At 50.4% G+C, this 54,286-nt stretch carries 57 protein-coding genes and 13 pseudogenes; 33 read left to right on the forward strand and 37 right to left on the reverse strand.

Going from position 1 to position 54,286, the window contains the following annotated elements; genetic code table 11:
* Nucleotides 1-235: IS1-like element transposase (locus DR88_RS29040; RefSeq protein WP_072031936.1), on the reverse strand; the 235-nt coding region annotated here is incomplete at its 3' end.
* 58 nt (nucleotides 236-293) lie between these two features.
* The gene (locus tag DR88_RS29045) at nucleotides 294-746 is read right to left on the reverse strand and encodes a Fur family transcriptional regulator (RefSeq protein WP_025862337.1); all 453 of its coding nucleotides are present in this window, start codon (nucleotides 744-746) and stop codon (nucleotides 294-296) included.
* A 97-nt stretch (nucleotides 747-843) separates the two neighbouring features.
* Between DR88_RS29045 and DR88_RS00550 the strand changes: the two genes are divergently transcribed.
* The 6 genes and pseudogenes from DR88_RS00550 to hemB form a co-directional block, all read left to right on the forward strand.
* Nucleotides 844-2,043 (forward strand): CobW family GTP-binding protein, encoded by a 1,200-nt coding sequence (locus DR88_RS00550; RefSeq protein WP_004150722.1) that lies wholly within the window; start codon nucleotides 844-846, stop codon nucleotides 2,041-2,043.
* A gap of 70 nt (nucleotides 2,044-2,113) precedes the next feature.
* On the forward strand, nucleotides 2,114-2,536 hold the full coding sequence (dksA, locus tag DR88_RS00545) for an RNA polymerase-binding protein DksA (protein ID WP_004150723.1): 423 nt from the start codon (nucleotides 2,114-2,116) through the stop codon (nucleotides 2,534-2,536).
* 62 nt (nucleotides 2,537-2,598) lie between these two features.
* Nucleotides 2,599-3,543, forward strand: coding sequence for a GTP cyclohydrolase FolE2 (gene folE2 / locus DR88_RS00540; RefSeq protein WP_004150724.1), 945 nt, complete (start codon nucleotides 2,599-2,601; stop codon nucleotides 3,541-3,543).
* A 313-nt stretch (nucleotides 3,544-3,856) separates the two neighbouring features.
* Nucleotides 3,857-4,057: a hypothetical protein gene (locus DR88_RS31585; protein WP_227539919.1), complete on the forward strand. Its 201-nt coding sequence runs from the start codon at nucleotides 3,857-3,859 to the stop codon at nucleotides 4,055-4,057.
* Between the two features lie 200 nt (nucleotides 4,058-4,257).
* Nucleotides 4,258-4,560, forward strand: a complete 303-nt coding sequence (locus DR88_RS31590; RefSeq protein WP_227499864.1) for a M14 family metallopeptidase — start codon at nucleotides 4,258-4,260, stop codon at nucleotides 4,558-4,560.
* A pseudogene (gene hemB, locus DR88_RS00535) lies at nucleotides 4,494-5,054 on the forward strand (porphobilinogen synthase); the annotation flags it as partial. The gene DR88_RS31590 and the pseudogene hemB, both read left to right, overlap by 67 nt.
* 591 nt (nucleotides 5,055-5,645) lie before the next feature.
* Here hemB and DR88_RS29530 read toward each other — a convergent pair.
* The 4 genes and pseudogenes from DR88_RS29530 to DR88_RS00525 form a co-directional block, all read right to left on the reverse strand.
* Nucleotides 5,646-5,990, reverse strand: a pseudogene (locus DR88_RS29530) (ISNCY family transposase); the annotation flags it as partial.
* Nucleotides 5,991-6,177: 187 nt separating this feature from the next.
* Nucleotides 6,178-6,432: a hypothetical protein gene (locus DR88_RS00530; protein ID WP_025862265.1), complete on the reverse strand. Its 255-nt coding sequence runs from the start codon at nucleotides 6,430-6,432 to the stop codon at nucleotides 6,178-6,180.
* Nucleotides 6,433-6,490: 58 nt separating this feature from the next.
* Nucleotides 6,491-6,748: a hypothetical protein gene (locus tag DR88_RS0127150; RefSeq protein WP_004098928.1), complete on the reverse strand. Its 258-nt coding sequence runs from the start codon at nucleotides 6,746-6,748 to the stop codon at nucleotides 6,491-6,493.
* Between the two features lie 48 nt (nucleotides 6,749-6,796).
* Nucleotides 6,797-7,000, reverse strand: a complete 204-nt coding sequence (locus DR88_RS00525; protein WP_004150739.1) for an HHA domain-containing protein — start codon at nucleotides 6,998-7,000, stop codon at nucleotides 6,797-6,799.
* A 312-nt stretch (nucleotides 7,001-7,312) separates the two neighbouring features.
* Here DR88_RS00525 and ccdA point away from each other — a divergent pair, with 312 nt between their 5' ends.
* The 4 genes from ccdA to DR88_RS00505 are packed head-to-tail and all read left to right on the forward strand — an operon-like array spanning nucleotide 7,313 to nucleotide 8,888.
* Nucleotides 7,313-7,531, forward strand: a complete 219-nt coding sequence (gene ccdA / locus DR88_RS00520; RefSeq protein ID WP_025862266.1) for a type II toxin-antitoxin system antitoxin CcdA — start codon at nucleotides 7,313-7,315, stop codon at nucleotides 7,529-7,531.
* A gap of 1 nt (nucleotide 7,532) precedes the next feature.
* Nucleotides 7,533-7,838 carry a type II toxin-antitoxin system toxin CcdB gene (gene ccdB / locus DR88_RS00515; protein ID WP_013023785.1) on the forward strand — a complete coding sequence of 102 codons (306 nt, stop codon included), beginning with the start codon at nucleotides 7,533-7,535 and terminating at the stop codon, nucleotides 7,836-7,838.
* Nucleotides 7,839-7,867: 29 nt separating this feature from the next.
* On the forward strand, nucleotides 7,868-8,101 hold the full coding sequence (locus tag DR88_RS31370; RefSeq protein WP_025862267.1) for a hypothetical protein: 234 nt from the start codon (nucleotides 7,868-7,870) through the stop codon (nucleotides 8,099-8,101).
* The gene (locus DR88_RS00505) at nucleotides 8,094-8,888 is read left to right on the forward strand and encodes a site-specific integrase (protein WP_025862268.1); all 795 of its coding nucleotides are present in this window, start codon (nucleotides 8,094-8,096) and stop codon (nucleotides 8,886-8,888) included. The genes DR88_RS31370 and DR88_RS00505 overlap by 8 nt, the downstream gene beginning before the upstream one ends.
* Before the next feature lie 506 nt (nucleotides 8,889-9,394).
* Here the strand turns inward: DR88_RS00505 and DR88_RS30150 are convergent.
* The 6 genes and pseudogenes from DR88_RS30150 to DR88_RS00490 all read right to left on the reverse strand — a co-directional run.
* Nucleotides 9,395-9,504 (reverse strand): annotated as a pseudogene (locus DR88_RS30150) (transposase domain-containing protein); the annotation flags it as partial.
* A 107-nt stretch (nucleotides 9,505-9,611) separates the two neighbouring features.
* Nucleotides 9,612-10,106 (reverse strand): annotated as a pseudogene (locus tag DR88_RS00500) (helix-turn-helix domain-containing protein); the annotation flags it as partial.
* A gap of 123 nt (nucleotides 10,107-10,229) precedes the next feature.
* A pseudogene (locus tag DR88_RS29075) lies at nucleotides 10,230-10,373 on the reverse strand (type I toxin-antitoxin system Hok family toxin); the annotation flags it as partial.
* Nucleotides 10,345-10,407 (reverse strand): annotated as a pseudogene (locus DR88_RS31815) (hypothetical protein); the annotation flags it as partial. The pseudogenes DR88_RS31815 and DR88_RS29075, both read right to left, overlap by 29 nt.
* Nucleotides 10,408-10,582: 175 nt before the next feature.
* Complete coding sequence (locus DR88_RS00495; RefSeq protein ID WP_162985544.1) at nucleotides 10,583-10,960, reverse strand: M15 family metallopeptidase; 378 nt, start codon at nucleotides 10,958-10,960, stop codon at nucleotides 10,583-10,585.
* Nucleotides 10,961-11,060: 100 nt separating this feature from the next.
* A complete protein-coding gene (locus DR88_RS00490; protein ID WP_004150750.1) occupies nucleotides 11,061-18,860 on the reverse strand; it encodes a DUF3491 domain-containing protein in 7,800 nt (2,599 codons plus the stop codon).
* A 512-nt stretch (nucleotides 18,861-19,372) separates the two neighbouring features.
* Between DR88_RS00490 and DR88_RS00485 the strand changes: the two genes are divergently transcribed.
* The 5 genes and pseudogenes from DR88_RS00485 to DR88_RS29090 all read left to right on the forward strand — a co-directional run.
* Entirely contained in the window at nucleotides 19,373-19,738 is a 366-nt protein-coding gene (locus tag DR88_RS00485; RefSeq protein ID WP_025861963.1) for a hypothetical protein, read from the forward strand.
* Nucleotides 19,738-20,249: pseudogene (locus DR88_RS29085) on the forward strand (IS91 family transposase); the annotation flags it as partial. The gene DR88_RS00485 and the pseudogene DR88_RS29085, both read left to right, overlap by 1 nt.
* A 78-nt stretch (nucleotides 20,250-20,327) precedes the next feature.
* Nucleotides 20,328-21,038 (forward strand): annotated as a pseudogene (locus DR88_RS29540) (IS110 family RNA-guided transposase); the annotation flags it as partial.
* Between the two features lie 213 nt (nucleotides 21,039-21,251).
* Complete coding sequence (locus DR88_RS31205) at nucleotides 21,252-21,407, forward strand: hypothetical protein (protein ID WP_164993475.1); 156 nt, start codon at nucleotides 21,252-21,254, stop codon at nucleotides 21,405-21,407.
* Nucleotides 21,395-21,835, forward strand: a pseudogene (locus tag DR88_RS29090) (transposase family protein); the annotation flags it as partial. The gene DR88_RS31205 and the pseudogene DR88_RS29090, both read left to right, overlap by 13 nt.
* A 58-nt stretch (nucleotides 21,836-21,893) precedes the next feature.
* Here DR88_RS29090 and DR88_RS0127165 read toward each other — a convergent pair.
* The 14 genes and pseudogenes from DR88_RS0127165 to parM all read right to left on the reverse strand — a co-directional run bounded on the left by DR88_RS0127165 (nucleotide 21,894) and on the right by parM (nucleotide 29,568).
* Nucleotides 21,894-22,310 carry a type II toxin-antitoxin system VapC family toxin gene (locus DR88_RS0127165; RefSeq protein ID WP_001044773.1) on the reverse strand — a complete coding sequence of 139 codons (417 nt, stop codon included), beginning with the start codon at nucleotides 22,308-22,310 and terminating at the stop codon, nucleotides 21,894-21,896.
* The gene (gene vapB, locus DR88_RS00480; protein WP_001261277.1) at nucleotides 22,307-22,537 is read right to left on the reverse strand and encodes a type II toxin-antitoxin system VapB family antitoxin; all 231 of its coding nucleotides are present in this window, start codon (nucleotides 22,535-22,537) and stop codon (nucleotides 22,307-22,309) included. Before vapB ends, DR88_RS0127165 begins: the two co-directional genes overlap by 4 nt.
* A 142-nt stretch (nucleotides 22,538-22,679) precedes the next feature.
* A complete protein-coding gene (locus DR88_RS00475; protein ID WP_044246604.1) occupies nucleotides 22,680-22,952 on the reverse strand; it encodes a DNA polymerase III subunit theta in 273 nt (90 codons plus the stop codon).
* Between the two features lie 187 nt (nucleotides 22,953-23,139).
* A complete protein-coding gene (locus tag DR88_RS00470) occupies nucleotides 23,140-23,331 on the reverse strand; it encodes a hypothetical protein (protein WP_001568047.1) in 192 nt (63 codons plus the stop codon).
* Between the two features lie 42 nt (nucleotides 23,332-23,373).
* Nucleotides 23,374-23,880, reverse strand: coding sequence for an antirestriction protein ArdA (locus DR88_RS00465; RefSeq protein ID WP_013214014.1), 507 nt, complete (start codon nucleotides 23,878-23,880; stop codon nucleotides 23,374-23,376).
* Between the two features lie 42 nt (nucleotides 23,881-23,922).
* On the reverse strand, nucleotides 23,923-24,351 hold the full coding sequence (locus tag DR88_RS31375; RefSeq protein ID WP_004152356.1) for an antirestriction protein: 429 nt from the start codon (nucleotides 24,349-24,351) through the stop codon (nucleotides 23,923-23,925).
* 680 nt (nucleotides 24,352-25,031) lie between these two features.
* Nucleotides 25,032-25,799 (reverse strand): YubG family protein, encoded by a 768-nt coding sequence (locus DR88_RS00455; RefSeq protein WP_025861961.1) that lies wholly within the window; start codon nucleotides 25,797-25,799, stop codon nucleotides 25,032-25,034.
* Nucleotides 25,800-25,852: 53 nt separating this feature from the next.
* Nucleotides 25,853-26,272, reverse strand: a complete 420-nt coding sequence (locus DR88_RS00450) for a DUF1380 family protein (RefSeq protein WP_025861960.1) — start codon at nucleotides 26,270-26,272, stop codon at nucleotides 25,853-25,855.
* Between the two features lie 9 nt (nucleotides 26,273-26,281).
* Nucleotides 26,282-26,503, reverse strand: coding sequence for a YubE family protein (locus tag DR88_RS00445; RefSeq protein ID WP_025861959.1), 222 nt, complete (start codon nucleotides 26,501-26,503; stop codon nucleotides 26,282-26,284).
* Nucleotides 26,503-27,204: a DNA methylase gene (locus tag DR88_RS00440; RefSeq protein ID WP_001568041.1), complete on the reverse strand. Its 702-nt coding sequence runs from the start codon at nucleotides 27,202-27,204 to the stop codon at nucleotides 26,503-26,505. The genes DR88_RS00445 and DR88_RS00440 overlap by 1 nt, the downstream gene beginning before the upstream one ends.
* Nucleotides 27,205-27,275: 71 nt before the next feature.
* A pseudogene (locus tag DR88_RS31600) lies at nucleotides 27,276-27,445 on the reverse strand (hypothetical protein); the annotation flags it as partial.
* Between the two features lie 195 nt (nucleotides 27,446-27,640).
* Nucleotides 27,641-27,871, reverse strand: coding sequence for a hypothetical protein (locus DR88_RS00435; protein WP_001568040.1), 231 nt, complete (start codon nucleotides 27,869-27,871; stop codon nucleotides 27,641-27,643).
* A 63-nt stretch (nucleotides 27,872-27,934) separates the two neighbouring features.
* Nucleotides 27,935-28,594: a plasmid partitioning/stability family protein gene (locus DR88_RS00430; protein WP_025861958.1), complete on the reverse strand. Its 660-nt coding sequence runs from the start codon at nucleotides 28,592-28,594 to the stop codon at nucleotides 27,935-27,937.
* Between the two features lie 2 nt (nucleotides 28,595-28,596).
* Nucleotides 28,597-29,568 (reverse strand): plasmid segregation protein ParM domain-containing protein, encoded by a 972-nt coding sequence (parM, locus tag DR88_RS00425; protein WP_004150759.1) that lies wholly within the window; start codon nucleotides 29,566-29,568, stop codon nucleotides 28,597-28,599.
* Between the two features lie 232 nt (nucleotides 29,569-29,800).
* On the opposite strand from parM, the gene umuD reads away from it, so the two are divergent.
* The gene (gene umuD, locus DR88_RS00420) at nucleotides 29,801-30,232 is read left to right on the forward strand and encodes a translesion error-prone DNA polymerase V autoproteolytic subunit (protein WP_001568036.1); all 432 of its coding nucleotides are present in this window, start codon (nucleotides 29,801-29,803) and stop codon (nucleotides 30,230-30,232) included.
* A complete protein-coding gene (locus DR88_RS0127175) occupies nucleotides 30,232-31,503 on the forward strand; it encodes a Y-family DNA polymerase (protein ID WP_004150760.1) in 1,272 nt (423 codons plus the stop codon). Before umuD ends, DR88_RS0127175 begins: the two co-directional genes overlap by 1 nt.
* An 81-nt stretch (nucleotides 31,504-31,584) precedes the next feature.
* Here the strand turns inward: DR88_RS0127175 and DR88_RS00415 are convergent, their stop codons facing one another.
* From DR88_RS00415 to DR88_RS30170, 11 genes and pseudogenes are all read right to left on the reverse strand, one after another.
* On the reverse strand, nucleotides 31,585-32,559 hold the full coding sequence (locus tag DR88_RS00415; protein ID WP_004150761.1) for a ParB family protein: 975 nt from the start codon (nucleotides 32,557-32,559) through the stop codon (nucleotides 31,585-31,587).
* Nucleotides 32,559-33,764 (reverse strand): AAA family ATPase, encoded by a 1,206-nt coding sequence (locus DR88_RS00410; protein WP_001568033.1) that lies wholly within the window; start codon nucleotides 33,762-33,764, stop codon nucleotides 32,559-32,561. The genes DR88_RS00415 and DR88_RS00410 overlap by 1 nt, the downstream gene beginning before the upstream one ends.
* Before the next feature lie 966 nt (nucleotides 33,765-34,730).
* Nucleotides 34,731-35,486, reverse strand: a complete 756-nt coding sequence (gene repE, locus DR88_RS00405; RefSeq protein WP_025861956.1) for a replication initiation protein RepE — start codon at nucleotides 35,484-35,486, stop codon at nucleotides 34,731-34,733.
* Between the two features lie 489 nt (nucleotides 35,487-35,975).
* Nucleotides 35,976-36,767, reverse strand: a complete 792-nt coding sequence (locus tag DR88_RS00400; RefSeq protein ID WP_025861955.1) for a PD-(D/E)XK nuclease domain-containing protein — start codon at nucleotides 36,765-36,767, stop codon at nucleotides 35,976-35,978.
* 615 nt (nucleotides 36,768-37,382) lie between these two features.
* Nucleotides 37,383-38,330 carry an Abi family protein gene (locus tag DR88_RS00395; RefSeq protein ID WP_004150766.1) on the reverse strand — a complete coding sequence of 316 codons (948 nt, stop codon included), beginning with the start codon at nucleotides 38,328-38,330 and terminating at the stop codon, nucleotides 37,383-37,385.
* 467 nt (nucleotides 38,331-38,797) lie between these two features.
* Nucleotides 38,798-38,995 (reverse strand): hypothetical protein, encoded by a 198-nt coding sequence (locus DR88_RS00390; protein ID WP_128972069.1) that lies wholly within the window; start codon nucleotides 38,993-38,995, stop codon nucleotides 38,798-38,800.
* Nucleotides 38,996-39,151: 156 nt separating this feature from the next.
* Nucleotides 39,152-39,931 (reverse strand): site-specific integrase, encoded by a 780-nt coding sequence (locus DR88_RS00385; RefSeq protein WP_025861954.1) that lies wholly within the window; start codon nucleotides 39,929-39,931, stop codon nucleotides 39,152-39,154.
* Nucleotides 39,932-39,968: 37 nt separating this feature from the next.
* Nucleotides 39,969-40,685, reverse strand: coding sequence for a hypothetical protein (locus DR88_RS30165; RefSeq protein WP_025861953.1), 717 nt, complete (start codon nucleotides 40,683-40,685; stop codon nucleotides 39,969-39,971).
* Nucleotides 40,678-41,487 carry a hypothetical protein gene (locus tag DR88_RS0127180; protein WP_050511161.1) on the reverse strand — a complete coding sequence of 270 codons (810 nt, stop codon included), beginning with the start codon at nucleotides 41,485-41,487 and terminating at the stop codon, nucleotides 40,678-40,680. Before DR88_RS0127180 ends, DR88_RS30165 begins: the two co-directional genes overlap by 8 nt.
* Nucleotides 41,484-42,404: a FitA-like ribbon-helix-helix domain-containing protein gene (locus DR88_RS00375; protein WP_004150771.1), complete on the reverse strand. Its 921-nt coding sequence runs from the start codon at nucleotides 42,402-42,404 to the stop codon at nucleotides 41,484-41,486. Before DR88_RS00375 ends, DR88_RS0127180 begins: the two co-directional genes overlap by 4 nt.
* Before the next feature lie 160 nt (nucleotides 42,405-42,564).
* Nucleotides 42,565-42,795 (reverse strand): annotated as a pseudogene (locus DR88_RS30170) (hypothetical protein); the annotation flags it as partial.
* 65 nt (nucleotides 42,796-42,860) lie between these two features.
* On the opposite strand from DR88_RS30170, the gene DR88_RS00370 reads away from it, so the two are divergent.
* The 16 genes and pseudogenes from DR88_RS00370 to DR88_RS00320 all read left to right on the forward strand — a co-directional run bounded on the left by DR88_RS00370 (nucleotide 42,861) and on the right by DR88_RS00320 (nucleotide 53,765).
* The gene (locus DR88_RS00370) at nucleotides 42,861-43,181 is read left to right on the forward strand and encodes a hypothetical protein (RefSeq protein ID WP_001568049.1); all 321 of its coding nucleotides are present in this window, start codon (nucleotides 42,861-42,863) and stop codon (nucleotides 43,179-43,181) included.
* 678 nt (nucleotides 43,182-43,859) lie between these two features.
* Complete coding sequence (locus DR88_RS00365; protein ID WP_025861952.1) at nucleotides 43,860-44,087, forward strand: hypothetical protein; 228 nt, start codon at nucleotides 43,860-43,862, stop codon at nucleotides 44,085-44,087.
* A gap of 91 nt (nucleotides 44,088-44,178) precedes the next feature.
* Nucleotides 44,179-44,409 carry a CCDC81 family HU domain 1-containing protein gene (locus DR88_RS00360; protein ID WP_001568051.1) on the forward strand — a complete coding sequence of 77 codons (231 nt, stop codon included), beginning with the start codon at nucleotides 44,179-44,181 and terminating at the stop codon, nucleotides 44,407-44,409.
* Nucleotides 44,410-44,460: 51 nt separating this feature from the next.
* A pseudogene (locus DR88_RS0127195) lies at nucleotides 44,461-45,725 on the forward strand (DUF3560 domain-containing protein).
* Between the two features lie 47 nt (nucleotides 45,726-45,772).
* Nucleotides 45,773-46,336 carry a methyltransferase gene (locus tag DR88_RS00355; protein ID WP_025861951.1) on the forward strand — a complete coding sequence of 188 codons (564 nt, stop codon included), beginning with the start codon at nucleotides 45,773-45,775 and terminating at the stop codon, nucleotides 46,334-46,336.
* Nucleotides 46,337-47,166: 830 nt separating this feature from the next.
* Nucleotides 47,167-47,709 carry a single-stranded DNA-binding protein gene (locus DR88_RS00350; protein WP_025861950.1) on the forward strand — a complete coding sequence of 181 codons (543 nt, stop codon included), beginning with the start codon at nucleotides 47,167-47,169 and terminating at the stop codon, nucleotides 47,707-47,709.
* A 47-nt stretch (nucleotides 47,710-47,756) separates the two neighbouring features.
* Nucleotides 47,757-47,990, forward strand: a complete 234-nt coding sequence (locus tag DR88_RS0127205; protein WP_025861949.1) for a DUF905 domain-containing protein — start codon at nucleotides 47,757-47,759, stop codon at nucleotides 47,988-47,990.
* 69 nt (nucleotides 47,991-48,059) lie between these two features.
* Nucleotides 48,060-50,112, forward strand: a pseudogene (locus DR88_RS00345) (ParB/RepB/Spo0J family partition protein).
* Between the two features lie 43 nt (nucleotides 50,113-50,155).
* The gene (psiB, locus tag DR88_RS00340; protein ID WP_004194235.1) at nucleotides 50,156-50,587 is read left to right on the forward strand and encodes a conjugation system SOS inhibitor PsiB; all 432 of its coding nucleotides are present in this window, start codon (nucleotides 50,156-50,158) and stop codon (nucleotides 50,585-50,587) included.
* A complete protein-coding gene (locus DR88_RS00335; protein ID WP_015065618.1) occupies nucleotides 50,584-51,312 on the forward strand; it encodes a plasmid SOS inhibition protein A in 729 nt (242 codons plus the stop codon). The genes psiB and DR88_RS00335 overlap by 4 nt, the downstream gene beginning before the upstream one ends.
* On the forward strand, nucleotides 51,309-51,635 hold the full coding sequence (locus DR88_RS00330) for a hypothetical protein (RefSeq protein ID WP_001568059.1): 327 nt from the start codon (nucleotides 51,309-51,311) through the stop codon (nucleotides 51,633-51,635). Before DR88_RS00335 ends, DR88_RS00330 begins: the two co-directional genes overlap by 4 nt.
* A gap of 55 nt (nucleotides 51,636-51,690) precedes the next feature.
* Complete coding sequence (locus DR88_RS00325) at nucleotides 51,691-52,065, forward strand: hypothetical protein (RefSeq protein WP_001568060.1); 375 nt, start codon at nucleotides 51,691-51,693, stop codon at nucleotides 52,063-52,065.
* Between the two features lie 169 nt (nucleotides 52,066-52,234).
* A complete protein-coding gene (locus DR88_RS31605; protein WP_004150508.1) occupies nucleotides 52,235-52,387 on the forward strand; it encodes a DUF5431 family protein in 153 nt (50 codons plus the stop codon).
* Nucleotides 52,332-52,451 (forward strand): type I toxin-antitoxin system Hok family toxin, encoded by a 120-nt coding sequence (locus tag DR88_RS0127210; RefSeq protein ID WP_159376494.1) that lies wholly within the window; start codon nucleotides 52,332-52,334, stop codon nucleotides 52,449-52,451. The genes DR88_RS31605 and DR88_RS0127210 overlap by 56 nt, the downstream gene beginning before the upstream one ends.
* Before the next feature lie 694 nt (nucleotides 52,452-53,145).
* A complete protein-coding gene (locus DR88_RS0127215) occupies nucleotides 53,146-53,418 on the forward strand; it encodes a hypothetical protein (RefSeq protein WP_025861948.1) in 273 nt (90 codons plus the stop codon).
* A complete protein-coding gene (locus tag DR88_RS00320) occupies nucleotides 53,415-53,765 on the forward strand; it encodes a hypothetical protein (protein ID WP_004150511.1) in 351 nt (116 codons plus the stop codon). Before DR88_RS0127215 ends, DR88_RS00320 begins: the two co-directional genes overlap by 4 nt.
* Nucleotides 53,766-54,286 lie beyond the last annotated feature (521 nt).

Here is a 54,286-nt window from a genome sequence, read left to right on the forward strand (position 1 = left end):
TGTTGAGGCCAACGCCCATAATGCGTGCACTGGCGCGACATCCGACGCCATTCATGGCCATATCAATGATTTTCTGGTGCGTACCGGGCTGAGAGGCGGTGTAAGTGAACTGTAGTTGCCATGTTTTACGGCAGTGAGAGCAGAGATAGCGCTGATGTCCGGCAGTGCTTTTACCATTACGCACGACGCCTTCGGTAGCTGAACAAGTGGGACATCTGATGGAAATGGAAGCCACGCAAGCACCTTAAAATCACCATCATACACTAAATCAGTAAGTTGGTAGCATTACCAAATTATTTGGAGATGGTTCGATTACAGTTCGGACAGATTCCATGGCTGGAAAGGGTAATTTCCCGTTCGGTCATACCATGCCCAGTGAGATGTGATTTTACCAGTTCAATGGCCGCTTCCAGGGCTGGATCCCGCTCAATAGGAATAACATGATGGCAGTTATCGCATTCAAAAAGTCCTACGGCAGCCCGTTGGGTCAGAGCGAAACGCTGAGTTCTTGCCGAGTCGGTATAACGCTGGACAATACTGGCCTGCATTAGCCGCTCCAGAATTCGGTAAAGGGTCACACGATCGGGAGCCTGCTCGCCCAGTTGCTGAGTTAAATCGTCATGACTCATGGCCTGGCTGGCATGTTCAAGGCACTGCAGCGTTGCAAGGGTGGATGGCGTTGCCCGCAAACCATGTGTGCGCAACGTTTGCTTCCAGTCATACGTTTTGGCTACTGGTGTTGTCATATTTCCCCCTCCGAGTCATGTCATTTGAATTCTGGCAGAAAGCTGGTATTATTGCAACTTGATTGCATTAACGTTTAGCGGCATAAGGCCGGATGCTATGAAAAGAACACCGCTCATTATCCTTAATGGTTTTCTGGGAGCAGGGAAAACAACTCTGCTAAAAAACCTTCTTACACAGGCACACAAACGGCGAATGGCTGTATCCGTCATCGTTAATGACATGAGTGAACTTGATGTGGATGGCGTCCTGATAGCCAACACAGAAATCGTTGATGCCGCCAGTAACAATTTTGTGAGTATTTCAGCAGACAGTATCAGCAGCAGAAGTGGGATCCAGAAGCTGGATTCCGCGCTGAAAAACCTGCTCGAAAAACGGTCTGCGGATTTTATTTTACTGGAAACCTCAGGTAGCAGCCATCCTCTTCCTCTGGTCCGCTATCTGCGAGAACATCCCCTGGTAAGTCTCAAAGCATTTTTGTCTCTTGTAGATACGGTCATGCTTAATGATGACTACGACGGTGGAAAGAAGCTTATTCCGGTTTTCCAGGAGCACCTCAATAAAGGAACCCGGGGAGTGGAAAGTCTGCTGGCAGAACAGATTATGTTCTGTAATAAGCTCTTGTTAACCAAAAACGACCGGTTACCCTTCTATGTGGTTACTGAGGTAGCCAGAGCCATACATCCCCTTAATCCCCAGGTTGCAATTATGGCCGTGCCCTGGGGAAATTTACAGCTGGATGAATTGCTTTCCATGCCGGATTACGATTTTCATCGGGTGGCGTTACTCATCGATGAGCTTCAGGATGCCATTGACGCAGTTTTGCCGGATGAAGCCGACAAAAAATATGATATTTCCTGGCGGGTCATCGAGGATGACCGTCCATTTCATCCGCAGCGTCTGTGGGATACGTGCCACCGATTTATGGGTTCCGGGGTTTACCGCAGCAAGGGTTTTTTCTGGCTACCGGGAAGGGATGACCTGGCATTACTGTGGAACCAGGCCGCAGGAAGCATCAATCTCGAATTCATAAGCTACTGGAAAGCCGGGGTCCTGACTCACACTGATAATTCACTGACAAAGGAAGAACGCGCAGCTATCCATGAGCAACTGGCAAAAATGCCTGGCAGATTTGGTGACCGGCGCTGCCGCCTGACTGTTATTGGCGAGAGCGGCGAAATTGACGATTTTGTCCTCACGTTGCGCCAGTGTTTACTCACTGAAGAGGAAATTCGCTGGTGGCAGCAGGGGGGGGTTTTCCACGATCCCTGGCCCACGAAAGTGGCCCGGCTGGCTTAACAGGTTATTTTGTAGCGACAGATGATGTTATGTTATAACGCTTTAGTGTGTAATTTTATCGGTACAGAACATGACTAAACCTACCCGCGCTGAACAAGAAAAAATCCTGGCAATGCCGTCAGAAGACTACATGAACCCTGCGCAACAGGACTACTTCCGGCGGCTTATCCGCCACGAAAGGCAGGAGGTGCTTGATCATATAGATCAGATGAAGCAACAGTTGCAGGAGGATCCAGAAACGGGTGACGAAGGTGACATCGCCATTCGTGAAGAACAGTTACGTCTGTTGTTCAGACAGATAGACAGAGAAAGCCGCCTGTTGCCGAAATATGATGCAGCGCTGATACGACTTGAAAAAGGAGAATATGGCTTCTGCCGGGATACAGGCGAACCTATCGGCCTGCAACGGCTGCTACTCAGGCCCACCGCAGAATTAAGTATTGAAGCCAAAACAAAGGAGGAAAAAGTTGAGATTCAGTACCGAAAGAAATAAAGCGGTAGCTCAGGCGGCGGGAGGGTAAGGATGAGAGTAAATATCAGATCAGGCAGGTATATATGAGTATGGCAGCGAAACAAACCTTATGTCCCGGCATGCTACCGGATATTCAGTCCACTAAGGGTGACGGTGAGGGCGAGTCATTATCCTGGGTTGGCATGGAGCAAATTGACCTGCCGGTAGACATCGCAGGCAGGCCAGTATCAGCAAAGGTTAATGCCGGCATAAACCTTCTCAGTTCACCTGAAGCTGAAAAGGGGATTCATATGTCTCGCCTTTATCTTCTTCTGGAGGAACTGACACAAGGGGAAATCACACCGGCGTTATTGCAACATGTGCTGAAAGCATTTCTGGTGTCTCATCAGGGACGTAGTGATGAAGCCAGTATTGAGATCTCAGGGGAGTTGTTACTGTCGCGTAAGTCGTTAAATTCTAATCACTCCGGCTGGAAAGCCTATCCTCTGACTCTGAGCGCCGAACTCAGGCAATCTTTTACGGTTACCCTCAAAGTGGGTATCCCTTATTCGTCAACCTGCCCGGCTTCCGCTGCGCTTAGCCGCCACGTTGCGGGTTTGCAGTTTAGCAAAGACTTTGGTAACCGGATCGACAGGCTCCCGGCAGCAGAGATAGCCGACTGGCTTGTTGAGAAAGGAATGCCGGCAACCCCGCACAGCCAGCGAAGCTGGGCATGGGTGAATATCCGTCTTAATCCTGAAGCAAAATCACTGCCTGTGCTTGAGCTGATTGATTATGCTGAAGTTGCTCTCGGGACAGCCGTGCAAACGGTCGTCAAGCGGAGCGACGAACAGGCTTTTGCGTTGGCTAACGGTCAGAATCTGATGTTTTGCGAAGATGCTGCCCGTCGGCTCAATAATGTTTTTCGTTGTGCACCCTTTTGTGAAGCATTTGATATCAGGGTTGAGCATCAGGAAAGCCTGCATCCCCATAATGCCGTTGCCCGTATTCACTGGAAAGGAAGTAAAAATGTTCACCGCGTGCCGTAGCATACTGGCATAAGGGGCTGACATGTTCTTCCTGGCGGAGTTTTCAGGGGTACTTTGAAATCATGCTTTGTTTTGAGGTTGTAGATATTCTGCCGTGTGATACCACGGTTGAGTCACTGGCTTTATTTATCAGGCAATCAATTGAGCACGGTTTACCCGCAGCGAAAATAGAAGTCCATGCCTTTGAGGGCGTGGGTAAAGGCGCTATTTCCTGACACACTATTACCCGCCGGTTTTTAAAGAGCAGGTTACGCGAGCGCAGGCAGTCGACTGTTTTGAGCGGCAGGGAGAGAAATTCAAATCAACGAGGCTGATGGAAATACCGGCAGATGAGCCGGTGTCATTATGCCATCTCAAACAGTTCACGGACGGCTTTAATGGCCCACTGATTCCGGATCTTCGTTTTCTGAAAAATATGAAGTTGCTTAACGGGTGCGTACTGGCAGGGGGAAGCCAGCAATGTACAGCTGCAGCGGATTTATGGCACGGCATGGGCAAGCAAAAAACAGCTTGATGGCTGGCTTGAGAAAACGGCTGAAGCGGAGAAACGCGACCATCGCAAGCTGGGTCGGGAGCTGGATTTGTTTCATTTTCAGGACAATGCACCTGGCGCGGTTTTCTGGCATCCCAGGGGCTGGACAATCTTTCAGTCGCTTATTGCCTATATGCGCAGCCGCCATGAGGTAGCGGGTTACGTTGAGGTCAATACGCCTGATGTCATGGACCGAAGCCTGTGGGACATTTCCGGTCACTGGGACAACTATCGTGATCATATGTTTACAACGCAAACTCTACACCTTTGAACATACTGCCCGTCCAGGCCATTTTAGCGTAGCATTACGTGATGAGCTTGAACGCTTTTTCCCTGTCATGGAAAAAGAGCGGGTTGATGGCTGTGAATGTGAGGATGGCATCATCTTTAACCATTTTGATTCGTCATTTGAATCCTGGTTGTTTTCAGACAGGCGCTTACGCACGCTGAAGCGGGTGCAGATATTGTCGCGCCAAGCGACATGATGGATGGCCGCATCGGACATATCAGACAGGCATTTGAAACGAATGGCCTGCTGACTATTCAGATCATGGCATATTCAGCGAAATACGCGTCAAACTATTACGGTCCTTTTCGCGAAGCCACTCAATCTGCCATGGCGCTGGGCAAACGGGACAAAAAAAACTATCAGATGGACCCGGCAAATGCGATGGAAGCGTTGCATGAAATTGCCCAGGATTTGCAGGAGGGGGCAGACATGGTGATGGTTAAGCCGGGCATGCCATATCTGGATATTATCAGGGAAGCCAGGAAAACTTTTGCAGTACCCGTTTTTGCCTACCAGGTTTCCGGTGAGTATGCGATGCATATGGCCGCGTTCCGGCATGGCTGGCTCGACGAAGAGCAAACGGTGCTTGAGTCACTTATATGCTTCAAACGCGCCGGGGCAGACGGCATATTGACTTACTTTGCCAGCTCGGTAGCTCAGTGGCTTAATCAACATCAACGGGAATATTGATTCCCTGTTTACAAAATGAGCGACCTCTTCCTGTTCCCTGGCTTTCACCAGTCCAGTATGTGTTTCCCGATCTGTCACCACTGATTCGGCATATCAACGGGCAAATAGCTCACGCATTTCAGGCTCACAGTCAGGGGCAACTGGATAAGCAACTTGCAGAAGAATACGAGCTGATTTTCACTCACTGGAACCGGGCCAGTGGAATGGAGGAGGGACCGAAAAAGGAATATGCTTGGGAAAAAGTAACCGACAGGGTCTGACGCTGCTGATTCATCTGCGTGAGGCCATGCCGACTGCAAAGTCGGTTGAATGCTGGAATGATGAGCTGATATATAATATTGAACACAAGGGGCGTCTGTATACTGAACTTCGAGCTTTTCACGCGCCAGAGTCGGACCGAAACATTAGGTGCAATGAGTCCGGTGAAGTACCGGCAGCATCTTGGGATCACAACATAACAGTCCAGGAAAACATCCGCAGCCCCAAAAGTGACATTAGAATATTGGAGTTACAGTTGTCTAGCCAATGTTGAAATGTCGTGCTCAAAACAAGTCAGAGATGACGTCTGGGAGAGTCTGGAAAATTCCTTCAATCGGACATGAAATGTTCAATCCACTGATTGGCTTCAGCAACCGAGCTGATGTTCTGCAGGCGCATCTCTTTAATCAGGCGATCCTGGAGCGTTTTATTTACCCGTTCCACGCGACCTTTTGCCTGGCTGCTGTTGGCACAAATCAATTCGATCGCCAGTTCCCGGAGAGCCCGTCCGAACTGGGTTGTGCCGGTACGTCGGCTTTCCGGTCCGCTGACCCTGAACACCGCATGCTTGTCGCTGTAAAATGCGACAGGGTGAGAGCCATCGATCTGAACCAGTTCGCCGAGACAGTCGCGACGATAGCGTGGCTGGTAAACCCGGGTTCGCCGGCGGGAATGAGGACGCTGTGCTGAGCAAAATGAAGGCTTAGCGTACACGACGCGTGTGAATTGTGCTGAGACGACAATAACGCTTTGTGCTGACAGCATTAGTGCGCTTAATGTACGTTATGTTAAATATCATACACTTAATGCAAAAAAATGGCTGATCTTCTGCAATAGTCAGCTCATTATCGCTGCTGGCGTGGCTTTATTCTGGATAGATGGAGTCTTTTCTGGTATTAATACCCTGAAGACGAACACGGTCGTTATCAGGTAAATGGATACCCATCAGGCGAAGAATAAAGCCGCGCCACCCCCGGTTAACCTGACGGTTATAGTCATACAGGTCTGCATTTTCTTTTTTAAGCTTTGACCATTCATGCATGAGTGTTAGTGCATCGAGCTCGGTGATGTGCTTCACTTCATCGCCGATACGTACTGTGTTAATGCCTCTTCCCGTCATGATGATCCCCTCCGGCAATATCAGTTTCAGATTAACGCTGTTACACACTAAAGGCAATCTAACGTTTAATCATACCTCTGATAATAAAGAACATCATGGTTAATGAAAACACAATCAGAAGCCAGCCAAAGGGTTTGGCATCAAAAACAGTAGTGATGCAATCATTAGTACAGGTAACCACCTTCGGGGTGACAATAGAAATTCCCCATCCAAGAATTACTACCATAGTGCCTGCTACTGCGGCTAAGAAAAAAGTGGTGAAGAATGCGCATCCGACTACCAGTAACAATCCAATCAGTTCAAATATCATATTCATGATTGCGCTCCAGGTGAGATAACTGCGAACAGACTGATGCTGGCTGTTTTATTTAACATATTTCCAGACACCTGCAGGTATTTTATCATAAAACTTCCCCATTGCCATTTCCGCCAGCCGGTGATCCACTGCGGCATTGAAATGCTCAAGCTCATCATCTGACAGAGAATATTTATTTTTTTCTATAACCCTTTCCAGGGTTTCCTTCGATGTACAGCGCCGTAGTCGTAAAATCCATTCCTGTTTCGTCATGTTGTGTCCCTCCCCTGCCCCGCGACCGCCCGCTCACCACAGGAAAACGCCGCTTTGCTTATTCCCTGACCGTGGTACACTTCCGGAAACTTCGTTATACGTGAAAAGTCGGATCAGGACGGAACAGCCGTCAGGTAATTTAACGGCGTGACTGTATGGCTGATTGTTATCTCTAAGGTGATTATTTTGTATGTTAATTTCACGAAGTGAAATTAATGGCGACATAACAGTATGTTTCAGGCGGGCGTGTGTCAGCTGCATCCTTACGCTATACTGATATTCATATCATTAGTATGTATTCCGGAGTGCATTATGAAGCAGCGCATCACTGTCACCATAGACAGCGACAGTTATCAGTTACTGAAATCCGCAGACGTCAATATCTCCGTCCTGGTGAACAGGGCCATGCAGAATGAGGCCCGTCGTCTGCGTTCCGAACGCTGGCAGGCTGAAAATCAGGAAGGGATGGCCGAGGTTGCCCGCTTTATTGAGATGAACGGTTCATTCGCCGACGAAAACAGGGACTGGTGAGATGCAGTTTAAGGTTTATGCCTATAAAAGAGAGAGCCGCTATCGTCTGTTCGTGGATGTGCAGAGTGACATCATCGATACCCCCGGGCGACGGATGGTGATCCCGCTGGCCAGCGCCCGGCTGCTGTCGGATAAGGTTTCCCGTGAACTCTATCCGGTGGTGCACATCGGGGACGAAAGCTACCGCCTGATGACCACGGACATGGCCAGCGTCACGTCCTCCGTCACCGGGGAGGAAGTGGCCGATCTCAGCCACAGGGAAAATGACATCAAAAATGCGATAAACCTGATGTTCTGGGGAATTTGACAGCCTCCCCGCCCTGAAAGACATCGAGGATGTCAAAACGAAGCATTGCCGCAGAGCTTAACCCTCAGCATCTACTGCCCTCCGGAGCGGATGCCCTGCAGGCTTTCGTGGGTATCGTGTCTACCGTCATTGACGGGGTAGTTTTGTTTGCGACTTCGTCTGTTTTCTGGCTGGCCGTCGCTGGCTGGTTAGTCATCCTGACTCAGGTAATATTACGAAGAAAATTCTCGGCAAAGAAAAAAGTTAACAGAAATTATGAATAACCTGGTTCCAGTTGGATCTCCGGCATCTCCCGGAACATTGCTCCCGGTGGCCATCGATTACCCTGCCGCCCTCGCCCTGCGCCAGATGGCGCTCGTGCAGGATGAACTGCCGAAATACCTGCTGGCGCCGGAAGTCAGCGCCCTGCTCCATTACGTGCCGGATCTTCACCGCAAGATGCTGCTGGCGACGCTGTGGAACACCGGCGCGCGCATTAATGAAGCGCTCGCGCTGACCCGGGGGGATTTTTCGCTGGCGCCGCCGTATCCGTTCGTGCAGCTGGCCACGCTCAAGCAGCGTACCGAGAAAGCGGCCAGGACGGCAGGTCGTGCCCCCGCAGGCAGTCAGATCCATCGTCTGGTTCCCCTTTCCGATCACCACTATGTCAGCCAGCTGCAGATGATGGTGGCCACCCTGAAAATTCCGCTGGAAAGACGAAACAAACGCACCGGCAGAATGGAGAAGGCGCGTATCTGGGAGATCACAGACCGTACCGTCCGCACCTGGCTTAGCGAAGCGGTGGAGGCCGCAGCGGCCGACGGGGTGACGTTCTCAGTACCGGTGACCCCCCATACGTTCCGTCACTCCTACGCGATGCACATGCTGTATGCCGGCATACCACTGAAGGTTTTGCAGAGCCTGATGGGCCACAAATCGATTAGCTCGACGGAGGTCTATACGAAGGTGTTTGCGCTCGATGTCGCGGCGCGCCATCGTGTGCAGTTCGCCATGCCGGAAGCTGAAGCTGTTGCGTTGATAAAAAAGTTAACCCCAGACCAATCTACATAGGTCAACTATGGGTAATACCCCAAGTTTCGACCTAAAGTAGTTCTTGTGTGGGAAACAGTCCAAGCTTAATGGGAGCTTATCCTGCCTCACCTTTTACAGCTATCAATCACATTAATGATGTTCAGAAAGGCCCTCATTGCCCTAAAGAAAAAAAATGCAGCCATGAAAATTAGGAATAATTGAGATACAACTCCTGCTAAATCATGGTTGCTACCAGCCACTGATAGCAACGTAAATAGTAATGCAAGCGAAAAATGTAAGGCGATTGTAGTATTTGAATTCATGTATATCCCCTTATGTATAGGACTGAGGCCATCCGCAAATTTTCACTATCGCGAAGTTGTTGCCTCGATATAAAAGGTGTTACCACCCTGAACAAGATAACAAGATAACAAGATAACAAGATAACAAGATAACAAGATAACAAGATAACAAGATAACAAGATAACAAGATAACAAGATAACAAGAGTAAGCGTACAGCGAGGGCCGTATTGACGGGGATGTGTTATTCAGCTGGCAGTGCTATGCGCCACGGAAGCAGTTCGCTGACCCGGTTGACCGGCCAGTCTGCTATGACGCCAAGCACATGGCGAAGGTAGCTTCTGGATCCACGTCACATTTTTCTGCATATCTGACACTTTGGTTCCCACTACTTATTTGGTGGACACCACTTTGTCTAATTCGTCAGATTCTGACCAGACGGTTCAGGCTGTACGCTTACGATACCCCGGATGTGCCGTCTCGATTTCACCGCTGGCCTCGTCATCGTGCGCTTTCTTCTCCAGAGCCGCGATTTGGGCATCGCTCAGTACGATGCCTTCTCTGGCGACTTTCTCCTCAAGGGCCTTCAGACGCTTACGGAAGTTCTCCAGGTCGTGCCGTTGCCAGATGGAACGAACGCCGCTGCCGGAGATAAATACGCCTTTTTTACGCAGCTCATTACTGGTCCGGTGCTGACCATGAGCGGGGAACTCAACGGCATATTCAACAACCGCGCGTTCAGTGGCCTCATCGGCACGGTTCTTGAGGTTGGGAACCCGGCGGTTTTGGTTAATCAACGCATCAATGCCACCTTCTGCAGCCAGTTCCTGATAGCGATAAAAGGTATCGCGTGACACGCCCATGATATTACAGGCTTTTGAAACGTTACCGAGTTCTTCGGCCAGATTGAGCAGGCCAGCTTTGTGTTTGATGATGGGATTGTTAGTATGAATCATGAGAGTTACCTCGTGTTTTGTTTAAGGATTGGACACCCATATCAAAACCGGTAACTCTCAACCTTTCAAGGTCCAGTGTCAGATCAAGTCGCGACTAATACACATGAGACGACACCTGCTTTATTATCCTGACTCATGAGTTACGAACACATTCACCTCTTTTTCTGCATCTTTATACTGGATGTTACAAAGTGAATTGCGAGTTAGATAGGTAAATATTAACAGAGTCAAACACACTATTAACAAAAACCAGATAAGAGTGCTTCGTGGTAGTTTCATGTTGTTCTCGATAATTAGTAATAGACTATCATAATATTAACTGAGAAGCAGGTGCTTTAATAGCCAAGCAATAATAATTTATTAATATGCGTTATAAATCATGACAAAATAATTAAATATGATATTATTTTACTATGTGATAAAACATCCCTGTTAAATAAACACAAATTATGACAGTATGGTACAACTGACTCATATTATTTTTTTAACTGAAAATGAACACCGTCTTTTAGTTTTTCCCAGTCCCCCCCCCATTCGATGGTTACTCCATATTCTGCTGCTGCTTGCTTAAATGCCCTAGAAATTATTTCATATAATGACCAGTTCCACGACACCTTTCCACCGATGTAAGCCACTACATCAATTGCATCTCCGGTCAGATGGCGACTGTTCATTGTCATACTTTTTCCCTGTTCAAACAGTTGTTTCTGTCGTTCTTTTGTTCGTAATCCTTCTGTAATACCGAAATCAACTTCTGAAAGAACCAGCGCACGACGAGCAATCGTCACAAGTCTGGGATCAACTCCTTTCAGATTATTCTCACTACGATGACTGAAACTGAACTTTTTCATTATATTCACCTCTGAGATATTCCATCGTCTTATAGACTAAGAATTTATATATCCATGACATATTTGATGTCATCCCTGACAAATAAACAAACACCTCCATTATTCAGTTTTTCATTCGATACTTACTGTAATTTCTTACTGATACAAGCCCGATGATACTTAATGGTGTATCCCCCATATAAATAAGTCGCCAGTGATATTTTTGTCTTATCAAACGAGAATCAGGCAATGGGGTTGTTGCTATCATTTTTTCTGGTTCTGAAATATCATCTATCCGTTTTGTAAAATAGTTTCTTAATGTAATATCCAGGGTTCTAACTACATTTTTCTCAGACAAATAGAAAAACTTGATAGTGAGGTCATGGTTATGAATACGGATAAAACCAGGGTGATACATTACACCACTTTCCTTTTCATTACTCAGTGGAAGTTCATAGCGAATAAAGTCAATCAACTTAACTGTTGGTGCATCATTTACCGGAGAAATAATAATCTGTTCTACAGATCTCCAGCGATATTCAGGAACCGAAACAATTCCTGATGAAGTAATAAACAATGGAGGTGTGGATATTTCCCCTGTCAATGATACATTTTCTTCTCCCGAGAAAATGACATATTCTACTGAGGACGGTTTTACATTAATTGATAATGGCTCTTTATGCAGATTTATAGCGTCCTTTAACTTACCAGACAACAGAGAAAGTTTAACATTTTTCTCTGTCCAGCCGGAATTTTCTAGGCATAAGATAATCTCTTTATCCTTTGATATTGAAGGGATAAATGTTGTAATGCTACTGAGATTATCAATACGGAGAACTTTATTAGCTGAAATCTCAGTTGTTGTCTGATAAAGAATAACTGAATGGTGATTGCTCTCTGTCAGGCCAATAATATCCTTTAATTTTATCATCTCCGATGGAGAAAAATAAACCCACGTTTCAGTTGAGTTATCATTATATACAATATCAACAGACACGATGCCTTCGGAATGATGTACGGTTAGTTTCAGTGTATTCCCGTCTCTTTCTGCCGTAACCTTTCCGGGAATAAGTTCGCGGAGGTCCACTATTTCCGGACGATTGCTGTCACCATACAACTCAATACAAAAAGCAGAGTTTGCGTCATAAGTCCGTAAATTATATCTTGTGCCACTGGAACCATAAATAGTCGTCTTACAGGATGAGTGTCCTGTAAAAGTAACCTCAGAGGAATCAACGCTAACCTGCCAGCAGAGATTTCTGGCCGCAGGTATATAGCGTGCAGACATATTTCCGGAATGAAAAACAACCTCTTGATCCAGACCCCATCCCCAGTCATGCAAAACTGCCAGAATCCCTTCAGGAGTACTATCTCTCTCCGGGTGACAGCCTTTCCATCGCTGGACATCACATAAGGATATTTTCAGGATAGTCTGTTTTCCTTCTCTGACGGGACTCAACATGAACCCGTCATTGGTGTACACTTTCAGCCATTCTGAAGTACTGTGCTCCCTGTTTGGGGATACCTCCTGTACTGTAATATCTTCACCATTACTCATTCGCAAATGGATCCCATCTGCACGAATATGGGATAAATCATTTTCCGGTAAAATTATTTCATGTCGTGCCGAATCATCATCCAGATGAATAGACAGGGGGGATGTTAACTTCCCGGGAATAATATACCTGTTATTTCCTCCTCCGGAATAAATTTCACCTCCACCGTGTCCTGTGTGGAACGTGTTATTAAGTGAATTTCCTTTTAGTCTGTTGCGACCAGATAATGAACCAATAATAGTGTTTATTCCTGACTGTGAAATGGTCATGACTGGAAGCTCTTCACCATTAATATTGGTCATGACGGTTTGTGTCTCCAGTGACAGGTCAAATATCAGCTCAAAGCTGTCTGGCAGTCCTCTGAAAGACAGAACATTATCTTCTGCTACAGGTGAGGCATCAATCTTATAAATACCCACGCCTCCAGGTTGAACAGTTATACCTCCATCTCCTCCAATAAAAGTGAATGTATAATCCTTAAAGGTTCTTGCATATCTGATCCGTTCCGGAGTTAACTCATTAAGAATACGAACAGGAATAATTGTTGTCTTGTTTTTTCCACAGATGACGGTACATTGCTGATTTAGAACCTCAAGAGGCGGCAGTGCATATCTTGAATCAGGAGAGTAAATGACCTCCCTCCACACAAGACTGTTTGACAGATATTCTATTTCTGTATTGGCGCGAAATTGTCTTCCATACCCGACAATAACAGTACTGTATTCACCTTCTGGTATGAGGGGGATATGTGCAGGCCATTGTGTATTAGCATAGCCACGAGCCAGTGAAGATGCTGGCATGAAGCTGTATCCATACCCAAGACGCTGCCTTATCTGCCAGTCATTCAGTTCCGGGCAACTACCGATTTTCCGGTTACTGTTAAAAGATGGTCGGCCTTTCAGCACTGGTTTTGCATCCCTGAGATCCAGATACAGTTCTCCCATCACATAATTACCGGAAAAATCGATAATGCCATTTTCGGGATCAGCCGTCATAATATTTCTGCTCCCATCAATTAAAAACTGCCGATATTTCATCCATTGTTGATGCCTTTCTTCCTTACTGGCCACATTATGGGCAATACTGACTGCTCCCATACCTACTGCTGCAACGGGACCCGCAGCGACAATTAGTGGAGGAAAGGCAATGGAAGCAAAGGTGAGACTTAATGAAATAGAATCAAAGGCAACACGGACTCTTGCGCTCATTATTTCCGTATGGTGCCTGGCCTGCTGCAATTCAGATATACTGCTGTAAAGTCCCCAGACACCGGTGATGGTTTCCAGTATGGGAAGTTCCAGAATTCGGGCACAAGAATTTAATGCTTGTGCAAGAGTGACGCCGCTATGTGAGGCTGCTTTCCGCAGGTTATTTGCCAGCCATGTTTCCATTCTGAATGCCTGCAGACCATCAGGATTAAAAAATTTATTTCCGGCCACCTGAATCATGCTTCCAAGGGTAGATTCTGCCAGTTGTTTTATGTCAATAACGGCATTCAGATGTGAAAGAATTTCCCCCGTACCTTTTTGCTCAAGTAATCTGGAATACTGAACAATTCCCGCAATGCTCAGTCCAATATCAAAATCAAAAATACCACTATCCGTAATACCAGAAAACATTTGTGTGACATGTTTAAAACTGTGGACAATCTCCGGAACATCAATAGACATATGGTATTCCGTTCCATCAGATGCACGGAACAGAATTGAAAATCGTCCCTTCTCTATATCAGACAGAGTGATATTTACAGGCAGTTTTTTTAATTTCATTCGGGAAAAACGTTCAGAGAGAGATTCAACTGTCACAGCCATTCTTCTGATTGTTTTCTGGACCTGTCTTTTGAACCTGAACGCATCTGCCGATATATCAACAGGAACGGCCTGGATAATATCCGGATTAACTGGTAATGTTCCTGTCTCCGGGGGTATAGCATACAAAATAGCTCTGAGTCTTTCTGCATGCTGTTTATTCAGGACTGTCCGGGACAGATAATCTCTCAGAATATCACCATGAATAGTCATTCCTGCCAGCGCGCTGGAAGGGGTTTGTTCATTGATTCGATGTCCATTTGTATATGCACCAATATCAAATAGCAGTCTCCAGGTGACATTTTTATCAGCCAGAATAATCTGCTCTGTGCGTAACGATAACTTTTCCTGTGATGTTATGTATACTTCTGATGAGAATGTCCGTTGTTCTGATAGGTCAGGTTGGCTTATATTGCTTATATCATACACAAACAGATGACTCCGAACATTGCTCCCCGATAAACCATAATATTTACTGAGAACAGGAGTCAGTTGAATGCCTGCTTCAAGAAAGTGAACGGCATCAGAGAGAGAGGGAAACTCCGCGTGCCCAAAGTTAGGGTCTGTGACCCGATACAGAGAATCAAAATGCTGGATAATTAACGTATGTGCAGGTGTGGTTATTAATAAATTATTAACATCATTATTAAAAAATATGGATAAACTTTCCTCACTCCATGGCATTCTTTGCTGATTAGAATATTCCGATATGAGAGTATTTCCCTGTAATTGCAGTCTGTCTATCATACTGATAGTGTCATTCAAAAACTTATTATCCTGTAACGTCAGTGGTAGATGCATGCTGTCTCGTGTCTGTAACAAACCTCCCGCTGTCAGCAGATTTTGTGTAACGATGTCATACTCGGAGGTTGTTCCGGCATTCATGTAAAGTAGCGTAAGCCCCATACAGCGCCCTTCATTTGACACAATGAGAGACTGGGGATGAAATTCTGTTTTTGTTGCCCGGAATGTGGCAGCCACTTCATTCCACAAACGAGCATGGCTGCCGTAAAAATCAGGCCATGATAATAATGTGTATTTTGGTACATCGGACGAATGTTGGCCCTGAGATGGTTCTGTATGATGCAGTATCCCCGCGATTTCCTCACTTACAAACAACAAACCGGAACCACTTACATCATTCATGTAGGGTAACAGACACTTTAAAACAGGATATCGTCCGGCATACCACGATAACGATTCATGCGCCAGGGTCTCAGAACCTCTCAATAGATTGTTTATCTGTGTCAATGATTTCCATGGATTTCCGGACATCCCCTGTACAAGACGGCGTATACTTTCTTCAGTAATATGGCTTGTTAAGCCTGACTGTGACAGCTTTTGTGCCACCCCTTCTTCTGTCAGTCCACCTTTCAGCGCATCCTGCTGGATATTAAAGAGCAGTTCAAGATAATGAAGGAAACTGCTGTCCTGACTTATTTTGTTATCACTGCCAGCAATAAATGCTCTGTCAGTTAACGATTGTCCATCTGTACTGAAGCGAATGGCTCCACTCAGTACCGGAACGGCCCATTCAGGATATACAAACCATTGCTCAACTGGCATCATTGAAAGAATTAAAGTTAATGCCTGATAATTTTCCACCTGTCCTGCCTGTAGAACATCAGGGATATTTAGATGAAAAGGTGCCTCCGGATCTGCCAGTCTGGCTTCTGCAGCCTGTTGCAGCACTCTGTATAATGAAGCACTTTTGCTGACATTTTCTCCCAGGTACTGCTCCAGTAATGACATAATTTCACCGGACAGCGGAGGGTTGTACTCACTCGTGAATAATCCCTGCATTCCCTCACTAATAAGAAGAAATTTAACAATCGTGTCACGGTCATCAAAGGTATAATGCGCAGAATTAAGACGGTGATATAATGCGCCCTCTTTAAAGACATCTTTCAGCTCCCGGACCTGAATTTTTTCGGGTAAACCTGTGACGATCCGGGGATCGCTGTAATGAAGTATAAATCCCCGGGCAAGTGCGGATAGCTCTGCAGAACGGTATTTATCCACATATAATTGAAAGTTTTGCTTCTGGTCGGGATGTTGCAGTTCTCCCCATTCTCCCTGCTTCTCATTCAGTATCTGATTCGTGTGAGAGGGAAGCGAAAGTTCCACCCTACGAATAAATCGGGATAACTCTGCTTCGGCCTTTATTTCCTGTATCAGAGCATTACGCTGTGCGCTGTCAGGTGTCTGTTGGCACATAAGATCACGGTAACGTGTCAGTAGAGATATATGTCTGCGATCCTGGCTCGCAGATGAGGGCCCCTCCCGGGTCTGTATTTCCGTAATTTTATCATTGATAAAACGGACCCTTATTATTTTCGATATAATCCCCTGCAAATGTTTATGTCTTAATCTGACACTGTCCACCCATATCGTTACCGAATCAGCCATTTGTTTCAGCATGTGCAGAGGTTCACTGTAGACCTTTTCAGATGACTGGGATGAAAATATATGGATATTTTTGGGTACCTCCCTTTTCTTATGAATAAAGTGGCGATACATAGCATCAATGACAGACTGCACGGTTGCCCGGGCATTAATACCTTGGAATCTATCCAACATATCATGAAGTTTTCTGTCAACTTTTTCTATATCATCAAGCCGAACATTCTCTTTTGTTGCTAATCTTCTCAGGTCATGTGTTAAAGATGGGGCTACTGAGGACTGTATCCTTTTATCTTCCGCCAGCCATGTATCAGTCATCCCTGGGTTCCGTTGCGTGAAGTCTGTCATCAGCCATGTGGTTGCTGATACAATGACAAGTTCTCTGAAGCGAACCCTGTTTTCAGAAAAGACGGATACATTATATGCCAGCTCCTGATACATTTCCCGAAATTCTTTCGTTGCTATTTCACCCTTCAGATGAGCCCAGATTAAATTACATTTATTTTCGAAAGCCAGTAAACGCTCATCTGAGATATTTGCATATTGGGTTATATCTGCTCTCAGACGAGTCAATGTTTTTACAATACCAGGAAATATCGTATTTACAGCGGTGATTTCATCCGGAAGCCATCGTGCCGGATGAAGTCCTCTTGTAAAGTTAATTTCCGGACGGTAGATTACAACAGGTACTGGTTTGTAAACTGGCGGATCTTTCATCTCCAGTTCGGGATTACCAGAGGCGGGAAGGCTCGCCTTTATTTCCCTGAGTGTCTGGGATACTTCAAACCTGGCCTCTTCAGAAGTTAAATGTTCCCATAACAGGTGGAGTTTTCTTTCTGCCTCATAAAGTCTTTCCTGAGATATTTTTTTATGTCTCTTTATATTATCTTTTATATGGGTAATCACAGAGACCATATTGGGGAAAATGTTTTCGACGGCATGTCTTTCATTTAAAGTCCATTTTAATGGATGAAGAAGCACGGTAAAAATGGCCTGAAACTGATATTGTGGCAGTGGCTGTATATTCATATCTATGACGAGTTCATCAGAGAGTTTTCCCCTGATATACTGCATGACGCTGAAAATATCATTCTTCGCCATATCAGTTTTTAAACCGTCCCACATCAAGTGAAGAGTATTATAAAACTCTCCTGTCTCCCGTTGCGCCGCAGAGTCTGTTTGAACGGCTCGTATCAACATATCATTCGTTTTCTGCTCAAAGTTAGGGTAAATCTCACTCAAACGAGTTCTTTCATCTTCATCCCATTCTTTTATATTCAATGTGATATGTTTAATGCTCTCAGTATGTGCACCCTCACCGGTTAGAGCAGGCAATTCTTTCAGATGTAAGGCTGGATTGCCCATCAGAGGTAGAAATCGATGCATTTCTTCCAGAACAGAAAACACTTCTGTTTTGGCTACATCACTGGAAAGCGAGCGAAACAATTCATGTAATCGTTTATCAAGGCTGGACAGTCGGACCTGGGATATTTTCTTTTTATTTCTTATTCGATGACGAAATTGTTTAAGGTCACGAATAAGCTCCGGGCATTTAGTATTCATCATGACCCAGTCATCATTTGACCACTTGGACGGTCTGATAGAGGCACGGAACTCCGGCTGAATCTGCTGTATACTTATTTCTGGTTCGCGGGGGGGCAATGGAGGCATTTGCAGATGACAGTCAGGATTGCCCTCGATACTATCCTGTAGACCTTCAAGTTTTCCGTACAGTTGTTGTTTTGCTCGCTCTCCTGTAACTTGAAGTAGCAGCGTATTCAGGCTCTGTATAATCGCAGAAAAGTAATCCTGAGAGATATTCCGGAAATTTGTCTCTAACTCTGAAGATAAATGTTCTGTTTTTGTTATCAGTTCCGGATCAATATTTTGCAGCATATTTCTGTCATCTTCTGACCATTGTCCCACATTCAGTTGTTCATACTCAGTCCTGGGCCTTTTTTGTGAGGGAGCATGTTGCTCAGTAGTCTGTGGCTCACGGGAAGCCTCTTCATTTCCACCGGCTCGTTTTTTTCTGTGTCTGACAGAATCAGGAAGTAATGCCGAGCTCTCATACTGGTATTCATTGAGTGGTATCATTTGTCCTGCACGCATGGAAGTTTGATTAAGTTCAGTATTAAGTATGATCTTCGCTGACATAATAAAACCCTACCTTATGTAATATTAATGGAAAAAGCATGTCGTTTGTAGAGCATAACAACTCACAATATGTATCAATAACGTTAATAAATAATTATAAATTAGTGGTAATAACAACTCAGGAAAGTGTGAATTTGTTACATGAATATGAATCATGATTAACACCAGACTTAAAGATAATATCCTTTGCCTTCAATGAGGTATTTAAAATATAAAATTCCGTTTTTTGAAATTCATCACAAATATATACGCGCTATAGTGAAATAATCTATTTAAGTAATTTAAGATTACTTACAAACATACATAAATAAACTAAAATACAAGGTATGGTCGGAGGGATAATAATAAATAGTGTCTGATACTTCCAAACAGTAGCGCATAATACCGCTACACTTTTTCAACCCCATGTTTTCTTCCCGGGAATCAAGTAGGCAGCCTGGCGGCTGCGGCTTGTCATGGCCTGAGAACATCATTATAAAAACAGACAATATTATTATCTTTCAGGTAGTTATATGGCCCGTTCAGCCAAGCCCCGTAAACGAATACCTGCACCTCAAAGAAGCAAATATCCCCGCTATGTCGTGAAACTTCACGAAGATGACTTCTTTGACGAAGAAGACGCAGAAGTTCTGCGCTTTGATAGTTTTGACGATACCGTTGAGTGCTGCGCAGACCTGAATATTCCGTTCTTTGTGGATGCGGGAAACAAAAAGCTGGTCTTCTGGTTTGTACGTGTTGATGACGAAGGGTATCCGGAAATAGCCCGCTGCACGGAGCGGGAGTTTGCGGCTATTCTTGCCGGTATCAGCGCCGGCGGTATGTACTGCCCGGAGTGTGGCACTGTTCACTGGCCGGATCGTGTTACCCCGCCCTTCTGATGCTTCCCCGTTTTGCGGATATTTTTCAGCAGGGTAACCGCTGGCTTAACTGGCTGGAGAAACAGCCGGAAGGTTCCGTGCGTCCGGTGGTCATTGAGTCTGTGACAAAAATTATGGCGTGTGGGACCACCCTGATGGGGTACACACAGTGGAGCTGTTCCTTACCGGACTGCTGCCATACAAAAAAGGTCTGCTTCCGGTGTAAAAGTTGCTCCTGTCCGCACTGCGGAGTGAAAGCTGGCGCACAGTGGATACAGTATCTGCTGAGTCTGGTCCCCGACAGCCCGTGGCAGCATATTGTGTTCACGCTTCCCTGCCAGTACAGGTCCTTGGTGTTCCACAACCGGTGGTTACTGGCAGAGATGAGCAGTATCGCAGCGGATGTCAGGCAGATGTGGAGCCGGGGATATTCACGGTAATCCATACATGGAGCCGGGACCAGCAGTGGCATCCACATATTCACCTGTCGACAACAGCCGGAGATGTTACGTCAGACCACACCTGGGAAAACGGGGATGCGGACGATTTCCTGGACTGCTTTATCATTCCAGCCCGCATTGTTGGCGGTACAGTTTGGGGCTGACGGCTAGGTAAAGAAATCGCTGTCAAAACAGAAGAACAGCAGTCAGTTCTTGTGTTGCACCGGCCCCACAGGCAACTGGTGAAGTTCCGCACCATGCAGACTAACTCACTGCACGGCACGCTACTGGAATTTGGTGAAACCATTCACAAAGGTCGGACAGCAATGGAGCGAGAGTTTCCAGAAGCACTGGAGCGAATGAAAGAGAGATTGCCACCGTCTCTCATTACTGTGCTGGAAAACCAGTACAACCGGCTGAATGAGCTGGACTCACTGATAGAGGATATTGAAAAACAGATTACCAGCGTGGCGAGACAGAATGAAACCTGTAAGCAGTTGCTGGATATTCCCGGCGTTGGGCCACTTATTGCGACGGCAGCGGTGGCCACCATGGGGGAAACATCAACGTTTAAATCAGGGCGAGAGTTCGCGGCTTATGTTGGTCTGCTGCCCAAACAGACTGGCTCAGGAGGGAAAATCCGCCTGCTGGGGATGAGCAAACGTGGTGACATTTATCTCCGGACATTATTTATCCACGGTGCAAGGGCTACGGCATTAGTAGCTAAAGAACCTAGTCCATAGATAACAGAACTGAAAAAGCGATGTCCGGCCAGCGTGGCAATCGTCGCCATGGCAAACAAGCTGGCGCGAACGGTGTGGGCAATAGCCGCTCACGGACGTAAATATGACAGGAACCATGTCAGTATCAGGCCATATTAATCGTAAGCGTAAACTGACCGCCGTATGTAGCCATTAAGCCAGTATTGGTAACGTAGGTGCCCACTTTTTCAACTAGTGGACACCTGTTAGGCCTAGTGGGAGCGAAGCTGCAAAATGCGACATCTGACTTTTTTGAACTGGATCTGAGTAAAAATCACTCACCTGTGAAATGGTTACCATAGCGGTTACCCATTGATGATTCAGGGAGTTGGGATGTTGTTACAGGAGAAGGCTTTTGATGACATGGACGAGTGGCATTTGCTTGCTGACGAGCTTTCCCTGCTACCGGGGATGACCGATACGGGGCGTCTGGGATTTGCCCTTCAACTAAAATTCCGACAGGTTCAGGGCTCGTTATGGGCAACGTAATGCACTCTCTTAAGACACTTCTACAGTTACCTTGCGGATGGCGATGCAGTCGACAAATTATTAGCTCTGGCGGTATAACCCTCCATCTCCACGGAAAACGCAAAACAGCACAATGTCCTGAATGCTTTAAGCGTAGCGACTCTGTTCATAGTTGTCGTCGGCGCCGGATACAGCATCTACCCTGCTCAGGGCAGACGCTATGGCTTGTATTTTCCGTCCGCCACTGGTACTGCCGTAACCCGGCTTGTTCACGTAAAATTTTTGCCGGGTCGCTTGCTCCCTTCGCCAGTTCACACCAGCAGTCTTCACAGGCGTTACAAAATTTACAACGTCAACTGGGATTAATAGCTGGAGGTGAGGCTGGAAAACGAGCTGCAACGGCAGTGGGTCTCCGTTGCAGTGCTGATACTCTTCTTCGCAGGGTTATACAGCCCGTATACGGACTGTTTCCTGGTGCCCTTATCTCCTGACTTCGAAAAGAGTGTCTTACTTCACCCAGTCTTCCAGCACCAGGTCAGGCACCCGCTCAAATTCTCTTGTATTATTCGTCACCAGTATCGCCCCGGCGGCGATGGCGTGCCCGGCAATCGCCGTGTCGTTCGGGCCGATCGGCGTCCCGGCCAGCCGCAGTGCCACTTTAATCTTCGTGGTGGCGTCTACTGCGGCGCGATCCCAGGGCAGGATGGCATCGAGGCGGGCGCAGAATTCATCGACCAGTTGGACGTGACGTGGTGAGGCCTTTGGGCCGGTAGCCCCGAAGCGCATTTCAGAGTAGGTGATGGCCGAGACCACTATACGGTGGCCGCGTAGCACCGCCTGCTCCAGACGTTTCAGGACGGTTTCTGGCTGTTCACGCATGATGAACGAGCAGATACAGGTATCAAGCATATAAGTCTTGTTCACAGGTTAAATCGCCCTTCGTCGCTGACAACATCCTCGCGCTCCGCCATAAAATCTGGATCGGCTTTTTCGTACTCCAGGAATGAGCCCCAGGTTGGCCGGACGGGGCGCAGGATGATGCTGTCCCCTTCCCGGATGATCTCGAGCTCTCTCACCCCCTCAAAATCCAGATCACGGGGCAGACGGATGGCGCGGTTGTTGCCATTTTTAAATATCGATACGGTTCTCATGTTCTTTCTCTCCCGAGCATATGGATATGTGAAACATATCCGGAATATTCAAAGCACCGGGTGTGTGCATATGTTTAGTATAGGCAGATGCGTGGCATATGTATAGCTGTAGCATATGTAGATGCCAGGCATATGCATATACTTAACATATCTCTATTTCTTTCTTTTTTATCGGAGATCCGAAAATATTATATTCGGGCGCATTTGCGCGCGGCAGCTGCTGACTGTTCAGTCGATGTACGCGGAGCCGTTCATGGAAATATTCGCGCAGGTGTTCAGGCTGTTCCCGTTCAACAAGTTCCGGCACGACGGGCTTGTTCATGCGCTCCTGCCAGGCAACAGCAGCAGCCACCTTATCGACGGCAACTTTATCCTGCTCCTCCTTTGAAAAAGAGGCGATATTCCACTTTGACATATGCTTTACCGGTCTGCTTTACAGGAAGATATCCCTGATAATACGCGAATTCCGGGGCAACAGCGACTGACAACGGAGAGGAGAGTGCGCGGCGCCGGAGGCGCGGCGACGTCTCTCTCCGGCAGGCGCAGCCTGCCCGGGTTTTCGCGCGGCCGGAAGCGGCAGAGGTTCCCCCCTGCCCTGTGATTTATCGTGCCTTTCCCCCCTGAAGAATGAAATGGCCGCCAATATAGACGGCGCACTGACAGGTCATGTATTCGCAGATTTCATCCATCACCTGCGCAGTGGTCAGTTCCCGCTGACCGGCATCGCGGCGGCGGGCATTAATCAGGGCTTTGTACTGTCGCAGGATATCGCGGCTTTGTGGTGCAAGTTTCATGTGCTTTCTCCTTAACCGGCGGGCTTCCCCGCCGGATAGTAATCAGTTGCTGAATACATAGCCTTCATGGAAGACATAGCCGCTGCTGAACAGATCCCGCGCGTAAGCCTCATAATCGAAATAGACGCGCAGGGATTCAGGCACCTCGTTTAACAGGCCGTGATCCTCCACAAAGCCATAAGCAAAATCCTCCTCGCTTTCAGCCTCGCCACAATACGCCTCATCAAAGGCGTCATAGTCGCACTCGCCGGTATAGTCCGCCCAGGCCACAAACGCGGCAGCGCGTCCTTCGTCCTGCGCCTGCCGGAATGCCTCGATAAACGCCCACTTAACAGAGGATTCAGAGGCAAACTGAGACGGGATCCCTTCCCAGTCCTGAAACATAAACTCGGGGTCATCCTCGGCGGCATGCAACGCCCGGCAGGCGTCATAAAATTCGTCTTCGTCGTCGAAGTCGGTTAAATCAAACCATTTGCCAAAAATACTGCCGCCGTTGTACTGGTGATATGTGCCCACGTAGACGGCCGGAACGGTTACTGATGAAGTCATTTTTGTCTCCCTGCGGGGCGGTGTAACCGCCCCGGTCGTTAATCAGTCCAGCGCGGCGTAAATAGCACTGCATTCGGGGTGAAAGGTGATGTGATTCCAGAGCTGGGCATCACGCAGCATATAAAGGCGAGTCAGCGCCGGGTTACTGCTGTCATGATGGGCCGCCAGACGGCGATTAATCGCCAGGCTGGTCAGAATAATGCCCGCCGCGTCGGCGCTGACAGTGCGATCAAACCAGTTTTCGCTACTGACCAGATGTACCCGGCCACAATCCGGCATCATGTAGCCGCCCCCCTCCGGCAGGCGAATAAAATGCCAGAAGCCGCCCTCATAGCCGGGCATCCATTTTTTGGCCAGAGCGTACACCTGTAATTCCGCGAGCATGAAATCCGTGCCGAACAGGTACGGCATAAAAGACAGGCGGTCGGACTCCTCAACATTCAGGACCGGGCATGTATTCACATACTGCATGGATAAACCTCCGTAATCACATAGACTGCGGCACCGGGTTGTGCCGTGCCGACACGACAGCCCGGCGAAAAGCGGAAGATGCAGGGGCGACACCGGAGGCCGCAGCGCAGATATAGCGCGAAGCTGGTCTGGACGGTTTTCGAGCGAAACCTGAGCGAGAAAACGACGGGAAGAACGGCGAGCATCATAAAAAACCTGCGACCGGGCGAGGATGGCGGCGTCAGCGCACCCTTGCATCTGCAGCGGCCGGGCTAAAGTGAAGGCACGGCACTACCCGTCGCGATGCAGGAGGTTGAATACAGGGTTTCTCTCCCCCGTTTTTCGACCACCGGGAGAAAAGCGGAAGCAGATGTCGCAACGCGACAGACGCAGTAATAAGGCCACGGACCGGAGGGATGGGGCCGGGTGAAGCGGAGCCGGCGGCAACGGCAAGCCGGCGACTGCCTTATCCGGGGATGGCGGCGCCAGCGAACTCCAGCCTCTGCGGCTGCCGGGCTAAAGTGAAGGCACGGCACAGCCAGCACACGGCACGGCGATAACAGAGGGTTGTGTTCACCCAAAAGGCCCGGAAACCGGGCCGGGTGGACGCGGAGCCGGCACGGCGACATCCTTATCGCACCACACCTCCTGTGCCGGCAGGCTGACAAGGGAGGGTCCCCCTCCCCTGACGCTCCGGGCTGTCACTCCTGAGTTCTGCTGGCGCGGGCCTCTCTCACCATTTCCCTTAAAACCCGGCGATCAAACCAGCGCCGGACCGGAGTGTCCGTAAAACGCAGCTGATCAGCGATAACCCCTGCGCTCCTGATAGTTTCCTCCCGCTCGTTAACCAGGGTGAGCAGGACCGGGCAGAATCGCGCATCGCGAATAAGAATGGCATCGAGGACCTGATCCAGCCTGTCGGTTTCGTCTTCGTCCAGGCAATTATCATGATCATACTCCACGGCCAGCAAGCGCCAGTCACCGATCCGCCTGTCCATCAGACGGGGAGTGACGGACGGCGTAAGCGCGGCGGCGATGCGCTTCGTATCCCGGTGGACGATTTCCGATATCTGCGTGAGGGAGGCTTTCAGGAAGGCCAGCAGATCGTCACATTCCGCCGCTGTCAGCCACTCCTGAGCGTAAGGCAGGCGGATAACCTGACAGTCAGCCAGCCGCTCCGGATGCGGATATGCCTGCACCGGAAAGAGATGCAGACGAGCCGGGGTTCCCGCCAGCCGCCGGGCGCTGGCGAGCAACAACGCTGCCCGGCCATACGTCAGCGGCTGACAAAGCTGTTCCGTAAGCGTGAGGATTTCCACGCCACTGAGAGAGCCGCAGGCGGCAAGCCAGCCGGGTACGGTTTCGGGGGCGACGGGCGCCATATCAACAGTGTCGGGCCAGCCAGCCTGGCGCAGCATCCGGTCGCCGTGACGCAGAATAAGCGCGTTAAGGGTTTCTTTTTTCATCATTATCGTCTCTGTCCGGGTTATATCACCCCGCCGCGTGGCGGGGCGATCTGCTGTCAGCTTTTCAGTAATGCCCGCACTTTTGCTGTATCCGCCAGGCGGCGCATTACGCTTTCCGGCACCGGGAGATTGCGATCCCGTGCGGTCCATTCCCTGTCCCACAATGCCTGTTCGGCGGTAATCAGCAGGGTTTCAAGCAGGTCAACCGGCACAGTCACCCTCTGCCCGTTCTCTTTCACCTGGTCTATCAGTGCCATCACCAGGCCGGCTGACACGCCCGACTCAAGCCGTTGTTCTTCCGGTATAGTGTCCATGCGTTCCAGTACTGCCCTTACGTCATGTTCTGAAAAGGAATATTCCATCCCGTCAGCCAGTGCTTCAATATCCGCCGGGGTCCAGATAATCAGGTTCAGCGGGGCTTCTGCGGGATATTGCTCATTCAGCATCCTGCAAAGATCTTCACGGGTTCCGTACATGTTCTCTCCTCAATCCAGAAAGCTTTCATCGAGCATCAGTGCAATATTGAACGCCTCATCCAGCAGGACGCTGAGACGTCGCAGACTGATACCGGCAAGCCGTTCCGCCAGTCCGTCGTACCGGTAGTGGTACGTGTCTTCCAGCACTTTCAGGGTGGTTTTCAGGTCGCAAAGATTGTTCGCCAGCCCGGCCATATCGCGGCGCAGGGCTTCGTGTCCGTCGTAATTCATTACGCGGCCTCCGGAAGCCATTCATCGTTCGCCGCCGGGGTATTTACGGCCCGGTGCATGGCGGCCAGTCGTTCGGTTCCGGCCCGGTGGTACTGCGCCAGCATTTCGATGCCGATATAGCGGCGTCCGGCACGGTATGCAGCGACGCAGGTCGAACCGCTTCCGGCAAACGGGTCGAGAACAATCGCGCCCGGAGCGCTGAATGACTCAATCAGCGGCTGTAGCGCCTCCACTGGTTTCTGCGTCGGATGCAGGGTATTACCGGTATACGGGAAGGGCAGCACATCCGGCAGCGGTTTAAGGGGCGGCACGGGGCGGCCTTTGGCAAGGACATAAGCCCCTTCATGGCAGTAGTCCACAAATCCGCGTCGGGCCCTGGCGTTACGACGGTTGGAGGCATAGTTTTTGGTGAACACAAGCTGGCCCACGGCATAGAATCCTGCCGCCTTCCACGCGGCCATAAAGCGGTCCACACGGTTCCAGCCGTAGAAGCTCACCATCAGCGCGTCTTTTTTAAGGACGCGGTACATCTCCAGCGTGGCCGGTTGCAGCCATTCGTCCGTCACATCCCCGGCAATCTGTCTGCCCTGACGGTCCTTAAAACCGACGAGGTAAGGCGGATCGGTCACAATAAGGTCCACGGCACGGTCGGGGAATCCGCGCATCACATCAATACAGTTCCCGAGAATGAATCTGGACATGGCAGCACTCCTGTAGTCTGAGGGGGCAGGAGGCATCACCGCGATACCGTTCCCTGCCGCACGCTGCCTGTTCATCGCGTCCGGTCACGGGTCAGGCCGACCGTGGAATACCGCAGCCGTCCGTCTTTTGGACGGCAAGGATATGCCGCGAAAGCGGCTTGAAGGGCGTTCCTTAAAAGGGCGAGGGACTGGCGTACACTCTCAACGACGCCGGGCCGGAGCGGAAAAACCGCCCGTCCCGTACCAGACCGGACGCGAGACACTGGCAGCGGGCGGCAGGCTTGCGTTAACTCCAGGCGAACGGGGAATTACCGGCATACCTGTCCACAAATCCGGGGCTTAAGATTGTGGATAACCTGAAGGCAAACGACGGAGAAGCGCGGGAGAACAGACGCCACCACGCCTGTTCTTTTTTTGAACAACCGGAAAGTTTATATCAGCGGTTCAGGGATTTATCCCCGGCCAGTGACAGGCCAATATAGACGCCCGCCCCCCAGATGACCTGCGACAAAATGAAAACCCACTGCGGAACGTCGAAAACCAGAAGCGGAAGCAGACATACCGTCACAATGCCAATCAGCCGGCTGCCAAATTTTCTGCGCACCGGTTCACTGCTGTCGACGGGAATGCGGGCGAGACGGAGAACATTTCTGAATCCTGGTGACATGAGAACCTCCCTGGGGATGTCAGTCATTTGAAATCGGTATAGTAGTGGATGTGATTCGTACTGTTAGTCACCGAATGCACGCCGCATATTTTTCTTTATTTCCCGGGTATCCGCCCCGGCAGATGCTGCCGGCGTATCCGGTACTGCAGCTGCAGCCCTGTTCACGTCAGCGGTGCCGGCCATCTGCTGAACCAGAGCCTGCAGCTCACTGACCGAGGTGGGCGGTACCGGCATACTGGCCAGCAGGCGCGGCAGTTCCGGCGCCGTCGTGTGGAGGGCAAGACCGGTGATAATCAGGTTTCTCAGCAGATCCCCACGCAGACGGGATGACGCTTCCGTCAGCACACTTTCCACCCGTTCCCCACTCCGGCCATTCTGAAGCGTCAGGGTGTAACGCCGGCGCTGGTATTCTGTCTCCGGTGACACGGGCAGAGCTGCCTCACCATTTTCGGGCTCATCCGGAAGGCCGGTGAGTGAGGACCAGGTTCCGGAGACCAGGGCCATCACGGCGCAAAGGCGGACAGCGCTCAGTTGCCCGGCAAAGAACACCGGGATCAGCGCCGGTAAACGGGCATCCACCTGGTATACCACCGCCCCGGCGGTGGCGGCGGTACGGATGAACTCACCGCGCAGGGGCTGTGAGATGGTGCTGATGGTTGCCATCGCCGCGATGTCGGTGCGATCGTCGCTGTGCAGATAGAAAGAATACTGGCCGTCCGGCACGTTTAGTCCTCTTTATTGTAAAGGGCAATCTCCCTGGCCAGCGCCATCTGCGGATCGCCTATAACCTCGATACGGTCATGAGCCAGAGGCCAGGCCTGACGGATAGCTTCTTCTATGAGGGAAGCCCCTCCCCCGACCAGGAATACCCGGTTAACGTTCCTGAAGGCCGTCAGCTCACTGGTGACACGCGCCCCCAGGGAAGTGATTGCCTCTGTTATTTTGTTCCGAACCTCGTCAATTTTACCGGCATCGTTGATCACACGCTGCAGATACTGACGATCACTGCGGTTGCGGATGACAGTGTCAGCGATGAGGGCGCTGGTTTCGCTGTCTGCCGCACGCAGCGCGCCTGCAGCTGCGCGGGTGACCTGTGACACGCCGACAGACGGATTACCGTGCACCGCACTGATATCATCAAACTGGCCGACAATCACACCGGCATCGAGCGTGGTACCACCGAGATCGATAATCAGGGTGGTCTCAGCGGGGCCGGGTTTCAGCTCCGCGAGACGGGAGAACGCCGCCGGTAGTGATTCCGGCATCACCTTCACGTCCGTTACGGTAAATGCCCTGCCCTTATTCAGAACCAGCTCACGCATCAGGTTTTCCCGTTTGCGTCGTATGTTCTCCTCGTTCCGCTGGCAGTCCCCGTCGTAATACTCACTCAGGGGCAGCGTCACGGTCAGGCTCACCGGCTGCGGCTCCAGTCCGCTGTTCAGCAGCGCATGATGCACGGCCAGCAGGTTGAGATCACCGTACTGATATTCCACGTTTGTTGTCGGGATGGCATCCCGGCTGACGCTGTCCCAGGTGTATTTCAGCGTACCCACCTGATAGTTGAACGTTGCCGCACTGAATTCCGCCACTTTCCAGCCATGCCGGAAGGAGTTCGCAGAAACCCGGGTCTGAAGCTCATCTCCTTCAAACCATGCCAGCTTAACATTAGTTGAACCATCATCGCAGTAAATATTCATCAATATGCTCCGTTAATTACACTCATTTTGATACCAATTATAAGAGCAAAATGAAAAAATCAAAGTAATATTTCTCAATGTGAGCAATATAAAGATATCAAAATGATTAATTTAAGCATTTTGAACACCTTTATTTACTCAAAATGTTCTTAAGGCATGCGATCTGGATTATCGTCACGCTGTTAAATATACTGTATGTATAACCAGTAAAATTAGAGTGTCAGGAGGAAAGATGAAGCTACAACTTTTCAGCACCGGGAAAGAACTCCCGCCACAGGCCCATCCATTGTTTGCCGATCTGGCCAGCTGCGGTTTTCCCAGCCCAGCTGCTGACTATGTCGAGTCCGATCTGGATCTCCATGATTACTGCATACGGCATCCGAGCGCGACGTACTACCTGCGTGCCAGCGGAGACAGCATGGCCGACGGCAGTCTGTACAATGGCGATCTGCTGGTTGTGGACAGTGCTGAAAAGCCGCGGCACGGCGATATCGTTGTCGCCAGCGTACAGGGGGAGTTTACGGTTAAACGGCTTCTGCTGACGCCTCGACTGACGCTGCAGCCCATGAATGCCTCCTGGTCGCCGATTTATCCTGATCCCGACGAGCTGGATATCTTTGGCGTCGTCACGCATATCATCCACCGCCCGAGGGAGATGTACTGATGTTTGCCCTGGCCGATGTGAACAGCTTCTATGCCAGCTGTGAACGTGTTTTCCGCCCGGATTTGAAAGGAAAGCCGATAGTCGTCCTGAGCAACAACGACGGGAACGTAATCGCTCGCAGTGCCGAGGCGAAGCCCTGGATCAAAATGGGAACTCCGTGGTTTCAGATAAAAAACGAAAGATACCCGGAAAAAATATATGCGTTTTCAAGTAATTATGAACTTTACGCCTCGATGTCGGCGCGCGTGATGAACTGCCTGGAGGAACTGGCCCCCAGGGTGGAACAGTATTCAATTGATGAGATGTTCCTTGACCTGACCGGCGTGGAGCACTGTATGGAGCTTGAGGACTTCGGCCGGCAGCTGCGTCAGCACGTGTATGACTGTACCCGCCTGACCATTGGCGTGGGCGCCGGGCCAACGAAAACCCTCGCAAAATCAGCCCAGTGGGCCTCAAAAGAGTGGAAACAGTTCCGTGGTGTGCTCGCACTGACCCGGGGGAATCCTCAGCGAACGCGGAAACAGCTTTCACTGCAGCCGGTCGAAGAGATCTGGGGCGTGGGAAACCGTATTGCACGCAAGCTCCATGTACTGGGTATCAGGACCGCGCTCGATCTGGCCCTGACGAACCTGGCCTTCATCCGGAAAAATTTCTCCGTCGTTCTCGAGCGAACAGTACGCGAACTGAACGGGGAAAGCTGCATGTCGCTTGAGGAAGCCCCACCAACGAAACAGCAGATTGTCTGCAGCCGCAGTTTTGGAGAGAAAATCACGGAGTACGATTCGCTCCGCCAGGCTGTTTGTCAGTACGCAGAGCGGGCCTCTGAAAAACTGCGTAAAGAGCACCAGTATTGCCGGCATATTTCCGTTTTCATCAAAACGTCTCCGTTCGCCATTAAAGAGCCTTACTACGGCAACGTGGCTACGGAAAAACTGCTTACACCCACTCAGGACACCAGGGACATCATTGCAGCCGCCACAATGGCTCTGGAGCGTATCTGGAGGGATGGGCACCGGTATGCCAAAGCCGGAGTTATGCTGAATGACTTCACCGGCTCCGGCGTTTCGCAGCTGCAGCTGTTCGACGAACGCCCGCCACGCCCTCACAGTGCTGAGCTGATGAGGGTTCTGGACGGGATCAACAACTCAGGGCTGGGTAAAGTATGGTTTGCGGGGCGGGGTATTGCCCCGGAATGGCAGATGAAACGGGAGATGCTTTCTCCTGCTTATACGACACGATGGTCAGATATTCCAGCAGCGAAACTGGCGTGAAACTTTGGCGATTTCACCTTGAAATTATCAGCCTAAACTCCCTAATTACAATAAGTTAGATGTGAAATCGCCATGGCGAAATTATTGACTCAAATTTCTGTCAAGGACCTCGTTGATAGCCTTGTCCAGTTCATCCTGAATCACTTTTGACATACGGCTAAACTCATAAGTCAGCGTGCGCCCTTTCACACGCTTACGCGCGAACTTGTCCTTTTCCTCAAAAGACCAGAGTGGAGAGACCACTGACTTTTCCTTGGGAGATGGATCTATCAATGCCTGAGATGCCTGAGAAATCAGCTTCAGAATACTGGCTTTCTGTTCGTCTTCTGGTCGCTCGCCATCACTCAAAATTGCATCGAGCTGAGCTGATACAGACTGAATGAGTTCTTCAGGCGTTAATCCCTTTTCACTGAGTTTTTCATTAACGTCTAAAAGAAGTTTATAGTCACTAAACGATAGCTCCGATTGAACCGGGAACAGAGAAATCAAGTCTTGCGGTACGGCCGCCGCCTGCAGCGCCCTGGTAACTTTAGCCTGAGATAACCCCTCCAGTTCAGCAATTTCCTTTTGATTAAATCCGGACTCTTTAATAGCGATCAATCTCAGGCCAATCTCCCGAAGATTATGTTCTTTAGCTGTCTGGATATCTTTAGCCAGTTGGCGAGCTTCATCAGCTGATAAATGTTCTTCAGTAACCATTACATCAAGTCCTGTACGGACAAAAATTGCTGAGGCTCGCCGTCTTGAACCATCCAGTATCTCAATCCTTTCACTTTGCTTAATACCAATACAGGGAAAGAACTGCTGAAACTTAATCGTCTGGATAATGGATTTCAGGGACTCCCTGGTCAGTGCAAGTTGATCTCTTCCGTTGTTTTCCTGGTTTACGAAGGTCTTACTTTCAACTTCAGATGCAGGCACCCGAACAAACCTGAACGTTACCTTCCTGCCGGTTTTTAAGGTAAATACCTGGCTTCTACCGGTGTCCGTCATTTCCACCATTGACGCCTGGGTATTTAACTGTCTGCCGATGGTTTTTCTTTTCTCATTCGACATCACATACCTCCGTTAGTACGAATGAACTCGATGCGATCAAAGACTGCCTTCGCAAAGTCTTCCGCTGCTGATTTTGCGCTTTTTAGTGCCTCTGTACTTCCATCATAGGTTGCTGGATTTGCTGAAATAACTGTGTCAAAAGTCTCCCCACAGCGTTCGAAACCATCCAGTCTCGGCAGAACCATGTCTAGCATATCGGCACCGAAAACCTCTTTGGCCTGACTATGGCAAATTTTGTGATCAGACTTGTTCAGGATCTTGGACATGAAGCCGACATTACCGATGAGATTGCAGGTGTGCCCATCCATTTCGATGGAATCTATGAGGGCAGGGAGGCTGGCCACAAACTTCAGGGAAGAATGAAAATCAACCGTAGCCGGTGGAAGAGGGGTCAACATCAGGTCTGCCGCCCCAATGCAGTTTTTCAGGAACGCATCAAGGTGCGGACCACTATCAAGGAAAATAAAGTCGTAGTCATGCTGGAGCTTATCGATAATGTTCTCTTTAAGCACAGCATGAATATTTTTCCCTGGGAGATGTTCTTCACACAATCCCTTCCAGCCTTCAGCAAGGAATGCATCGTCAATGGAAGCAGGGATTACATCAACACCAGGGATAATAGACGGTACTATAAAATCGGAAAGTAATTCTTCACGAGACACGTTCTGGAGCATGGCCTGAGCAGCCGTATTTTCAACCAGGCCCACTGAATTCTCATGGCTCAGGAACATTGTCAGAGATGCCTGCGGATCGAAATCGATGGCCAGAATACGCAGGTCTTCGAACAGAAGCTGAGGATGAGCTCGAAAAGCATGTGATAATGAAGCGGTAGAAACTGTCTTGGAACCACCACCTTTAAGATTACATACAAAAATCGTAAAGGCTTTATCGAAGCGATCCCTGTACTTGGGTACTTTACGATGGTTATACAGATCGATGACATTCTGAATCGTCATCGCGTATTTCATGGTATTGCCAGAAGGTTTCTTTTTGAAAATGTAGCCACCGGCTTCCATTTCGGCCACAGCATACTCAACACTACCTTTACTGAGTTTTGGCAGCTTATAGAGTGCGGCTTTGCTGTATTCCTGATAGAACTCGGTAAGCTTCAATTCCTCTTTTTGCTGGCGGATACTCTCGCTCAAAGATGTCAGAAGCTTGCCTGCACGTGTAGCGACTTTTCGTAACTGGTCAATATTGTCCATATATCACCTCATGACGTTTTTTGTCATTTTGAACAAAAAGCATCATGTTGCAAGAAAAAAAATCAGATTGTTTTGATTTTGCTCTCAATAGGGGGGGTGGAGAAACCCGACGGGCGGTTACTCAATCACAGTAGCGCAAACGCAGCTGCAGCTATGATCATCACGCAATAACTAGTTAAAAAGGGTTTGAGAAAGGCATCCGTCTTGCAAGATAGGACGGCCATTAATAATATTGAGCGCGGAGCGACTCTGAAAATAGCCCGAACCATGCCCAGAACAGTATTGTCCGCAATACCGCAATGAAAATGACCGGTCTGACAGAAGAGGATCTGGCATAATTCCGTTAGTAACCCCACCTCCAGGCACTGCCTGCCTAACCATAAGCGTAAACTGGTGGGGGAGGGTGGTATACGTTTCAGACTCTGCCTGCCACGTTCCCTGTCAGACGAACCCAGTGTATGCTGAGCCTTATTTATCAGCGCTCGCCGCAGCCATGTGACCAAGCGTAGCGAGCGAACAGGCGAGGAAGCGAAGAGGCACCGTTCCGGCAGATAGCTCTTACGCTCAGTACAAGAATAGGTTTCCATCCTCTGTGGGAAACAGGTCAACTTTGTGGACGGCCAAGTCTGAAGGAAATACCACAAGTATGGGCAGCCTGTTCAGGGTAACAAGTGTGACAATCTGCCTTCATCAATTATAACGAACTCGCCCCCCTTCAGGTCACATGACTATCGGGAAGAGGGGGAGTCAACTGTGACAAACTGCACTCATTTAACTGTGACAAAGTGCCCTCATGTATTGTGACAAGTTGCCCTCAAATTTGGTTTACCTACCGGTTACAGCCAAAAAACTATGAATAAGCGCAGGCAGCCAGGGAGGTAACAGCAAAACTGTGACAAATCACCCTCAAATAGCCGCCCTTTCTGTGACGAACTACCCTCAAATCTGTGACAGATAACCCTCAAACTATTCTGTTGTCATCGAGGTAATATCACGGAAGGAAAATACGATATGAGTCGTCTGGCGGCCTTTCTTTTTCTCGATGTAAGAGAGGCGCATTGGTGTCCGGCTATTGATCTCATCAACACTTGCCTGCAGAAAACGGCGGCGAAAATCCGGCATACGCTGGTAACTTTGAGGTAGCTGGTAGCGCTCCATGATCCAGTCGATTTTCAGGGACACGACACCTGAGCCATCAGGTTTACGGTACTGACACAGGGATTCGTATAAACGCATGGCATAGGGATTGGTAATCTCTTTTGTTTCACTGAGCCGGAACTGCGTAAACCGGTTCTGTAGCCCGATGAAGAAGGGAATGAGATATGGGTTGATATGTACGCTGTAAAGCCCTCTGGATGGACTGTGCGCACGTTTGATAAACCAGGGGAAGGATTCATACCCTTTTTCATCGCCGGCATCCTCTTCAGGGCGATAGAAAACCACTTCCTTACCCGCAAAACCTTTTAAAGCCTGTCGTATATCCTTACTGGCTTCAGCGGAGGTCAGCCCGAATGTTTCAGCGTATTTAGCAACGTGAATTTCGCAGATGCCGTCATGTTCCTGCAGGGAGCCGTCGGATTTTCTGATCTGGTCAACGAACAGATACAGCATACGCTTTTGATCCCTGGAGAGACTATATGCGGCCTCAGTCAGCTCATTTGACTGGACAATCCGCGGGCTATTTTTACGTTTTTTATGGTTTATAACCGATATTTCCGCCATGACAGGTCCATGTGAAGTGTGACAGGTTTTAAGATTGTCACACTTCATAAAACAGAGTCAACAGGGATGGATAACTTTGTAAAAAGCAACACCTTCTGAGGGCAATTTGTCACAGGGTTAAGGGTAATTTGTCACAGAAAGGGCGGCTATTTGAGGGTGATTTGTCACACTGAAAGGGCAGTTTGTCACAGATCCCCCTCTGGAACCCGCATGCATAAAAGCCTGCGGGGATTCTAAAAACAAAGATCTAACAACTATTAAAAAAGATCTTATAAAAATAACTCGGTGGATAAGTGGATAACCCCTACGTAAGGAAATTTTTTAGGCATTGAGCGTCAGCAGAATATATCAAGTATTTTTCCCTGGTGCTTCCTCGCTCACTCGGGGCTTCGCCCTGTCGCTCGGCTGCGGCGAGCACTGCTGGCGCGATCATATCCGTGGACAGAATTTAACATACAGGTCATTCTGTCTATGTGGTTCACTGGGAAATCAAAACTGCGCTATCACTACTTTGGTCTTTCCTTCTGTATCACACCGCTCAAGATCGCTTATGAGTCCTTTTGGGTTTTTAACCCAGCCGTCAGGGTCATACACAAAACAGATCAGCGTATCGCAGTCAGGATGTGCTCGGTAACGTGCCATATCTATAATCAGCTCCTCGCCTATTTTACGTGCGCCAAGAGATTGTCGGGTTTTTTTCACCTCTATAACTATTCTCTCCTTCTTCAGAAGAAAGTCCTGTCTGGATGATGATCCCGCGCAACTGGGCGAAGCTTCTTCCTCTCTGATATCATCAAAATGCAGCGTCAGAAGTGCATGAACCAGATCCTGTACGTCGTATTCATCGTTAATTAAAAGTGTTGTCCTACCGTCGTGCCGTTCTTTTAACTGACGACAGAATGCAGGGAATCGCTCAAGAATATTTATAATCCATTCCAGCTCGGAACTTTCAGTTGTATTAGTCTGAACAATAGCACAATTCACCAAATCTTCTCTGGCTGCATCAAAAATAGGTTTGTAATGACTCACCAGACTCTGATAATTACTAGACCAAGAGATTTTTTTTGTATCATTAAAATCATTGTAGTAATCAGAATTCTTTCCATAGCTGTCTTCAAGTAATTTTTTTGCTCTCGCAATCCAGTTATTACCTTTAGCTGAATCAATAAATTCTTGATTTCTATGACTGAACACGTTTTTTCCTATATATTTTGTCGAGACAACGGAATGGTAGTCACGTTCAAGTTCTTCAAATCTTTCTGCTAAGGTTTTATTCATTATAGTGCCATCCGAGCTGTCATGTCTGCTAAGAACATCTGTGAATACCAACATTCTACCATGGGTTGCAACGGGCATTGCTAACATGAGTTGTGATTATAAGCCTCTTGAGGATGCAATGACATCGTATGTGCTTCATGTTGCGAAAGAATATGCTGTGCTCTGTAGCTCAAGTCGCTTCGACTGAACCCCAGTCAGACTTCAGATAAACTTAGTGCCTTGTGCGGTAAGTATTCAAAGAGATAAAGATATCCCTTCGATGTTGGACACTCAGGTAACCCTACCCAGTGCTGCAATTCGACTAGGCAAGCGATTACATATCGGATACCAGTGTCTCTGAATCAAATGAAACGAGGCGAACTCTATACGGCGTAGAGTTCGCCTCGTATACGCACTCGGAAATACTAATAATCCTGGCTACCACAATTTGCACACGGTCTATGAGCGCACACCGCGACCACACCACATATTGTGAACAAATTTTCCCCCGCTCCGGGCGATGTGTCCGGACTGATCGCTACACACTGGTTGCCAGCACCGCAGGCCAGTTTCCGACTCTGGGTTAATTTGACAGTTACTAAGACATAAAGGTTATTCAGTCCATTGTTGGCAAACAGTCTAAAGTTGTGGTGGTTGGTTCACAGCTCTTGACCATAAAGGGTCTTTATCCCAGCCCGGAATAAAGCCCATTTTTTCAAATGTGACACAGATAGGCTTAGTATGCATAATCTCATGAATTTGTTGCTTAAGTCCATCTGACCACGACACCTGATCAGACAGATATTTCAGAACGACAAGACGACTATATAGAGTCTGTGGGTTAGTCATATGATGGGAAAGACTATTCAGTTTTGCCGGAGGAAAGGCTTTAAATGATCTGTTCCAAATTCGATTATGGTGTGCTGACAAATTACGAAAATGGCATAAAGTATGGAACCATGAAGCCATAACATCAGCATTTTGAATATTAAACTTAGCAGCAATTTGTTTTTGATCAAAATGGTGTAAGTTTTTATACATACGCGACCAAGCACCAAAGCTTAAAGTTTCGGTAATCATCCATGATGGAGGATGTACGGGATGTTCATATTTTTGTTTGTAATGGTCTATGAATACTTCTTTGGCATCTCTTATCTGGCCTGAAAATCCTTCATAATCATAATCTTTACTCATAGCTGTTAGATTCATAAACCAATGACAGCCATATTTTTCGCTCATGTATTCCGACAGGCAAGTTCGTAATCCAATTTCAACCTTCTGGATTTGTTCCAATACAATCAATCTTAACTTTCTGTCAAACTCATACAGTGAAATTACATCCTCTAATGTCGTCCCGGGAATGAAAATCTTTGGCTCTAGTGGCTTTGGTTTTTTTTTCTGAGTCATTTGATAATAAGGAAGACAATAGCCACGTAATCTAAAGTAGCCAATAAAGGTAAGAGCTGTTGTTGCCGCAGACATATCATTAATGATGAGTCCACGTTGCTGAAGTTTGGCTATAAGATCCGGAATAGGTTGTGTAGATTTCTGATATAGGCGAGTTCTGTTTTGGGGTTGTGCGGCCATTGCATCCTTTCCTGAGGGAATGAGGCAAAAAAAAACCCGCCATAATGCGCATCTCGAAAGACTAGGCGTGGCGGGTGTACTTGCAGAAAAATCTACACTAAATTGACGCCACCGTCAATAGCATAATATTTTCATCCCTCACCAAAGCTGACCATGCTAGTATGGATAACCTTCTCAACGCCGCTCTTGATGGTTAAAAGAACGGGACCTTATCCCGTGATAGCGTCATGAGTGCGCTGGCTAACGTCATTGCAGCTATAGACCAAGGTAACTATGAAGAAGCGCGTCAGTGGTTCACGAATCCGGGATTACTGGATATGATGAAAAAAAATCATCCATGATCTGGTTGGCCGCGTCAGCAGCCTTTTTTCTTCCCTCGTAAAATTCCCTGCGCAGTTAGACATTCAGGTGATTCTGTCCAATGCCATAAATGCCGCTTTAGCGGCTCTGTTTGCACCTGAACAGAACTAGGGAGCATTAATTGCCAGGCGATACATTTCTACCAACGCTACCGGACTTTTGATCTTCAGTTTCTGTTGGTCAAACGCTTCCACACCCAAAAGCACATACCAGAATTCATAGAGCGCTTTGGATAACGCGGTGCCACGCCGCCGGTAACTGTCTCTGGCCTGTTCGGTTACGGTGACGAGTTCATTCAGTGTCATAGGATTGTTCATCATAATTACCTCTGCCAGCCCAGGAGCATCCTGTGCTTTGTGACGTGAGCGTCGTATCACGACGACGTCCAAGCAACTGGAACTATCCCTGCGAACTTGGAAAATACGCCAGCCTGTGCAGGGAGGTGACAGCTCTGGCAGAGGTTAACTGCTATTTCCCTTTAGCAGCGCCACCGCCTCATCGCCTGGCATCTGGAACTGCACCCGGTGCCGTGCCGCGACATCGAGCGCAAACACCTTTGTATAGACTTCCGTGGAGCTAATCGATTTGTGGCCCATCAGGCTTTGCAAAACCTTCAGTGGTATGCCGGCGTACAGCATGTGCATCGCGTAGGAGTGACGGAACGTATGGGGGGTCACCGGGACTGAGAACGTCACCCCGTCGGCCGCTGCGGCCTCCACCGCTTCACTAAGCCAGGTGCGGACGGTTCGGTCTGTGATCTCCCAGATACGCGCTTTCTCCATTCTGCCGGTGCGCTTGTTACGTCTTTCCAGCGGAATTTTCAGGGTGGCCACCATCATCTGCAGCTGGCTGACGTAGTGGTGATCGGAAAGCGGAACCAGACGATGGATCTGACTGCCTGTGGGGGCACGACCTGCCGTCCTGGCCGCTTTCTCGGTGCGCTGCTTGAGCGTGGCCAGCTGTACGAACGGATACGGCGGCGCCAGCGAAAAATCCCCCCGGGTCAGCGCCAGCGCCTCGTTGATACGCGCGCCGGTGTTCCAGAGGGTTGCCAGCAGCATCTTGCGGTGCAAATCGGGCACATAATGGAGCAGGGCGCTGACTTCCGGCGCCAGCAGGTATTTAGGTAGCTCATCCTGAATGAGTGCCATCTGGCGCAGGGCGAGGGCGGCAGGGTAATCGATGGACACCGGCAAATGTGGTGCTGAATAATGTTGAGGCTGGTTAATGAGGCCCGTCATAAGTCTTTATTCTCTATCGGTGGAGCAGGACAAAATGCTAAGTCATGTCCTTCTCATTTTTTTCATGTATTTTCGCAATTATGCATACGGCAAGCACTAGCCCACTTTGATTACGGTGACGAAGGATTTCTCTTTGTTCGCAGTACTGCTTCCACAAGTTTCGTGGTGCAAACCAGTCACTTCTGGTACCTTTCATTTCAGGCATACCGTTAAGTTTTCTTAGTTTTGCCGCCAACAGAAAAGCCTTAATTCCCAGTCTGGTTGCATAACGACGACGCCAGAAAAAAAACTCGGTCAAATGAGGTTCTGCATCATTTTCACGCTCGATACTGAGGGCGTTACGCGATTCTGCCAGTTGTACGTCCAGTTCACGAATACGGAACATAAGGGGTGGCGGAAGAGCCCTCCAGTCCCCCGTAATAGCTGAGAAACTGATAGAGGGTATTTCGCTGTCAGCCGAAGCGATGCCGCTTTCATCCTCCTTTTCACCATAATCACAGGCAGCCGCTACGCAGTCCTCCCCAAAGCGTTCAAGCTGAAAAATAAGCTCAGTGGAAATAAAATATCGTTCCCTTTCAAGCTTATCCTGGGCAACTTTCATCTCATGGCGTTGCCGCTCTGCAGCAGCCCGGGCTTCACGCTCAAGTGCATAACGATGATTTACCTTATTCACCACAAGTGCAGCCCCGAAGGCCAGTACCCCCCCCGCCAGAGTTGAGATCACCGGCAACCATTCAGAAAAGCCTTCAGCCATGTATATTTCGTCCTGATAATCTCTCGAATAACCAGCAAGGTATCCAGATGGGTGACAGGATAACCGCACAAACGCCTTTAATCAGCAGCACATCCCACTGTCGTTCTGTCAGAAACTTAATACGTTCTGCCTGGTGTAACCTAATCTCTTTCAGTCTCTTAAGCTCCCGGTTTTGCTCATTTCTGACACAGACCAGCTCGCCCACCCCCTTATCTACAGGGACGGCCGTCAGGGGCGAGTGACGACCTTTAGGCAGCTGAAGGTCACTCACACGCAATGGCAGAGACTGTCGCCCACCTTCCCGGAAACGAAAACCAACTCCGTGCCACAGGCTGTCCCGCCTTGTCATGTTTTCCGGATTTACTTCATCGTTAGGGGAAATCCATATACTCTTGACTGGAGTCTCTGCCGGCAGAGTTCTTGCCCAGCAGATAAGCTGCTGCATGACCCATGAGCCAACACCTCGCCCCCTTATTACCTTTTCAAGTTTGAAATCCGGTCCAGTGAGATCCAGTTCCGGGGTGCGATCCCAGAGATCTGACGTATAGCGGGCAACAAACGTCTGCTCCTTCCCCCATCCGCCGCCATTCCAGAAAAGGCTTATCTGACATTCGCGGCCGGCCAGCGTACGGGGACCGGAATAATTCTCCCCGTCAGGGTGGTACCAGGAATCTTTCAGAGTCCGGAGGGCGACGACAGTACACTCCTCAAATAACTCCCCTTCGATGCGGACCTCAGGAAGCGTCAGCAGCCAGGCATTGTTCCCGGCATCAACCTGAATATCTGCCTGTACATTGGTCATACCGTTTCTCCTTTGTCTGGCACGGTTCCGGGAAACGGAATGGCCGCGATTTCTTTCAGCTCATAACCGAAATCGGTCATCCAGGCCGGGCTTTCACCACGGAGCATATCGATTAGCCAGCGAGACGGGGAACGGCGTATGAGGCGCTGGAACCAGACCGGATGATGTTGCCCGGCGGCGTCCCAGCCGCTTTCCAGTCCCTCACCATCCTCAAACTCATAGGCGTCGAGACGCAGTGATGAACACGATGTTTTGATAAAAATGAGGAAGTCCTGCAGTTTACCTCTTCCGGTTCCGCCCATGCCGTCCCCCAGTACAAACTCGGCACTGACAGCCCCCAGGGAAAAATGGCCGTCCGGTGACTGACGCAGACACAGCAGGGAGGCATCATGGCGCCCGCCGCAGATCCGCATCAGATCAAAGCGCCAGCCTGTCATGTCCTCCTGCGGCAGGAAGAAGTCGTGGTAGTTATCGCCGAGAGAGCGAACCGGGAAAGGTCTGCCACAGCCTGTCAGCAACCAGTCGGCACTGGCATCAAAGCGCACGGCGATGGTCTCTGCCAGTGCGACAGACAGCTCCTGACGTCCCTCGCTGATATCCATAAGCAGCCCCGGAGAGACTTGCAGGAGACGAGCAGCCCGGACCAGCTCCGGCACCCCGGTCCGGTTGTCACGGGAGTACTCCTGGAAATAATTGTCCGCCTGAAGTTTTTCCAGCAGGGTGAGAAACCGTTGTCCGGTTTCCTTCAGCCAGGATTCCCGTAGAGAAAGCCGGCGGGCAATCTGCTCGGGAGGCGGATAAGCCGCGGCAAGTGCCAGGCGGATCTCCCCCTCCATCGAGCGTTCATTTTTCATCGCTGACTGCTCAATGCGTGCAAACAGCGCATCGTCAACATTTCTGGCCTGGATCTTCGCCATGACTCCTTCCTTATGCAAAACGTATTCAGGACTCGTATATGGTCATTACAGTAAATATGAAGCCTTAATTACCGCAACAACAATAAATGTATACGTTATGATTCATTTTGTACACAAATGAAGAAAGTGACACATGATAAGTATTGAAACAGTCACGCGGCTAAATTACCGGATGGCCGTTTCCGGCAGATCCGATTTTCCTGCATATCACAACTTTCCGGAAGTGTACCACGGTCAGGGAATAAGCAAAGCGGCGTTTTCCTGTGGTGAGCGGGCGGTCGCGGGGCAGGGGAGGGACACAACATATAGCGTCATCTTCAATAGAGAACACCGCTACATCTTGTGTTGTCGGGCCGCTGCGCGCCGGTGTGCTTCGCGGAGATCCGGAACTGCCTTAACCCGGAGATGAGCAGCAGAAGTGATTCTTATAGTCAGTGTGTCCAGGGAGGAAATTTTATGCGTATGTCTCTGATGTTTGCAGCCGTGACGCTTTTAACCGGTATTAACCTGTTTTTTATTCCGTTTCAGCCTGTTCCGGCTCTGTGGGGGGCTATCCTGGCCGTTGCTTTTGTTCTGATTAATGTCGTGGCGGATAAGCTGCGCCTCTGGAGTGGCATTGCGTGGATTATCGTTGCCGGCATCATCATAACGCTGATGCTGAAGGGGAAAGAGCCGGGTGACGAATTACGCGGGTTGATCACCGTTTTTGCTTTCCTGGCTTCGGCCTGGTACTGCGTTGTACAGTACAGAAAAGAGCAGGGCGAATCTCAGTCCTGACCTGACCGGTACCCTTCATCTTGCTGCTGCTCTTCCTCTGGCTTTGCCTCACTTTCCTTTCACACAATCTGCTCCGGGGCCACCTTCGGCTCCTGACCCGCTGGCGCGGTTCAGTCGTCGAGCCACACTCCGCTAACCGCGAAAAGACGCGGTAAGCTCCGCCGAACCCGCAAGCGGTTTCGGGCCTGACGGCTAGTGTCTGATGTCTGAAGTCAAGGTCAACGGCAGCGCTTGCTGCGACCGTCCCGGTCGCGCCGCTTTCACCGTGCCGGCGAAGGACTGCCGGCACTCTGCGGGGCAACGCCGTTTCGCGCCCGCGCTCTTCGTCGTTGCGGCGGGTGCCTGCTCCTTTCCCCTGGTACCCGTATCACCCGTTTGAGTCCATTCGCCGGGGCTGAGACAAGCACAACCCGTCTTGCTGTCCAGGGGACGGCAGGGCCTTTCGCAATAAATTTTTCCCGGCCATTCCGCTGCCGCTTCATTAGGCCGAAAAAAATTTCCCGCTCACCCCCGGACATCTGCACCGGGCCGTGCTCGTTTACGCCCTTGCGGCGAACGGCTCTCAAACGGGTGAAGGTTATATCCAGGGGGCAGGTTCAGCAGGTCCCCGCACAAAGTCAAAACCGCGGCCCCGGCAACTCAACGGGTGATGTTCTTTAAAAATCAGGAAAAAGAAAAATGCAGGATCCTTCATTGCGAACGTATCGGATCGCATTTCTGGGAAGCAATGCCAGCGGCAATCTGCCGATGTTTACCCGGGTGCAGGCCACGACCGGAAAACGGGCGATAAAAGCGTTTATTGAACGCTGTAAACCCGTCAAAGGCTGGTTTCTGGGCGCACCTGAAGACATTACCGATCAGGTTCAGAAGGAGGAAGAAGAGGCGGGAAGCAAACCGCAGGTATGAAAAAAGCAGGGTAAACCCTGCTTCTCCCACGCCGTAAAAATCGCACGAACGGTTTTTCCGGCTTCGTTAACTACCATAAGGAGTCAACTTTATGATCGTTTCTATTTTTTCACCTTCCGCAGGCGCTGTAAAGCCCCGTCGTCATTCGCGCATTCTGCGCGCAGATATCACCGCACCTGAGATTGATCCCGCTCTCAGAGCTTTCGGGCGTCATATCGCCAGAAGTCACCGCAAAGGGCGCGGTGTCCACATCCCCGCGATGAAAAATACCGCCCTCGGGCAGGTACTCCGCACGCTGGAACTGAAACGCGCATTTAACTGATGAGGTGAGCCGCCCCGCGAGGGGCGGCAACTGCAGGAAGGAGAAAACACAATGGCACCGACTACCGCACAGATCATGACGGAAAATACCGTCAGCCAGACTTACCGGGCAACTTATTCACCCGATGATAATAAATTGCGACTTTACGCATCATTGCGACTCGATGAAGAAACGTATTCCCTGATCAACAAAGCAGGCTTTCGCTGGGCGCCCAAACAGGAACTCTTTGTGGCGCCAGCCTGGACGCCGGGGCGGGAGGATGTCCTGCTTTCCCTCGCCGGTGATATCGAGGACGAGGACAGCACCCTGTTTGATCGCCAGGAGCAGCGCGCCGGGCGGTTCAGTGACTACAGTGACCGGCGGGCGGTTGAATCGGAGCAGGCGCTTGCGCATGTTGATTCGCTGGCATCGGCTGTCCCGCTGGGACAGCCGATCCTGGTAGGCCACCACAGCGAGCGCAGGCCTCTCTGCAGCATGCGAAATACAAGGAGCGTCCGGATGTGCGTTACCGCCGTATCAAAAAAATCGAGGCGGAATTACGCAAGTCCCAAAAGCACATTACCCGGTCTGAAGAGTATATGACGATGTGGCGTGCGCAGACGCTCGATCTGAAAATGGCGTTACTGGTCAGTAATTATGACCATATTTATGCCTGCTTCACGCTCGACAAATACCCCCGCCCGGCAGAGAAAAGCCAGTATGAGGGCTCGATGTCTCTCCATTCTGCCCTGTCTGAGGAGATTATTACTTTTGAACAGGCGCGTGATATTGCGATCCGCTGTCATGAGCGCACGATTAGCCACCAACAGCGCTGGGTTAATCATTACCAGAACCGCCTGGCCTACGAACGCGCGATGCTCAATGAAAACGGTGGTGTTGTCACCCGAACACAGGAATTTGAACCAGGCGGGCAGGTACTGAGCCGGGGAGAATGGTTAACCATTCTCCGGGTTAACCGGAGTAAGGGGGAGGTGAGTTCAGTCGAAACGCCCGGTTATCGCTTTCTGGGCTACAGCGGCACGATGAAACTCACGCCCGACCGTATCACGGACTACAAAGCCCCGACAGCGGAGGAAGCCAGCGACGCGAAGAAAGCGGCGAAGCGCCCACCGATCGTCAATTATCCGGGGGAAGGGTTCCGGGAAATGACAAAAGCCGAGTGGGCGAAATTACCCGCTGATTATAAAGGCGTGCGGGGTGCTGCAGAAACCGAAACACACGGCGCCTACCGCTTCCGCCGGTGCATGACGCACGGTTGTACGCTCGTGAATGTGTATATCACAGACATGAAAACCGTTGAAATTCCGAAAAAATAACAGGAAGGCTCCCCGGCATCTTGCCGGGGAGGTCAGGGAGTACATTCATGCATCATGACCTTAAAAACCGTATTCAGACGATGCGGGACAAACTGGAAGGGCGCGCCCCTGTCGCTGAAATTCAGGGTAGCTCGCAACTTTTTGTCACCCCCTCCCCGGAATGTCGCCGGCTGGTTGAGCTGGCTGATGTCCGGGAAACCGATCGCATACTGGAACCCAGTGCCGGAACGGGCGCCATACTGCAGGCGATCAGGGATGCAGTCCCCCGGGCGAAGTGTGACGCCGTGGAGCTGCACGCCGGGTTAGCCCGTCACCTGCAGGCGCATTTCCCGGAGGTCCGGATCTGGTGCGGAGATTTTCTCGAATATCATCCGGAGCGCCGGTATACCCGAATTATCATGAATCCGCCGTTTAATCGCGGTGATGATATCCGGCATATCCGGCGGGCATTAACTCTGCTTGAGCCTGGCGGGATTCTGACGGGCATATGTCTGGACGGGCCGCGTCAGCAAAAGGCGCTGGAGTCCCTGGCGGACGTCTGGGAGCCGTTGCCACGGGGAACATTCACTTATACCCAGGTAGCGACCGCCATTCTCAGAATAACCGTCTGATGACACGTTAAGCCGGCGGGGCACCTGTCCCCGTCTGGCCGCGCCTCGAAAGACCGCGCGCCTGCGGCGCCGGGAAAACCGGGCCGCGCTGACGCGCCGCCCGCATTTCCTTTCCGCGTCTTCCCTGTTTGCTGCCTGCTGTCTGCCTGCTTCCTCTTCTTCTCCCTGCTGTGATGTCTCTTTTTAACCCTTAAAGGCTTTAAAAGCATACCCATACTGGACACCTTCGGCTCCCGGCCAGCTGCGCTGTCCGGTCGTCGAGCCACACTCCGCTAACCGCGAAAAGACGCGGTAAGCTCCGCCGAACCCGCAAGCGGTTTCGGGCCTGGCGGCTAGTGTCTGATGTCTGAAGTCAAGGTCAACGGCAGCGCTTGCTGCGACCGTCCCGGTCGCGCCGCTTTCACCGTGCCGGCGATAAAGCTGCCGGCACTCTGCGGGGCAACGCCGTTTCGCGCCCGCGCTCTTCGTCGTTGCGGCGGGTGCCTGCTCCTTTCCCCTGGTACCCGTATCACCCGTTTGAGTCCATTCGCCGGGGCTGAGACAAGCACAACCCGTCTTGCTGTCCAGGGGACGGCAGAGCCTTTCGCAATAAATTTTTCCCGGCCATTCCGCTGCGCTTCATTAGACCGAAAAAAATTTCCCGCTCACCCCCCGACATCTGCACCGGGCCGTGCTCGTTTACGCCCTCGCGGCGAACGGCTCTCAAACGGGTGAAGGTTATATCCAGGGGGCAGGTTCAGCAGGTTCCCGCAAAACGTCAAAACCGCGGCCCCGGCAACTCAACGGGTGATGGTTTTAAAAGGCAAAACAACGGATTAAGGAGATTCATCATGGCAGCACGTGGCGTTAACAAAGTCATTCTGGTTGGACATCTGGGACAGGACCCGGAAGTGCGTTACATGCCCAACGGGGGCGCAGTGGTCAATCTGACGCTGGCCACGTCTGAAACATGGCGTGACAAGCAGACGGGAGAGATGCGCGAAAACACCGAGTGGCACCGTGTTGTCATGTTCGGCAAGCTCGCGGAAGTGGCGGGCGAATACCTGCGTAAAGGCGCGCAGGTCTACATCGAGGGCCAGCTGCGCACCCGCAACTGGCAGGACGATGCCGGAGTCACGCGCTACGTCACCGAGGTGCTGGTCGGCCAGAACGGCACCCTGCAGATGCTCGGCGGCCGCCGTGAATCCGGTATGCCTGAGAACACCGCGCAGCCGCAGAGTCCTGCCGCCCCGGCACAACCTGCTCAGGCCCCGGCTAAATCCCCGAAAGCGAAGGGCGGTAAGAAAGGCCGTCAGGATGCGGCTCCGTCTCAGCAACCGCCTCAGCCACTCCCGGATGATTTCCCGCCGATGGATGACGATGCCCCGTACTGAAAACATGATGAAAATGCCCCGCGACCAGCGGGGCTGAAGGAGAAAATATGAGCATTTATAACGCCGGACCGTTACCAGATGACACCTTCACCAGAGCACAGGCTGAAGCGGTGGTGGCACAGTTTGAAAATGTCGCCATCGAAGACGATCAGATTTCGCATTTTCGCCTGGTCGTTCGTCACAACGGCGAAATGGTGTGGAGCGCATGGAATTTTGAAGCGGATGCCGGGAAATGGCTCAACCGTTACATCGAACGCTATGGCATCCGTAAAACGAAGTAAGCAGTAAGAAGAAGGCCGGACAGGTGGGCTGTCCGGCAGACATTCATCAATAGCTAAGAGGTATCAATTATGTCTGCAACAGAGTCTAAGGTAAAAACTGCACCGAAAACCAGCAAAAAAACGCTTAAGCCTGCCGAAGCTGAGGCGCTTAAAGTGGCTCTCGATGCCGCACAGGTCGAGTATGTCCCGGTGACTGCACTGGTGAAGTCTCCCCTGAACGTCAGGACCATTCCCTATCCGGCGGAGAAAGTCAGTTCAATGGCAGATTCCATTGAAGCCATTGGCCTGTTGCAGAATCTGGTCGTGCATAACCTCCCGGACGGTCGCTGTGGTGTGGCTGCAGGTGGTCGTCGCCTGAAAGCGCTGCAGCTCCTGCAGAGTGAAAAACGTATCGATGCCGGATATCAGGTAATGGTGAAAAAGGTACCTGATGAACTGGCTGTTGCGGCATCAATGGCAGAAAACGAACAGCAGATGGCAATGCATCCGTCTGAACAGATCGCCGGGTTCCGCACACTGGCTGAGCAGGGGAAAACCCCCGCGCAGATTGGCGATTTGCTTGGGTTCGGTACGCGTCATGTTCAGCGCATGTTGAAGCTCACCGAACTGGCTCCCGAAATTCTGGAGGCGCTGGCGAAGGATGAAATCACCACCGAACACTGTCAGGCGCTGGCGCTGGAGAACGATCAGGCTCGACAGGTCGAAGTACTGGCTACCGCGCGTAAACGTGGATGGAATAACGAACCATCGGTTGCCACTATCCGTGACCTGATTACTAACGAAGAAGTCTCCACTACTGGCAAAAAATTCCGCTTTGTGGGAGAGGACGCTTTCAGCCCTGATGAGATCCGTGTTGACCTGTTCAGTAGCGAAACAGGAGGGTTTGTAAAAAGTGCTTCCCTCGATGCCGCCCTGCTGGAAAAACTGCAGAACATCGCGGAGCACCTCCGCGAAGCGGAAGGCTGGTCATGGTGTGATGGTCGTCTTGATCCGATTTCTCACTACGGGAAGGACACTAAAATCTGGCGTCTGCAGTCTGTTCCACCGATTGAATATTCTGAGACAGAATCAGAACGTCTTGCGGAGCTGGAAGCTCTGGAAGCTAAGTATGAAGGCGAGAACCCCGGCGTGAATGATGACGTCGTGGCCGGGGCTCTGGAAGCCGTCTGGGAAGAACAGCAGACCATCGCGCACCGGGCAAAACACCGGGCATGGACGGATGAATATAAGCAGACCTCCGGTGTGGTGGTTTCCTGGAATGGTCATGAGGTGACGGTGCAGCGTGGCGTAGTACTGCGCGCCGATGAAAAAATGGAGGAGAAGGATGCATCCACCGATCAGGCTCCTGAAAAAGTCGATCCGCTGGACGCCGTCAGTGTCCCGTTGCTGACCCGCCTTTCTTCTGAACGCACACTGGCGGTTCAGGCGGCCCTGTTGCAGCAGCCGCAGAAAGCCGTCGCGCTGATGGTCTGGAAAATGTGTAACTCGGTTTTCCATACCACAACGTCCGTCAAAGAGCCGTTCTGCATTAGCGTGAGTGTGTCGCATTACGCGCTGACCCGTGAAGCACCTGACGGTGAAAACAGCGTTGCGTTTCAGGCCATCCAGTCAGAAAAAGAACGCCTTGAAGCCCTGCTGCCGGAAAACTGGCGAAAGGATATGACCACCTTCTTTACGCTCGATGGCGAAACCCTGATGGCGCTGATGGCTTTCTGCACCGCCTGCTCCATAGATGGTGTACAGGGCAAGGATGAATTTGGTCGTAAACACCAGAGTTCGCTGGATGGGGTGGAAAACGCCATTCAGTTTGACCTTCGTGACTGGTGGAAACCGACTGCTGATAACCTTTTCTCGCACATGAAGCTGCCACACATTGTACAGGCACTCTCTCAGGCCGGACTGGCTGGCGCAGCACAGGACGCCGCGAAGATGAAGAAAAAGGATGCCGCTGAACATGCAGAGCACTTTCTCTCAAAAATCCGTTGGGTTCCGGAATGGATGACCAGTACTGACAATCAGCGCAAAGTCTGAACTCAGTCTGGCAACAAGTCAGAACGATACAGTCGCTGTCGCTGATTCCTGCGACGTCACCGACCATAACAACCCGGCCTGCGCCGCCTGATCACGGAAGCCGCCCCTTTGGGGGCGGCAAAGGGAGACTGAAAATGAAAACGTTACTGACTCTGGATGTCCTGAAAACCATGTCTTCTGATGAGCTGGAAGACTACCGCGCCGCCGGTGAAGACTTTCGCCGGGAGCTGAGTCACGCTGTCATGCGCGATCTGACCTCACCGTCCGGCTGGTCCGTGAATGCCGAATACCGGTGCGAATTTGGCGGCTTCTTTCCTGTCCAGATCCGTTTTACCCCCCCTCATGGTCACTTTGATGTGGCGGTATGCAGTCCGGGGGAGCTGAATCCTCGCTGGATAGTGGTCTTTGTTACCCGTGACGGTCAGCCGTTCTCTGTCGTTCGCGTGATGGATGCATTCAACCCTGAACTCATCACCCATACTCTGGATCTCATCGAGTGTCTTGACGCCGGTGGCTACTCGTTTGCCAGCATCATCAGCACGCTGTCACAGGAGGGCGCACAATGATCCCGTCATCCAGTGCTCTTGTATCCCTGAAACCAGCCCGTCAGGCAGCGCTGCAGGCCATCATGACGGTGGAAGAGGCTCGCCAGCGCGGCGCACGTCTGCCATCGATGCCACACGTCCGGACATTCCTGCGCCTGCTGACAGGCTGTAGCCGGATTAACAGTGACGTTGCCCGCCGTATTCCTGGCCTTCACCGTGATCCAAAAGACCGCCTTTCCAGCCTGAAACAGGTGGAAGAGGCGCTGGATATGCTTATCTCCAGCCACGGGGAATACTGTCCGCTGCCGCTGACAATGGATGTGCAGGCTGAACTTTTTCCGGAAGTCCTTCATACCCGAACAGTACGCAGGCTAAAACGTCAGGACTTTGCCTTCACCCGAAAAATGCGCCGTGAAGCCCGTCAGGTCGAGCAGTCCTGGTTACTGCGTCAGAACCTGCTGGGACAGGCTGTCACAGAACTGAATTTTCAGTCACCGGAAACCGTCTGCACCTGGTACACCCGGTGGAGCGACGAGTTTGACGCGGCAGAGCTTGCAGCACCGTTCTGGCGCTGGCAGTCGCGATTCGCATCGCTGAAGGAACTTGACTGGCTTCGCATCAGCGGTGAGCCGCTGTATGCAGTGATGTACGAAATTCCGTTTATTGTCCGGGAAACACCTGAGCATATTCGTGTTGCTGAACGCTGGCAGGTGCCAAATAAGCTGGCTGATCGGAGTGGTGTATGAAGTGGCGCTATTCTCTGCGCTGGAAACTGCCGCACAGGCCCTGCCCGGGTCCACGGGAACTGATTTCCGTTGTCGTGGAGGCAGGGCAGGCGGCACCTGAAGAGGTGATGTCACGCTGGGTGGCTGGCTCAGGTTACGCTGTATGCGTGGATTTTCTCGGCCAGAAACAGATCCAACGCTGGAGCGATGAACGGAAAGCTGCGGTGAGAAGGCGCAACATGCAGGCTCGTATTCATCGTGTTGCCCCTTTGTTTGCCGACGAGTTAATCGAGCGTGAACTGGCTGCGCGTCCGGAGTATTTCAATGGCAAGTCCGCCCGATGAATAAGTACAATGCTGTCTGACAACTCAGATGGCCAAATACAAGGAAAGCAGAACTATGAGGTACTGGTTGCTCGTTATCTTAATGAACGTGCTGTTCTGGTTGATCGTGAAGCATGTTGCTCCGGAATGGTATGGTTCCCCTGGTTATTATGCAGGCCAAATCATCTGCACACTAATAGCTGCGGTCATCACATGGCGTGATCCGCCTGACTGGTTAGATGGAATCCTGCTCGGCGTTATAGAATTCGGCGTTCTGATTGCCGGGATTATATTCTTTGTCTGGGGCATCGGGTACAAGCTGGCATTCTGGGGGCAACATGATCCTAATACCATATATGCAAGTGCAAACGATGTGATTTTGCCTAATCTTGCGCTGGGCACGGGCGTCTTGATTGCGGGATGGGTATACATTAGATATTTAAAGCGCTAAGCAGCATAAAGCGTGGATATACCTGGTAAGAAATAGCACCGTCCCGGTATAATCGACGTGGCGCTTGAGGCTTTTTGCCTCATGACGTGAAGGTGGTTTGTTACCGTGTTGTGTGGCAAAAAGCAGAAAGCCCCGTAGTTAATTTTCATTAACCCACGAGGCCACCTGTATGCCTAGACAACATCAGGATAGCCTCTTAGATGCCGCAAGGCAAGGAGAAGAAGGCCATGAAACTGCCGCGAAACACTCTGCTCGGGTGCGTATTAATAGTGTGCCTCACACTGCTGATATTCACTTACCTCACCCGGAAATCACTCTGTGAAATCCGGTACAGGGACACGAACAGGGAGGTGGCGGCTTTTCTGGCTTACGAATCCGCTAAGTAGCTAACCCCGGCGGGGGGAAGCCCCCGCCATTCAGGGGAGATGATGTCTGACAAGCCTGAAGCGCCTTTATGAAGGGGTTACCGTTCACCGGTAGCCCCTTTTTCCTGTAAGCAGGAAAAAAAGCCCGCGCGACAGGCGGGCAAAAAGCTTTCATCTACCTACAACACGGATTCAATGAATCGCAAGTCACATTAACATCCTTCATTCTTCGTAACACCCTGTCATCAGTCTGAAAAAAAGAGCGATTGATTGTGTACTTTTGGGTTCTGGTGATAAGTTCGTTCTGTAGCGTAGCCCTCTTTACGGAGGGGTGGAAACAGCAACGGCAGAGTTAAAAGTCCACGAGTCAGTGAGGCTGTCCAAAGGCTCCCCGGGGAAACCCGGCGCTACATCAGGTTGCATAGCACTTAACCCGCCCGCCTGCCGGGCGGGTTTTCCTTCCGGAAAAGTGCTGCTATAACTTATTCGTGCTGCGGTATCCGCTTTCCTGGTAAATCAGTCGCCCGGTCTGCCAGGTGATACTGCAGTTCATTCCTTATATGATCCAGTGATGCTTGCCTGCTTTTTAAGCAGGCTTTTTTTTGTTGATTATGTATGACATCTGTCATACAGTTGATTGCGTAATGAACAGAAATTGTTCCACTTAACTCAGTGAGGCGAAGCGCAGTCGCGGGTGAGCCAAAGGAGAGCCAGCATGAACTTCACGATAACATCCCGTAAAACCGGCGAAATTTTCAGTTTTTACGCACCCGACAGTGGTGGCTATGTTCACCTGGAGTCTCAGGGACACTCTGGTAACTCAGGTGCTCAGATTTGCCGTGGGGGAGGGTTCATGGGGAGTACGCTTTCCTGTGGCGCTTCTGAGGACGATCTGGCCAGTGTTGCCCGTAAATGGTACCGACAGTTCGTGAGGGAGCGGCGCAAATTCTTAATGATGTCGGGCCAGTATTCTGAGGATAACCCATGAAAAAAGAGATCTCCCGCAACCCCTCTTTCACGCCTTCGCCTAAGCTGCGAGCACATCTGAACTCCCACAGGGAAGGGGTGACTGAAAGGCTGAATAATATCTTTGATCGCTATGCGCATCTGGTTCGTGCCTGTGCCCTTCCTCTCGATAAAGACGAAACACAGGTTCTGCTTAATGTGCTGAATGGCTCCGTTGTCGAACCCGCCTTTATTGAATATCTGGCTCAGGAAATTCGGGACTCGGATGATTATCTGGAAGGGATACCCGCAGCTGAATCACTGTACGAAAAGTGTCAGTCAGCGACCTATCCGCAATTGCTGGCCACCGTCGAACGGCTGGAACGATAAGAAAGGCATAACACCACTGGACCCCTTCGGCTCCTGACCAGCAAAGCTGGCCAGTCGTCGAGCCACACTCCGCTAACCGCGAAAAGACGCGGTAAGCTCCGCCGAACCCGCAAGCGGTTTCGGGCCTGACGGCTAGTGTCTGATGTCTGAAGTCAAGGTCAACGGCAGCGCTTGCTGCGACCGTTCCGGCCGCGCCGCTTTCACCGTGCCGGCGAAGGACTGCCGGCACTCTGCGGGGCAACGCCGTTTCGCGCCCGCGCTCTTCGTCGTTGCGGCGGGTGCCTGCTCCTTTCCCCTGGTACCCGTATCACCCGTTTGAGTCCATTCGCCGGGGCTGAGACAAGCACAACCCGTCTTGCTGTCCAGGGGACGGCAGGGCCTTTCGCAATAAATTTTTCCCGGCCATTCCGCTGCCGCTTCATTGGACCGAAAAAAATTTCCCGCTCACCCCCGGACATCTGCACCGGGCCGTGCTCGTTTACGCCCTTGCGGCGAACGGCTCTCAAACGGGTGAAGGTTAT

The organism is Klebsiella pneumoniae (assembly GCF_000742135.1).
In the GTDB taxonomy this organism is placed as follows: domain Bacteria; phylum Pseudomonadota; class Gammaproteobacteria; order Enterobacterales; family Enterobacteriaceae; genus Klebsiella; species Klebsiella pneumoniae.

Bases quoted from the DNA above. Each gene is read 5' to 3' on its own strand.
- DR88_RS0127215 (WP_025861948.1), top strand. From the start codon at position 53,146: ATGAACTTCACGATAACATCCCGTAAAACCGGCGAAATTTTCAGTTTT.
- ccdA (WP_025862266.1), top strand. From the start codon at position 7,313: ATGAAGCAGCGCATCACTGTCACCATAGACAGCGACAGTTATCAGTTA.
- DR88_RS00530 (WP_025862265.1), bottom strand. From the start codon at position 6,432: ATGACGGGAAGAGGCATTAACACAGTACGTATCGGCGATGAAGTGAAG.
- DR88_RS00445 (WP_025861959.1), bottom strand. From the start codon at position 26,503: ATGAATTACGACGGACACGAAGCCCTGCGCCGCGATATGGCCGGGCTG.
- DR88_RS0127180 (WP_050511161.1), bottom strand. From the start codon at position 41,487: ATGACCAATGTACAGGCAGATATTCAGGTTGATGCCGGGAACAATGCC.
- DR88_RS00325 (WP_001568060.1), top strand. From the start codon at position 51,691: ATGAGGTACTGGTTGCTCGTTATCTTAATGAACGTGCTGTTCTGGTTG.
- DR88_RS30165 (WP_025861953.1), bottom strand. From the start codon at position 40,685: ATGGCTGAAGGCTTTTCTGAATGGTTGCCGGTGATCTCAACTCTGGCG.
- DR88_RS31585 (WP_227539919.1), top strand. From the start codon at position 3,857: ATGGAAATACCGGCAGATGAGCCGGTGTCATTATGCCATCTCAAACAG.
- DR88_RS00415 (WP_004150761.1), bottom strand. From the start codon at position 32,559: ATGTCGAATGAGAAAAGAAAAACCATCGGCAGACAGTTAAATACCCAG.
- DR88_RS0127175 (WP_004150760.1), top strand. From the start codon at position 30,232: ATGTTTGCCCTGGCCGATGTGAACAGCTTCTATGCCAGCTGTGAACGT.
- DR88_RS00470 (WP_001568047.1), bottom strand. From the start codon at position 23,331: ATGAAACTTGCACCACAAAGCCGCGATATCCTGCGACAGTACAAAGCC.
- DR88_RS00485 (WP_025861963.1), top strand. From the start codon at position 19,373: ATGGCCCGTTCAGCCAAGCCCCGTAAACGAATACCTGCACCTCAAAGA.
- psiB (WP_004194235.1), top strand. From the start codon at position 50,156: ATGAAAACGTTACTGACTCTGGATGTCCTGAAAACCATGTCTTCTGAT.
- DR88_RS00395 (WP_004150766.1), bottom strand. From the start codon at position 38,330: ATGGCCGCACAACCCCAAAACAGAACTCGCCTATATCAGAAATCTACA.
- DR88_RS0127150 (WP_004098928.1), bottom strand. From the start codon at position 6,748: ATGAATATGATATTTGAACTGATTGGATTGTTACTGGTAGTCGGATGC.
- DR88_RS00525 (WP_004150739.1), bottom strand. From the start codon at position 7,000: ATGACGAAACAGGAATGGATTTTACGACTACGGCGCTGTACATCGAAG.
- parM (WP_004150759.1), bottom strand. From the start codon at position 29,568: ATGAATATTTACTGCGATGATGGTTCAACTAATGTTAAGCTGGCATGG.
- DR88_RS00335 (WP_015065618.1), top strand. From the start codon at position 50,584: ATGATCCCGTCATCCAGTGCTCTTGTATCCCTGAAACCAGCCCGTCAG.
- dksA (WP_004150723.1), top strand. From the start codon at position 2,114: ATGACTAAACCTACCCGCGCTGAACAAGAAAAAATCCTGGCAATGCCG.
- DR88_RS00375 (WP_004150771.1), bottom strand. From the start codon at position 42,404: ATGGCGAAGATCCAGGCCAGAAATGTTGACGATGCGCTGTTTGCACGC.
- DR88_RS00410 (WP_001568033.1), bottom strand. From the start codon at position 33,764: ATGGACAATATTGACCAGTTACGAAAAGTCGCTACACGTGCAGGCAAG.
- DR88_RS00450 (WP_025861960.1), bottom strand. From the start codon at position 26,272: ATGTACGGAACCCGTGAAGATCTTTGCAGGATGCTGAATGAGCAATAT.
- DR88_RS00370 (WP_001568049.1), top strand. From the start codon at position 42,861: ATGCGTATGTCTCTGATGTTTGCAGCCGTGACGCTTTTAACCGGTATT.
- DR88_RS00365 (WP_025861952.1), top strand. From the start codon at position 43,860: ATGCAGGATCCTTCATTGCGAACGTATCGGATCGCATTTCTGGGAAGC.
- DR88_RS00490 (WP_004150750.1), bottom strand. From the start codon at position 18,860: ATGTCAGCGAAGATCATACTTAATACTGAACTTAATCAAACTTCCATG.
- folE2 (WP_004150724.1), top strand. From the start codon at position 2,599: ATGAGTATGGCAGCGAAACAAACCTTATGTCCCGGCATGCTACCGGAT.
- DR88_RS00355 (WP_025861951.1), top strand. From the start codon at position 45,773: ATGCATCATGACCTTAAAAACCGTATTCAGACGATGCGGGACAAACTG.
- DR88_RS31605 (WP_004150508.1), top strand. From the start codon at position 52,235: ATGCCTAGACAACATCAGGATAGCCTCTTAGATGCCGCAAGGCAAGGA.
- DR88_RS00330 (WP_001568059.1), top strand. From the start codon at position 51,309: ATGAAGTGGCGCTATTCTCTGCGCTGGAAACTGCCGCACAGGCCCTGC.
- DR88_RS00550 (WP_004150722.1), top strand. From the start codon at position 844: ATGAAAAGAACACCGCTCATTATCCTTAATGGTTTTCTGGGAGCAGGG.
- DR88_RS00385 (WP_025861954.1), bottom strand. From the start codon at position 39,931: ATGACGGGCCTCATTAACCAGCCTCAACATTATTCAGCACCACATTTG.
- DR88_RS00435 (WP_001568040.1), bottom strand. From the start codon at position 27,871: ATGTCACCAGGATTCAGAAATGTTCTCCGTCTCGCCCGCATTCCCGTC.
- ccdB (WP_013023785.1), top strand. From the start codon at position 7,533: ATGCAGTTTAAGGTTTATGCCTATAAAAGAGAGAGCCGCTATCGTCTG.
- DR88_RS0127205 (WP_025861949.1), top strand. From the start codon at position 47,757: ATGAGCATTTATAACGCCGGACCGTTACCAGATGACACCTTCACCAGA.
- DR88_RS00440 (WP_001568041.1), bottom strand. From the start codon at position 27,204: ATGTCCAGATTCATTCTCGGGAACTGTATTGATGTGATGCGCGGATTC.
- DR88_RS00455 (WP_025861961.1), bottom strand. From the start codon at position 25,799: ATGATGAAAAAAGAAACCCTTAACGCGCTTATTCTGCGTCACGGCGAC.
- DR88_RS31375 (WP_004152356.1), bottom strand. From the start codon at position 24,351: ATGCAGTATGTGAATACATGCCCGGTCCTGAATGTTGAGGAGTCCGAC.
- DR88_RS00320 (WP_004150511.1), top strand. From the start codon at position 53,415: ATGAAAAAAGAGATCTCCCGCAACCCCTCTTTCACGCCTTCGCCTAAG.
- vapB (WP_001261277.1), bottom strand. From the start codon at position 22,537: ATGAGAACCGTATCGATATTTAAAAATGGCAACAACCGCGCCATCCGT.
- DR88_RS31370 (WP_025862267.1), top strand. From the start codon at position 7,868: ATGTCAAAACGAAGCATTGCCGCAGAGCTTAACCCTCAGCATCTACTG.
- DR88_RS00390 (WP_128972069.1), bottom strand. From the start codon at position 38,995: ATGACACTGAATGAACTCGTCACCGTAACCGAACAGGCCAGAGACAGT.
- DR88_RS00360 (WP_001568051.1), top strand. From the start codon at position 44,179: ATGATCGTTTCTATTTTTTCACCTTCCGCAGGCGCTGTAAAGCCCCGT.
- DR88_RS00505 (WP_025862268.1), top strand. From the start codon at position 8,094: ATGAATAACCTGGTTCCAGTTGGATCTCCGGCATCTCCCGGAACATTG.
- DR88_RS00350 (WP_025861950.1), top strand. From the start codon at position 47,167: ATGGCAGCACGTGGCGTTAACAAAGTCATTCTGGTTGGACATCTGGGA.
- repE (WP_025861956.1), bottom strand. From the start codon at position 35,486: ATGGCGGAAATATCGGTTATAAACCATAAAAAACGTAAAAATAGCCCG.
- DR88_RS29045 (WP_025862337.1), bottom strand. From the start codon at position 746: ATGACAACACCAGTAGCCAAAACGTATGACTGGAAGCAAACGTTGCGC.
- DR88_RS31590 (WP_227499864.1), top strand. From the start codon at position 4,258: ATGTCATGGACCGAAGCCTGTGGGACATTTCCGGTCACTGGGACAACT.
- DR88_RS00475 (WP_044246604.1), bottom strand. From the start codon at position 22,952: ATGTCAAAGTGGAATATCGCCTCTTTTTCAAAGGAGGAGCAGGATAAA.
- umuD (WP_001568036.1), top strand. From the start codon at position 29,801: ATGAAGCTACAACTTTTCAGCACCGGGAAAGAACTCCCGCCACAGGCC.
- DR88_RS00465 (WP_013214014.1), bottom strand. From the start codon at position 23,880: ATGACTTCATCAGTAACCGTTCCGGCCGTCTACGTGGGCACATATCAC.
- DR88_RS31205 (WP_164993475.1), top strand. From the start codon at position 21,252: ATGTTGTTACAGGAGAAGGCTTTTGATGACATGGACGAGTGGCATTTG.